At 67.0% G+C, this 43,309-nt stretch carries 43 protein-coding genes; 22 read left to right on the top strand and 21 right to left on the bottom strand.

Features of this window, described 5'->3' with window-relative positions; translation table 11 throughout:
• Positions 1-166 precede the first annotated feature (166 nt).
• Together def and QN358_RS12205 are read right to left on the bottom strand one after the other, a co-directional pair.
• On the bottom strand, positions 167-658 hold the full coding sequence (gene def, locus QN358_RS12210; protein ID WP_323512536.1) for a peptide deformylase: 492 nt from the start codon (positions 656-658) through the stop codon (positions 167-169).
• Positions 659-672: 14 nt separating this feature from the next.
• Positions 673-4,071, bottom strand: coding sequence for a pyruvate carboxylase (locus QN358_RS12205; RefSeq protein WP_323512535.1), 3,399 nt, complete (start codon positions 4,069-4,071; stop codon positions 673-675).
• 87 nt (positions 4,072-4,158) lie between these two features.
• Between QN358_RS12205 and QN358_RS12200 the strand changes: the two genes are divergently transcribed.
• Positions 4,159-4,977, top strand: a complete 819-nt coding sequence (locus tag QN358_RS12200; RefSeq protein WP_136643101.1) for a ParA family protein — start codon at positions 4,159-4,161, stop codon at positions 4,975-4,977.
• Between the two features lie 82 nt (positions 4,978-5,059).
• Here the strand turns inward: QN358_RS12200 and QN358_RS12195 are convergent, their stop codons facing one another.
• The 3 genes from QN358_RS12195 to QN358_RS12185 form a co-directional block, all read right to left on the bottom strand.
• Entirely contained in the window at positions 5,060-5,605 is a 546-nt protein-coding gene (locus tag QN358_RS12195) for a MerR family transcriptional regulator (protein ID WP_136643102.1), read from the bottom strand.
• Between the two features lie 145 nt (positions 5,606-5,750).
• Positions 5,751-6,473: a MerR family transcriptional regulator gene (locus QN358_RS12190; RefSeq protein ID WP_416351989.1), complete on the bottom strand. Its 723-nt coding sequence runs from the start codon at positions 6,471-6,473 to the stop codon at positions 5,751-5,753.
• Positions 6,473-6,949, bottom strand: coding sequence for an FHA domain-containing protein (locus QN358_RS12185; RefSeq protein ID WP_237280471.1), 477 nt, complete (start codon positions 6,947-6,949; stop codon positions 6,473-6,475). Before QN358_RS12185 ends, QN358_RS12190 begins: the two co-directional genes overlap by 1 nt.
• Before the next feature lie 153 nt (positions 6,950-7,102).
• Between QN358_RS12185 and QN358_RS12180 the strand changes: the two genes are divergently transcribed.
• A complete protein-coding gene (locus QN358_RS12180) occupies positions 7,103-7,975 on the top strand; it encodes a DUF3097 domain-containing protein (RefSeq protein WP_323512534.1) in 873 nt (290 codons plus the stop codon).
• Between the two features lie 8 nt (positions 7,976-7,983).
• Positions 7,984-8,877: an aminodeoxychorismate lyase gene (locus QN358_RS12175; RefSeq protein WP_323512533.1), complete on the top strand. Its 894-nt coding sequence runs from the start codon at positions 7,984-7,986 to the stop codon at positions 8,875-8,877.
• A 98-nt stretch (positions 8,878-8,975) separates the two neighbouring features.
• Here the strand turns inward: QN358_RS12175 and QN358_RS12170 are convergent, their stop codons facing one another.
• The gene (locus QN358_RS12170; protein WP_323512532.1) at positions 8,976-10,349 is read right to left on the bottom strand and encodes a S1C family serine protease; all 1,374 of its coding nucleotides are present in this window, start codon (positions 10,347-10,349) and stop codon (positions 8,976-8,978) included.
• Between the two features lie 258 nt (positions 10,350-10,607).
• Here QN358_RS12170 and QN358_RS12165 point away from each other — a divergent pair, with 258 nt between their 5' ends.
• Both QN358_RS12165 and QN358_RS12160 read left to right on the top strand, forming a co-directional pair.
• Positions 10,608-12,569, top strand: a complete 1,962-nt coding sequence (locus tag QN358_RS12165; protein WP_323512531.1) for a hypothetical protein — start codon at positions 10,608-10,610, stop codon at positions 12,567-12,569.
• A gap of 24 nt (positions 12,570-12,593) precedes the next feature.
• On the top strand, positions 12,594-12,965 hold the full coding sequence (locus QN358_RS12160; RefSeq protein WP_323512530.1) for an RNA-binding S4 domain-containing protein: 372 nt from the start codon (positions 12,594-12,596) through the stop codon (positions 12,963-12,965).
• Here QN358_RS12160 and QN358_RS12155 read toward each other — a convergent pair whose 3' ends face one another.
• From QN358_RS12155 to QN358_RS12125, 7 genes are all read right to left on the bottom strand, one after another.
• Positions 12,966-13,976 carry a 3-methyladenine DNA glycosylase gene (locus QN358_RS12155; protein WP_323512529.1) on the bottom strand — a complete coding sequence of 337 codons (1,011 nt, stop codon included), beginning with the start codon at positions 13,974-13,976 and terminating at the stop codon, positions 12,966-12,968.
• A gap of 38 nt (positions 13,977-14,014) precedes the next feature.
• A complete protein-coding gene (locus QN358_RS12150; protein ID WP_323512528.1) occupies positions 14,015-14,518 on the bottom strand; it encodes an FtsX-like permease family protein in 504 nt (167 codons plus the stop codon).
• On the bottom strand, positions 14,473-15,162 hold the full coding sequence (locus QN358_RS12145; protein ID WP_323512527.1) for a hypothetical protein: 690 nt from the start codon (positions 15,160-15,162) through the stop codon (positions 14,473-14,475). Before QN358_RS12145 ends, QN358_RS12150 begins: the two co-directional genes overlap by 46 nt.
• A gap of 31 nt (positions 15,163-15,193) precedes the next feature.
• Complete coding sequence (locus tag QN358_RS12140; RefSeq protein WP_323512526.1) at positions 15,194-15,841, bottom strand: ABC transporter ATP-binding protein; 648 nt, start codon at positions 15,839-15,841, stop codon at positions 15,194-15,196.
• Entirely contained in the window at positions 15,838-17,076 is a 1,239-nt protein-coding gene (locus tag QN358_RS12135) for a peptidoglycan-binding domain-containing protein (RefSeq protein WP_323512525.1), read from the bottom strand. Before QN358_RS12135 ends, QN358_RS12140 begins: the two co-directional genes overlap by 4 nt.
• Positions 17,073-17,291, bottom strand: coding sequence for a hypothetical protein (locus tag QN358_RS12130; RefSeq protein ID WP_323512524.1), 219 nt, complete (start codon positions 17,289-17,291; stop codon positions 17,073-17,075). Before QN358_RS12130 ends, QN358_RS12135 begins: the two co-directional genes overlap by 4 nt.
• 83 nt (positions 17,292-17,374) lie before the next feature.
• A complete protein-coding gene (locus QN358_RS12125) occupies positions 17,375-17,695 on the bottom strand; it encodes a hypothetical protein (RefSeq protein ID WP_136643120.1) in 321 nt (106 codons plus the stop codon).
• A gap of 79 nt (positions 17,696-17,774) precedes the next feature.
• Between QN358_RS12125 and QN358_RS12120 the strand changes: the two genes are divergently transcribed.
• Together QN358_RS12120 and QN358_RS12115 are read left to right on the top strand one after the other, a co-directional pair.
• Positions 17,775-18,428 (top strand): hypothetical protein, encoded by a 654-nt coding sequence (locus QN358_RS12120; protein ID WP_323512523.1) that lies wholly within the window; start codon positions 17,775-17,777, stop codon positions 18,426-18,428.
• A 103-nt stretch (positions 18,429-18,531) separates the two neighbouring features.
• Positions 18,532-18,822: a hypothetical protein gene (locus QN358_RS12115; RefSeq protein WP_136643124.1), complete on the top strand. Its 291-nt coding sequence runs from the start codon at positions 18,532-18,534 to the stop codon at positions 18,820-18,822.
• Between the two features lie 8 nt (positions 18,823-18,830).
• On the opposite strand, the gene QN358_RS12110 is transcribed toward QN358_RS12115, so the two are convergent.
• From QN358_RS12110 to QN358_RS12095, 4 genes are all read right to left on the bottom strand, one after another.
• Positions 18,831-19,235: a VOC family protein gene (locus tag QN358_RS12110; protein ID WP_136643126.1), complete on the bottom strand. Its 405-nt coding sequence runs from the start codon at positions 19,233-19,235 to the stop codon at positions 18,831-18,833.
• Between the two features lie 65 nt (positions 19,236-19,300).
• Positions 19,301-20,605: a hypothetical protein gene (locus QN358_RS12105; protein WP_323512521.1), complete on the bottom strand. Its 1,305-nt coding sequence runs from the start codon at positions 20,603-20,605 to the stop codon at positions 19,301-19,303.
• A 267-nt stretch (positions 20,606-20,872) separates the two neighbouring features.
• Positions 20,873-21,808: a J domain-containing protein gene (locus QN358_RS12100; protein ID WP_323512520.1), complete on the bottom strand. Its 936-nt coding sequence runs from the start codon at positions 21,806-21,808 to the stop codon at positions 20,873-20,875.
• Positions 21,809-21,921: 113 nt separating this feature from the next.
• Positions 21,922-22,827 (bottom strand): SDR family oxidoreductase, encoded by a 906-nt coding sequence (locus QN358_RS12095; RefSeq protein WP_323512519.1) that lies wholly within the window; start codon positions 22,825-22,827, stop codon positions 21,922-21,924.
• A 233-nt stretch (positions 22,828-23,060) separates the two neighbouring features.
• Between QN358_RS12095 and QN358_RS12090 the strand changes: the two genes are divergently transcribed.
• A complete protein-coding gene (locus QN358_RS12090) occupies positions 23,061-23,987 on the top strand; it encodes an LLM class flavin-dependent oxidoreductase (protein WP_323512518.1) in 927 nt (308 codons plus the stop codon).
• Between the two features lie 88 nt (positions 23,988-24,075).
• Here QN358_RS12090 and QN358_RS12085 read toward each other — a convergent pair whose 3' ends face one another.
• Positions 24,076-25,485, bottom strand: a complete 1,410-nt coding sequence (locus tag QN358_RS12085) for a PLP-dependent aminotransferase family protein (protein ID WP_323512517.1) — start codon at positions 25,483-25,485, stop codon at positions 24,076-24,078.
• Here QN358_RS12085 and QN358_RS12080 point away from each other — a divergent pair.
• On the top strand, positions 25,484-26,557 hold the full coding sequence (locus tag QN358_RS12080) for a DMT family transporter (RefSeq protein WP_323512516.1): 1,074 nt from the start codon (positions 25,484-25,486) through the stop codon (positions 26,555-26,557). The two genes, QN358_RS12085 and QN358_RS12080, sit on opposite strands and share 2 nt — an antisense overlap.
• Positions 26,558-26,644: 87 nt before the next feature.
• On the opposite strand, the gene QN358_RS12075 is transcribed toward QN358_RS12080, so the two are convergent.
• Entirely contained in the window at positions 26,645-27,712 is a 1,068-nt protein-coding gene (locus QN358_RS12075) for an LLM class flavin-dependent oxidoreductase (protein ID WP_136643133.1), read from the bottom strand.
• Between the two features lie 164 nt (positions 27,713-27,876).
• Here QN358_RS12075 and QN358_RS12070 point away from each other — a divergent pair, with 164 nt between their 5' ends.
• Positions 27,877-29,376: an LCP family protein gene (locus QN358_RS12070; RefSeq protein WP_323512515.1), complete on the top strand. Its 1,500-nt coding sequence runs from the start codon at positions 27,877-27,879 to the stop codon at positions 29,374-29,376.
• Here QN358_RS12070 and QN358_RS12065 read toward each other — a convergent pair.
• Entirely contained in the window at positions 29,369-30,094 is a 726-nt protein-coding gene (locus QN358_RS12065; RefSeq protein WP_323512514.1) for a hypothetical protein, read from the bottom strand. The two genes, QN358_RS12070 and QN358_RS12065, sit on opposite strands and share 8 nt — an antisense overlap.
• Positions 30,095-30,190: 96 nt before the next feature.
• Here QN358_RS12065 and QN358_RS12060 point away from each other — a divergent pair, with 96 nt between their 5' ends.
• The 9 genes from QN358_RS12060 to QN358_RS12020 all read left to right on the top strand — a co-directional run bounded on the left by QN358_RS12060 (position 30,191) and on the right by QN358_RS12020 (position 38,002).
• A complete protein-coding gene (locus tag QN358_RS12060) occupies positions 30,191-31,960 on the top strand; it encodes an alpha-glucosidase (protein ID WP_323512513.1) in 1,770 nt (589 codons plus the stop codon).
• A 4-nt stretch (positions 31,961-31,964) separates the two neighbouring features.
• Complete coding sequence (locus tag QN358_RS12055) at positions 31,965-32,768, top strand: LuxR C-terminal-related transcriptional regulator (protein ID WP_323512512.1); 804 nt, start codon at positions 31,965-31,967, stop codon at positions 32,766-32,768.
• 51 nt (positions 32,769-32,819) lie between these two features.
• The gene (locus QN358_RS12050) at positions 32,820-33,680 is read left to right on the top strand and encodes a class II fructose-bisphosphate aldolase (protein ID WP_323512511.1); all 861 of its coding nucleotides are present in this window, start codon (positions 32,820-32,822) and stop codon (positions 33,678-33,680) included.
• A gap of 4 nt (positions 33,681-33,684) precedes the next feature.
• Complete coding sequence (locus tag QN358_RS12045; RefSeq protein ID WP_323512510.1) at positions 33,685-34,470, top strand: HAD-IA family hydrolase; 786 nt, start codon at positions 33,685-33,687, stop codon at positions 34,468-34,470.
• On the top strand, positions 34,467-35,138 hold the full coding sequence (gene dhaL, locus QN358_RS12040) for a dihydroxyacetone kinase subunit DhaL (protein WP_323512509.1): 672 nt from the start codon (positions 34,467-34,469) through the stop codon (positions 35,136-35,138). The genes QN358_RS12045 and dhaL overlap by 4 nt, the downstream gene beginning before the upstream one ends.
• A complete protein-coding gene (gene dhaK / locus QN358_RS12035; protein WP_323512508.1) occupies positions 35,135-36,130 on the top strand; it encodes a dihydroxyacetone kinase subunit DhaK in 996 nt (331 codons plus the stop codon). The genes dhaL and dhaK overlap by 4 nt, the downstream gene beginning before the upstream one ends.
• A gap of 58 nt (positions 36,131-36,188) precedes the next feature.
• Complete coding sequence (locus QN358_RS12030) at positions 36,189-36,431, top strand: hypothetical protein (protein ID WP_323512507.1); 243 nt, start codon at positions 36,189-36,191, stop codon at positions 36,429-36,431.
• Positions 36,428-37,216 carry a DUF2071 domain-containing protein gene (locus QN358_RS12025; RefSeq protein WP_323512506.1) on the top strand — a complete coding sequence of 263 codons (789 nt, stop codon included), beginning with the start codon at positions 36,428-36,430 and terminating at the stop codon, positions 37,214-37,216. The genes QN358_RS12030 and QN358_RS12025 overlap by 4 nt, the downstream gene beginning before the upstream one ends.
• A 111-nt stretch (positions 37,217-37,327) precedes the next feature.
• Positions 37,328-38,002: a hypothetical protein gene (locus QN358_RS12020; RefSeq protein WP_323512505.1), complete on the top strand. Its 675-nt coding sequence runs from the start codon at positions 37,328-37,330 to the stop codon at positions 38,000-38,002.
• A gap of 92 nt (positions 38,003-38,094) precedes the next feature.
• Here QN358_RS12020 and QN358_RS12015 read toward each other — a convergent pair whose 3' ends face one another.
• Positions 38,095-39,507 carry a glucose-6-phosphate dehydrogenase gene (locus QN358_RS12015; protein WP_323512504.1) on the bottom strand — a complete coding sequence of 471 codons (1,413 nt, stop codon included), beginning with the start codon at positions 39,505-39,507 and terminating at the stop codon, positions 38,095-38,097.
• 103 nt (positions 39,508-39,610) lie between these two features.
• Between QN358_RS12015 and QN358_RS12010 the strand changes: the two genes are divergently transcribed.
• The 3 genes from QN358_RS12010 to QN358_RS12000 all read left to right on the top strand — a co-directional run bounded on the left by QN358_RS12010 (position 39,611) and on the right by QN358_RS12000 (position 43,305).
• Positions 39,611-40,648, top strand: coding sequence for a hypothetical protein (locus QN358_RS12010; protein WP_323512503.1), 1,038 nt, complete (start codon positions 39,611-39,613; stop codon positions 40,646-40,648).
• Between the two features lie 406 nt (positions 40,649-41,054).
• Positions 41,055-42,458 carry an MFS transporter gene (locus QN358_RS12005; RefSeq protein ID WP_323512537.1) on the top strand — a complete coding sequence of 468 codons (1,404 nt, stop codon included), beginning with the start codon at positions 41,055-41,057 and terminating at the stop codon, positions 42,456-42,458.
• Between the two features lie 196 nt (positions 42,459-42,654).
• Positions 42,655-43,305: a GAF domain-containing protein gene (locus QN358_RS12000; RefSeq protein WP_323512502.1), complete on the top strand. Its 651-nt coding sequence runs from the start codon at positions 42,655-42,657 to the stop codon at positions 43,303-43,305.
• The last annotated feature ends 4 nt before the right edge of the window (positions 43,306-43,309 follow it).

Here is a 43,309-nt window from a genome sequence, read left to right as displayed (position 1 = left end):
TCAGCAGCAGGCGGGATGGTGGGCGATTCGTTCATGACCCAAGTCAACCACCAACCACTGACATTCACTCAACAAATAGAGCCCAAATCGGCCCCCACAGAAAAGAATCTCAAAAAACTTTTCGGGGACGCCAATCCGAACCCAAGAATGCGAGCGAACTCAGCCCTCAGAACCAGTCAGACTCGCGAACCTGCCGCATGGCCTCGCGCCGCGTGGGCTTGTCGAGACGGTCGAGGTACAGCAGCCCGTCGAGATGGTCGATCTCGTGCTGCAGCGCCTGAGCCATGACCCCGGTGCCCGACACCTCGACCTCTTCACCCTCGAGGTTGAGCCCGACAGCACGGGCATACGGGTACCGAAGCGTCTTGAACCAGAGGTACGGCACCGAGAGACACCCCTCGTCGACCAGCTCTGGCTCGCCCGACAGCTCGACGATGCGAGGATTCAGCAGGTAGCCCATCTCGCCATCGACGTTATAGCTGAACGCGCGCAGGTTCACCCCGATTTGAGCAGCCGCCACCCCGGCGCGGCCCGGGAGCCGCACCGAGTCGAGCAGATCATCCACCAGCCCCCGCACTTTGTCATCGATTTCGCCGATGGGGTCTGAAACGGTCTTGAGCACGGGGTCACCGAAAATGCGGATCTCGCGGACTGTCACGGGGGTGGTTCTCCTTATTCGACCACGACCAGAAGGTCGCCGGCCTCAACCTGCTGCGTGTGCGGAATGGCCAGACGCTTCACAACTCCCCCAACAGGGGTGGTGATGGCCGCCTCCATTTTCATAGCTTCGATGGTGGCGACGGCGTCTCCGGCCGCTACAACCGTACCCTCTTCGACCTTGAGGGTGACGACGCCGGAGAAGGGCGCGGCGACGTGACCCTGGCGAGCGGGGTCGGCCTTCTCGGCTTGCGTGATGGTGACTTTGACGCTCTGGTCGCGAACCGAAACGGGGCGGAGTTGGCCATTGAGAATGGCCATGACGGTGCGCATGCCTTTTTCGTCGACCTCGCCGATGGCTTCGAGCCCGACGAAGAGTCGCACACCTTTCGATATCTCGACGACGTGCTCGCCTCCCTGCTGGAGGCCGTACAGGTAGTCGGCCGTGTCGACCACGGAGAGGTCGCCGTATTCTTCACGCTGCTGCTCGAAAGTGGCGGTGGGGCCGGGGAAGAGCAAGCGGTTGAGGGTCTGCCGGCGTTCGGCTGAGCTGCCGGCGAGCAAGGCCTGGTCGGCGTCGCTGACCGGGGTGACACCGATGTTGACCGTCTTGCCCTGCAGCACCTTGGTTCTGAACGGCTCTGGCCAGCCTCCGGGCAGGTCGCCGAGTTCGCCGGCCATGAAGCCGATCACCGAGTCGGGGATGTCGTAGTTCTGGGGGTTCTCGGCGAAGTCGGCGGGGTCTGCGCCGACGGCCGCGAGGTGCAGGGCCAGATCACCGACGACTTTCGACGAGGGGGTGACCTTCGGAATGCGCCCGAGAATCTCGTTGGCCGCCGAATACAGGTCTTCGATCTGCTCGAAATGGTCGGCGAGGCCGAGCGCTTTGGCCTGCTGGCGCAGGTTCGACAGCTGGCCGCCGGGAATCTCGTGCTTGTAGACGCGGCCGGTGGGGCCGGGCAGGCCCGATTCGAAGGGGTGGTAGAGCTCGCGCACGGCCTCCCAATAGGGCTCGAGGTCTGAGACGGCCTGCAGCGAGATGCCGGTGTCGCGCTCCGTGTGAGCGAGCGCGGCGACGAGCGCAGAGGCTGAGGGCTGGCTGGTGGTGCCGGCCATGGGCGCGCTGGCCACGTCGACGGCGTCAGCTCCGGCGCGCGAGGCGGCGAGCAGGGTTGCGAGCTGGCCACCCGCAGTGTCGTGCGTGTGCACGTGCACGGGCAGGTCGAAGTTCTCGCGAAAGGCGGTGACCAGTTTCTCTGCGGCGAAGGGTCGCAGCAGGCCGGCCATGTCTTTGATCGCCAGAATATGGGCTCCGGATGCCACGATCTCTTCTGCGAGGTGCAGGTAGTAGTCGAGCGTGTACAGGTTCTCTGCCGGGTCGAGCAGGTCACCGGTGTAACACACGGCGACTTCAGCGAGAGTGGAACCGGTGTTGAGCACGGCCTCAATGGCAGGCCGCATCTGGTTCACATCGTTGAGCGCGTCGAAGATACGGAAGATGTCGACGCCCGACGAGGCCGCCTCGGCCACGAAGGCGTCGGTGACGGCAGTGGGGTATGGCGTATAGCCGACCGTGTTGCGGCCGCGGAGCAGCATCTGCAGGTTGACGTTGGGCAGGGCTTCGCGGAGCGTCACGAGCCGCTCCCACGGGTCTTCGCCGAGAAAGCGCAGTGCGACGTCGTACGTCGCCCCGCCCCAGGCTTCGACCGAGAGCAGCTCGGGTGTCATGCGGGCAACGTACGGCGCCACGGCCAACAGGTCTTTGGTGCGAACCCTGGTGGCGAGCAGCGACTGGTGGGCATCCCGAAACGTGGTCTCGGTGACGGCCAGCGCGGTCTGTGCTCGCAGGTCGGCGGCGAAGGCCACGGGCCCGAGGGTCAGCAGTTTCTGGCGCGAGCCCGACGGCGCGGGCTGCGTGAGGTCGATCTTCGGCAGTTTGGCGGCCGGCTCGACGGTACCAACGCGCTTGCCGTTCGGCTGGTTCACGGTGACATCGGCCAGCCAGTTGACGATCTTCGTGCCGCGGTCTTTCGACACATGGGTCGAGAACAGCTGGGGGCGTTCATCGATGAACGAGGTGCTGAGGTCGCCTGCGGCGAAGGCCGGGTCTTCGAGCACGGCTTGCAGAAAGGGAATATTCGTCGAAAGGCCGCGAATACGAAACTCGGCCAGGGCCCGCTTCGAGCGGCGCACGGCCGAGGCGAAGTCGCGCCCGCGGCAGGTGAGCTTGACGAGCATCGAGTCGAAGTGCGGGCTGATTTGGGCTCCGGATGCGACGGTACCGCCATCGAGGCGAATGCCCGAGCCGCCCGGTGAGCGGTAGGTGGTGATCTTGCCGGTGTCTGGCCTGAACCCGGCGTTCGGATCTTCTGTCGTGATGCGGCACTGCAGGGCCGCGCCGTGCAGCACGATCGTCTCTTGCGTGAGCCCGAGGTCGGTGAGCGAGGCACCAGAGGCGATGAGCATCTGCGATTGAACGAGGTCGACGTCGGTGACCTCCTCGGTCACGGTGTGCTCGACCTGGATGCGCGGGTTCATCTCGATGAAGACGTGTTTGCCTTTGCCTTCCCCCACGGTGTCGACGAGAAACTCGACGGTGCCGGCGTTGACGTAGCCGATCGACTGGGCAAATTTGATGGCGTCGGCGTGCAGCGCGTCGCGCAGTTCGTCGCTGATATTCGGCGCCGGGGCGATCTCGACGACCTTCTGGTTGCGGCGCTGTACAGAGCAGTCGCGCTCGAACAGGTGCAGGGTGTGGCCGTGGGTGTCGGCGAGAATCTGCACTTCGATGTGGCGGGGTCGCAGCACCGCCTGCTCGAGAAACATGGTGGGGTCGCCGAACGCACTGTCAGCCTCGCGCATGGCGGCTTCGAGCGCCTCCTGCAGGTCGTCAGCCGTTTCGACGCGGCGCATTCCGCGACCGCCGCCGCCGGCGACAGCCTTGGCGAAGAGCGGGAACCCGATACCAGCGGCACCGGCCAGTAGCACGTCGACGTCTTTCGACGCCGGGGTCGAGCGCAGAACCGGCACGCCTGCCGCAATGGCATGCTCTTTGGCCGTGACCTTGTTACCGGCCATCTCGAGCACGCTCGTGGGCGGCCCGATGAAGGTGATGCCGGCCTCGGCGGCAGCGGCGGCGAGTTCGGGGTTCTCGCTCAAGAACCCGTAGCCGGGGTAGATCGCGTCGGCACCGCTCTCTTTCGCGACACGAATGATTTCGCTCACGTCGAGATAGGCCCGCACGGGATGCCCGATCTCACCGATCTGGTAGGCCTCATCTGCTTTGAGGCGGTGCATCGAGTTGCGGTCTTCGTACGGAAACACGGCCACGGTCTTCGCGCCGAGTTCATATGCGGCGCGAAACGCCCTGATGGCGATTTCACCCCGGTTTGCAACCAATATCTTCGCGAACATTGAGACCTTCCGAGGCAGTGCGGCATCCATGCGGCATACAGGAGACAGTTAGGTTCTCCCAGCCTACTGAAGGTAACGTAGACGATTGTGCATGTACTCAGCGTTAGCTCACTCAAGGGCGGTGTCGGTAAGACAACCGTCACGCTCGGCTTGGCTTCGGCGGCCTTCGCGAAAGGCCTGCGCACCCTCGTTGTCGACCTCGACCCGCAGTCTGACGTCTCGACCGGGATGGACATCAACGTGGCAGGCCACCTCAACGTGGCCGACGTGCTGGCGTCGCCGAAGGAGAAGATCGTTCGCGCGGCCATCGCACCCAGCGGCTGGACCAAAGACCGCGGCGGCACAATCGACGTACTCATCGGTTCGCCGTCTGCCCTCAACTTCGACGGGCCGCACCCCTCCATTCGCGACATCTGGAAGCTGGAAGAAGCCCTCGCCACCGTTGAGAGCGACTACGACCTGGTGCTGATCGACTGTGCTCCCTCGCTCAACGCTCTCACGCGCACGGCGTGGGCAGCCAGCGACCGCGTGGCCGTGGTCACCGAGCCCGGGCTGTTCTCGGTTGCCGCAGCCGACCGCGCCCTCCGTGCCATAGAAGAGATTCGTCGTGGGCTGTCGCCGCGGCTGCAGCCGCTCGGCATCATCGTGAACCGCGTGCGTTCGCAGTCGCTCGAGCACCAGTTTCGTATCAAAGAGCTGCGCGACATGTTCGGGCCGCTCGTGCTGTCTCCGCAGCTCCCCGAGCGCACGTCGCTGCAGCAGGCGCAGGGTGCCGCCAAGCCGTTGCACGTGTGGCCAGGCGAGGGCGCGCAGGAGATGGCGCGCAACTTCGATCTGCTGCTCGAGCGTGTGATGCGCACCGGGCGACTCGGCGAGTACGCCGGCGCAGCCTCGACGGCGAACTAGTACTCCCAGAACCTTAACGCAGACAGAAAAGCCCGGGCCTCATCGGCTCGGGCTTTTGTCTTGCCTGAAGAGTTCTTCTGGGTCAGGCGATGCGCGAAGCGCGACGGGCGGCCAGCTCGTCCATCGGGTCGGCCACATCGGTGCCGAGCTCGACGAGGCTCGACTCGACCTCGCGCAGAACCTTGCCCACGGCGATACCGAAGACGCCCTGGCCGCGGCTGACGAGGTCGATGACTTCGTCGTTCGACGTGCAGAGGTACACACTCGCACCATCGCTCATGAGCGTGGTCTGCGCCAGATCGGTGACGCCCGACTCGCGCAGCTGCTCGATGGCGGTGCGAATCTGCTGCAGCGAGATGCCGGTATCGAGAAGTCGCTTCACGAGCTTCAGAACGAGGATGTCGCGAAAACCGTAGAGCCGTTGTGAACCCGAGCCGGCAGCGCCGCGAACAGTGGGTTCGACGAGGCTGGTGCGAGCCCAGTAGTCGAGCTGGCGATAGGTGATTCCGGCGGCACGGGCGGCAACCGCACCGCGATACCCCGCCGCGTCGTCGAGCTCGGGCAGACCGTCGGTGAAGAGCAGGCCCTGGTCGTAGCGAGCTTGCTCGCCGTGGACACGCTCAGTCATCGGTTTTGCCTTTCGTTGTGCTTCACTCACGCTATCGAGGTCGGTTGCCACGAGCAACGACATTCGCATAAGTGCCCCCGGCGTGTCGCAGAACGTGCGGTGCCGCACCCCACTTTACGGGCAGTTGGGCACCGCAGCGGGCAGGTCAGGGAGCGAGTTTGCCGAGCGCCGAGCGAATGAGACTGGTTCGCACCACTTCGAGCTGCGCGGCGATCTCGGATGCCCGCTCTGCGAGTTGCGCCCGACTCGAGACCTTGTTGCGGCGGCTCTCCGGCATCAGGGCGCTCTCGATGAGCCCCACCTCCCGCTCGGCTGCGGCGCGAAACCCGCGCAGGTGCCGGGGCTCGATGGCCACCTTCTGCAGGTCGACCAGGGCTTTCAGCACAGCGAGTGTCTCTTCACCGTAGGTCTCACTCGCAGCGATCAGCGAGGCGCTGACGGCATCGTTCAACAGCGTGGGGCTCGCGCCCGACTCCCGCAGCACGTCGTCGCGGGAGTACCGCCTGGCCCCGTTCAGCATCGACGGCACCGTTGCCATCGTGGTTCCGGGAACGGCGGGGTTCAGCCCGGCATCCACCTCGAACAGGTACTGCTTGATGACGTTCAGCGGCAGGTAGCAGTCGCGCTGCATGGCGAGGATCAGCCGCAGCCGCTCGACGTCGCCCTGTGAGAACTTTCGGTAACCCGATTGGGTTCGAGCAGGGCTCACCAGCCCCCGCTCCTCGAGAAAACGGAGCTTCGAGGGGCTGATGTCGGTGAACTCGGGGCTCAGCAGCGCCAAGACCTGGCCGATGCTGAGCATGGGCGCAGACGCGACGGGTGTGACGCCCGACACGCTCGAACGCGACCGGGCAGAAGCCGCTGCCACTAGCTGGGCGCGTTCGCCGCCACGTCACGACGTGAGGGATAGAAGGTGAGCCTGAACTTGCCGACCTGAATCTCTGACCCGTCGCTCAGCAGGGCGTCGTCGACGCGCACCCCGTCGAAGTACGTGCCGTTCAGCGAGTGCAGGTCGCGAACGATGAACGTGGTGCCCGAACGTGAGAACTCGGCGTGCCGACGCGAAACCGTCACATCGTCGAGCAGAATGTCGGCGTCGGGGTGCCGGCCAACCGTGCTGGTGAGCTTGTCGAGCAGAAACCGAGCCCCGGCATTGGGGCCGCGGCGCACGATCAGCAGGGCAGAGCCCGAGGGCAGAGCCGCAATGGCATCGAGCTCCTCAGTGGTGACGCCACCTTCGAGAGCTGCCATCTGGGCGGCAAATTCGCCGGTGAGATTGAGTGTCGTGTCGGTCGCATCGCTTCGGTGCTGCGTCATGCGTTCTGAACCGGTGTCGCTGGGCATATTCAACCTCCTTACCTTTTCTCAAGCGTAGCTGATAGCCCCTGTACGAACACTGCCGAGAACAGAAGTCGCCCATCGGTTCACCGCCACGAGGCCGGCGAATAGCCGACGAATGGCCGCATCGAATCTTCGCCTCTCGACTAACGTCGAACGGTGACCTTCGATCGTTATGGCCAAGACGCCCTCGCCGACTTCTCCCGCCGCCCGGTTCGAACCCAGGTCCGCACGCAGGAGGCGACGTTCGACCTCGTTGTCGAAGACATCGCCAGCGACTTCTGCGGCTCTGTCACCGCGGTCGAAGGCAAGATGGTTCAGCTCGAAGACCGGCATGGCCGGCGGCGCATGTTTCCGCTCGGCGGGGGTTTTCTGTTCGAGGGCACCCCGGTCATCCTCGTCGCTCCTCTTACAGCCAGGCGCCCGGGTACAGCTCGCACGGCCTCGGGTTCGGTGAAGGCTCCGGATGCCCGTGCCCGCGTCGCCCGCGCCAGTCGCATCTTCGTCGAGGGGCGACACGATGCCGAGCTGGTCGAGAAGGTCTGGGGCGACGACCTGCGCGCCGAGGGCGTCGTCGTCGAGTACCTGGAAGGCGTCGACCACCTCGACGCGGTGCTCACCGAGTTCGCACCGACGCCCAGACGCCGGGTGGGCGTACTGGTCGACCACCTTGTTGCGGGCTCGAAAGAGAGCCGAATCGCTGAGCAGGTGATGCGGGGCAGGTTCGAGGGCGGGGTGCTCATTGTGGGGCATCCGTACATCGATGTCTGGCAGTCGGTGAAGCCTGGGCGACTCTCGATCGAGAAGTGGCCCGTTGTTCCGCGCTCGATCGAGTGGAAGCACGGCATCTGCGAAGCGTTCGGCTGGCCGCACGAAGATCAGGCCGACATCGCCGCCGCCTGGCAACGCATTCTGGGCCGCGTGCGCAGCTATACCGACCTCGAACCCGAGCTGCTCGGCCGGGTGGAACAGCTGATCGACTTCGTCACCGCGGAGCCTCTGCCGACATCGGGTGCGGCGGCCGGTCGATAATGGTGAACATGTTCGAACCCGCTCTTCTGGTACTGCACTCCCCCGCCAAGCCCGCTGCCCGCGCGGCCGACCCTGTGGAGCCCGTCTTCACCCAGCACGACACCGCCGCACCGGTGGCGAACGCGCTCGACCTCGGCATCACCCGCGGCGACGGAATATTCGAGACCATCACGGTGATCAACGGCATGCCGCAGGCCCTCGACGCACATCTGAAACGGTTCGCGCGGTCGGCGCGCATGCTCGAGCTGCCCGAACCCGATGCGGCGGCGTGGAAGCACACGCTGCTCGCGGCGATCGACAGCCGCGAACTGGTGCCCGAAGCCTTCGTCAAACTGCTGTACTCGCGCGGTATCGAGGGCTCGGGCCAGCCGACCGGATGGGTGTGGCTGGCCGAGAGCGGCGACTTCACGAAGGCTCGAACCGAGGGCATCCGTGTGGTGCTGCTCGACCGCGGGTACGCGAGCACGGTCGAGCAGACGTCGCCATGGTTGCTGCAGGGCGCGAAGACACTCTCGTACGCGGTCAACCGCGCCGCGCTCCGCGAGGCCGAGCGACGGGGCGCCGACGATGTGATCTTCGTCAGCAGCGACGGCTATCTGCTCGAGGGCCCCACGTCGACGGTTGTACTGAAGCTCGACGACCGGTTCGTCACGCCGCGCACCACCCTGGGCATCCTGCCCGGTACGACACAGGAGAGCATCTTCGAGATCGCGCGGGTGAATGGTTTCGAGACCGCATACGAGGTGCTGACCCCTGCAGACCTGCGGCGGGCCGATGCGGCGTGGCTGGTGTCGAGCGTGCGAAACGCTGCGCCGGTGAATGCGGTCGACGGGGCACCTCGCGCCATCGACGCCGAGCTCACCGAGGCCATCAACGCCGGGCTCGCGTCACGCACGGTGTGAGCGCGGCCTGAAAACGAACGAGTGGCAGCACCCGTCGAAACGGTGCTGCCACTCGAATGGTGCACTGCAACCGGGGAGGCCCGGGCAGAATCCGCGGGTTACGCGGCGGGGCCTGCCATCAGCGTGACACTGACGCTCTGGCTCGCACCTGACGCGTCGGTGTACGTGATCTTCACCGTGTCGCCCGGGTTGTACGAGGCGAGCGTGCTGGTCAGAGCGGTTCCGCTGGCGATCGAGGTACCGTCGACAGCCGTGATGGTGTCGCCCGCGACGAGGCCTGCGGTTGCGGCAGGGGTGCCGTCGATGACGCCGGCCACGACCGCGCCGGCTACCGTGCTGATGCCCGTGCTGCCGCTGCCGCCCGTCGAACCGCGTGAGCTGCCGCCGAGGCCCGAGCTGCTGGAGTCAGTGCCGACCTCGATGCCGAGGAACGCCGGGTAGCCGAGACTGACGTTCGTGTTCTCCTGGCCCGAGTCGATCTGCTTCGCGATACCGATCGCCGTGCTGATGGGGATGGCGAACCCGGTCACGTTCGCCGTTCCGCTCGAGGCAGCCGTGTCGATGCCGATCACTTCGCCCTGCGCGTCGTAAAGAGGGCCGCCCGAGTCGCCGGCCTGAATGTCGGCGGCGATCTGAATCATGCCGCTCAGCGTCTCGCCCGCCGAGCTGCCCTCGGCCTGGGTGGTGACCGACTGGTTCACCGCGGTGACGGTGCCGGCCGCGGCCGACAGCGAGCCGGTGCCCCCGGCGTTGCCGACACCGGTGACCGCGTCACCCGCTGCGACGGTGCCTGAGGTGTCGAGCTTTGCGGTGGTGAGACCGGATGCCCCGTCAAGCTTCAGCACGGCGACATCGTCTTTGACATCGGTACCCACCACGGTTGCCGTGTAGGTCTTGCCCGTCGTGGCGATGGTCACACTGATGCTCGTGGCACCTTCGACGACGTGATTGTTGGTGAGGATCTCGCCGTCGGCGGTCAGGATGATGCCGGTTCCGGCCGCTTCGGCGTTCTGGTAGGCGAGTTTGGTGTCGATCAACACGACTCCGGCGCCCTGCGCTTCGGTCGCTGCCGTTGCCGCTGTTGTCGATGAGCCGGTGCTGGTCGATCCACCACCGGTGTTGCCGCTGCCGGTCGATCCGCTGCCGGTCGAACCGCCGCGGCCGTTGCGGTAGCCGGGAACGGTGGTGGTGCCCGACGACGAACCGCCGCCGATGCTGCTGCTGCCACCGCCGAGTGAGCTCGACGAGCCGGTGCTGGTCGATGTCGACGCACCGGCCAGAGCGTGCAGCACGACGGGAACGCCGGTGGCCATGGTGACTCCGACGCTTGTGCACGCCACGGCGATCGCCGCTGCCGTTGCCCCGAGAATCAAAAAGTTGCGGGGGCGCCACACGCCCCGCTTCGTGACGGGCAGCGCTTCGGGGGCGGGCTGCTCAGGGTCGAACTGCTGGTCGGACTGCGGGGTGGTCATGGCTTCCTCTCGGCGCCCCAACTGGGCTAGAACCAGATAAGCCCCCGAACTTATGGAGAAGCTATGAACCGGAATCAGGTTAGCTGGGAGTGGCCGGTGGGAGTGCTGAGAAGCATCCGAAGCTCAACGCAAGCTGAAGGTTCGCCACAAAGCGACGTCTGGGTTCTTTCGGTTGATCGATCAGCCTCGGCGGTTAAGATTGGGTCAGGGCAGACCCCAGCCCACCCCTGTCGACGTATCGAAGCCACGAGGAGCACCATGACTGACGATTCGACCACACGACCGCACGACGAGGCCGAAGACGGCACCCCCGGCGAAGGCGCGTTCGCGGGGCCCGTCTTCGCGGGGCCGATGTCGGCTTCGACGCACCTGTCGGCGAGCACGGGCACCGGGGTGTCAGCCTCTGATGCCGATCAGGCCCCGGGGGCTCCGGATACCCTGCCTCCGAGCTCCGCCCGGTCAGAGACCGGGTACGTGCTCACGCGGCGCGACCGCACCGCCATCACTTTCGTCGACTGGGCCGTGAAGCTCGGCACACCCGAATTCCAGGCGCACTACCGCCCGGTCACCGACGAGCTCTTCACTCACCACTTCATCGACCCCACTGCGAAGCCGGCTTTCGTGCCGCCGGCACTCGTCAGTGTGCAGCAACTCGACGCCGACAGCGACCCGCTGGAGATCATCCGGTCGCATGTCGCACTGGTGGTCGATGACCGTGAGGCTCGTGACAAGGCCCGCATCGAGACCACGGCCCAGTTCGAAGAGAGCCAGCGGGTGCTCAGCGAGCTGCGCGCCTATGTGGCCGGCCTCGAAGGCGACCTGGCCGAAACCACCGACAAACTTCAGGCAGCCGACCAGCAGGTCGCCGTGCTCACCGGCCGCCTCGAAACGGAGATCTCGGGGCTGCACTCGCGACACGCGGCTGAACTGGCCGACACGGCCGCTGCCCACGAATCGACGCTCGCCGAACTCACCGCAGAGCGAGACACCTCGGTCAGCGAACTGGCTGCCCAACGCGACCAGGCGATTGCCGAGCTCACCGCAGAACGCGATGCAGAGGTGGGCGCGCTTCGGGGCCAACTCGAGACCGACAGCGCAACTCAGCGCGGCGAGCACGAAGCCGACATCGCGCGACTGCTCGGCGAGCACACGGCAGCAGTGGGCGCTCTCGTGGCCGGCCACCAGAGCGCAGTCGACGAGGCCGATGCGCGGCACGCCGAGGCGGTGGCAGAGCTCGAGACGGCTCACACCGAACAGATCGCCGACCTGCAGCAGCAGCTCGCGGCATCCGTTACCCTCGTCGAAACCACCACGGCCCAGCTGAAAGAGGCCAGACTCTCGACCGGCTCGCTCACGGCCCAGCGCGACCGGGCCATCGCCGAGGGCTCCGAATGGCGCAACCGGCTGCAGCAGACGGTCGCTGCCCTCGCCACGACCATCGACGTCGGCGAATGGTCGATCGACAGCTCACCGGATACCCGGCTCATCGAATTCGTTGAGCAGTCGCAGCTCGCCCTCACAAGCGGGCTGGAGTCGGCGCGGTCGACCCTCGATGAGATCGAAGAGGTTGCCACCTCGCAGCTCGTCGACGAGTCAGAGACCAGCGACTATGCCATCGGCGCGAACGACGCGGCCGTGCTCATCCTGAACGCGCTGTACGGTGGGGCTCCCGACGAGGGCGAAGAGGTCGACGGTGAGGCAGACGCTGGTGGTGACAGCGGTTCGGCTGACGCCGCCGGCACCACGGCGGCCAGCGGCGAAGGCGGTCGCGGTTCGGTGAGCGACGGCGTTGGCAGCGGAGGCGTTGGCAGCGGAGGCAGTGACGGCACCAGCCCGGGCAACGGCAGCGCTCCTGTAGTGGATGGTGACGACGACGCAGCCGCCCGAGGCGCCGACACTGTCGTCGTCAAGACGGTGACGGCCAGCGGCGTGAACGGGCCGCGCGACGGGTACCGCCCCGGCGCACGCCCAGACGGTGTCTCCTCTGTCATCCGTCGCCGCAGCACAGACGACCTCGACGGGCTCGAAGCAATCGAGTCGGCCCTCGCCGACGACGACGCGGTGACGCTCGCGGAGATCGAGGAATCCGATGCCGAGTTCGAGGCCGGGCTCGGGGGCGAGGTAGACGTTGAGTTCGAGAACGAATCCGACCGCGCAGCCGGGCGCGGCAACCGCGGAGCAGACACCGGGGCGGCGGCCGAGGCTCGCCGGGCATCCTGAACCGGGTGGTGACCCTCGCGAACCATGGCTGACCTGACCAGTGCGCGCGTCGACAGTTGGGCGTGGGCGGTGCGGTTGTTCAAGACGCGCTCGGCCGCCACGGCGGCGTGCCGGGCCGGGCATGTGAAGGTGAACGGCGATCGGTCGAAGGCCGCCCAGACGGTGGAGACCGGCGACGAGGTGCGCATTCGGGTCGACGGGTTCGACAAGATCGTCGTGGTGAGTCGGCTGGTCGTGAAGCGCGTGGGCGCAACGGTGGCCGTGGAGTGTTTCACCGATCTGACTCCCCCGCCGCCGCCCCGCGAGACGGTGGCGCTCGTGGCGACGCGGGATCGCGGGGCCGGGCGCCCCACCAAGCGGGAGCGCCGCGAGCTCGACGATCTGCGCGGGCGTTAGCTAGTCGGCGAGGCCCGAGGCGTTGTCGGGCTGCACCGCGCGTGCCTGGGCGATCGCGTCGAGCACCCGGGCGCGCAACACGTTCGACCGGGCAGCGAAGACCTTCTGCCTCGCGGCGTAGACCGCTTTGCCCTCGCGGGTTTCGATCTGCACGGCTTCGAGCCCGAACTGCGACACATCGTACGGTGACGCCTGCATGTCGAGCTGACGGATGTCGCGAGCGAGCTCGAAGCAGTCGAGCAGCAGTTCACCCGACACCAGGGGGCCGAGTTTGATGGCCCACTTGTAGACATCCATGCCGGCGTGCAGGCAGCCGGGCTGCTCGAACTGCTCCTGGTGCTCGCGCGTGGGGCTCAGATGGTTGGTTGAGAGGGCATCGGGGGTGAAGAACCGAAAGGCGTCGAAGTGCGAGCACGCGATGCGGTTCGATTCGACCACCTCGTCGGTCGCCGCGGCGCTGAGCCGCAGCGGAATCGACTCGTGCCGCACCTCGCCCTCGGCGACCTTGTAGACCATCGCCCACTCGTGCAGCCCGAAGCACGCGAACTGGGCCGGCCGAGCGGCGGTCTGCGACAATATGCGTTCGACAAAACCGATCAACGAAGGCTTAGCCTCGAGAAACGCTGTGGCGTCGACGACGACTCCCCCGCCCTCGGGGGCGTACCAGCGCCAGGTTGCCCGTTCGAACTCCTGCACGCCATCGAGCACGACTCCGGCGCCGGGGTGCCAGCGCCTCAGCAGCGACGGCTTGTACGGGTAGTAGGTGAACAGAAAGTCATCGACCGGATGCTGCTCCCCCGTCGCCCGCCGCGATCGCCACCCCGCCGTGAACTCGTCGGCCCGCTCCTGGTGGGCGGCCTCGCGTGCGCGCCAGTCGTCGAGCGTCAGCGTCTTAGCCTGCTCCTGCTCCTGAGCCTGAGCCTGAGCCTGCGTGCCTACCTCCGCAGGCTTCTGCGCGTGAGCGCGCGTCACCTCCGGCGTGAGGGTGGGGGTCAGGATGCTCGAAGCCATACCCCGAGCCTAGTAACCCCTCTGCCGTTTCGGTGCGGTCACGGCACCCGCAGCTCGCGCAGGGGGTCGCGGCGCGATGCGATCAGCGCCGGAACAGCGGCCGCGGCGAGAGCCGTCACCACGGCGAGAAGTGCGAGAGCGGCGAAGAATGCGGGCGGCGGGAGTGGGGCATCCTGAGCCGTGAGCACCAGCGAGGTGGTGACGCAGCCGAGGATCGACCCCGCCACGGCCTGAAGACCGACCTGCGTGAGCAGAAGCTGCACGATGAGGCTTCGCGAGGCCCCGAGCGCCCGGCGACGGCCGAAGTCGCGGCGGCGCAGCAGCACCAGCGCAGAGAGAATCGCGGCGACGATCACTGCGGTCGCCGCGAAGACCGACTCTACGAGGCCCTGGCCGAAACCTCCGAGCTGATGGCCGACCGTTGCGCGCAGCTGGGCGAGTTGCTCGCTGGTGGTGACGGTCACGGTGCTGGCGTCGGTGACACCGAGCACCGAGCTCACCACGGCGGCGACACTGCCGACCTGCCGGGGGGTGGCGGCCACGACCACGAGCACGTCGACGGGTTCGGCGATGGCTGCGACGACGCAACCGAGTACGGAACGATAAGCAGTGGCTCAAGAAAATGGAGGTAGCCGGGCACGGGGAGAGTGGCCGCGATGTCGACACTCTGGTGACTCGCAACCGACTCGGCCGTACCGACGCGATCGGCGAAGCCGAGGGTGCGCGCGGCCAGATCCGACGCGACAGGCCCGCTGGGGTCGCCGAGAGGAGCCCAGTTCTCGGAGTACGCGGCGCGCATCGGCACTTTTGCTCCCCCGGCGAACACCGCGTTCGTCACATCATCGGCGGGGCCGAACGCCGCGACCCATTCGATTCCGTCGACGTGGGCGAGACGGGCGAGCACCGAGGTGTCGAGCCCGGCGCCCTGTTGCGCTCGCACGACGATCGAGCGTGTTCCCGAGCTGTCGATGCTGCCGAGCACCGCGCTTTCGGTGGCGGCCGTGCGCCCGGCCGTGAGCAGCACCGTTGCGCAGAGGGCGGCGATGACACCGATCGTGAGCAGCGACCCCACTTTCTGCGAGCGGGCGCCGGCCGCTGCCTCCCTCAGCAGCGCCGCACTCTGACGCGGGGCCGTGGGGCGCAGAACCTGCGGGATCAGCGCGCAGCGACCGAGTGTGGCGCGCATCAGGCCGCGGCCGAGCATCCGGCGCCGCACGTCAGAGCGCCATCGTTCGATCGCATTCGGTCACCAATGAGGGGTCGTGCGTCGCCACGATGACCGTCGACCCGGCCGCGGCACGCTCCCGAAACGCCGCGAGTACGGTGTCGGCTGAGGCACGGTCGAGGTTGCCGGTGGGTTCGTCGGCGAACAGGATGCCCGGGTCGTTCATCAGCGCCCGACAGAGCGCGATGCGCTGCGCTTGGCCGCCCGAGATCTGGCCCGGGCGATGCTCGGCACGCTGCTCGACGCCGAAACGGCTGAGCAGGTCGCGCGCATGCTGAATGCTCGCGCCGCGAGACACCCCGCGGTAGAGGCACGACTCGAGCACATTGTCGAGAACGGTGCGGCTGGCGTCGAGCGTGGCGTCTTGAAAGACGAAGCCCACCGACTCAGCGCGAAGATGAGCACGCTCGGAGTCGCGGAGCTGATCGACTCTCTCACCGCGAAAACGGATTTCACCTGCGGCCGGCCGCACCATGAGCGCCATGAGATAGAGGAGCGTCGACTTTCCGCGGCCCGACGCGCCCGTGATGGCGACGAGTTCGCCCGGCCCGAACGATGCGTTCCACTCGCTGAAGAGGGGGGCGACTGCCGGGTAGCCGAACGTCAGGCCGCGCACCTCGAGCGACGCGCCCGCGCTCACGACCCACCAGCCCCGTCAGCTCCCCAAACTCCGTCAGCTCCCCCAGTTCCGTCAGCTCTCCCAGCCGCGTCAGCTCCTCCAGCCCCGTCAGCTGCCACCGCCCCACTAGCCCCAGCAGGCGACGGGATGCGCACGCGAAGCCCCGGGTCGATGCCCGTCACGACCGACATGCCCTGCGCCTCGGCCGCGACGGCCACGGGGTGGGTGACGCCGGAGTCGTCGAGAACGCTGAGGGTGTGTGTGGCATCCGTTCGCAGTGCGATCGAGGGAACAATCGTGCCCCGAACGGTCGGCACCGTGATCACCGAGGCGGGTAGCAGGGTCTGCCCGCCCACCGGGATGCCATCGCACGACGTGCCACAGACGGAGCCGCCTCCGTCGCCTGTGAGCGAGATGACAACGGTACCCGCGTCGGCGGTGCTGCGGCCGGCGGCAAGGGCATGCCAGGTGTCTCCACCGCTTCCGCTGATGTCGACACGGGTGCCGTTGGGTATGAGGGCCGATTGGCTTTCGCCGACCGGCAGAGTGAATTCTGGTACATCTCCGAGGCCGAGAATCGCGGGCTCACCGCCACCGAGGGTGGCGCCCCGCCTGACGATGTCGGTCGCCAGGGCGAGTCGGGCCGGCAGGTCGGGCACGAAGACCACCTCGCCGTAGGCGACGGTTCCGCGTGCCTCGCCGCCGCTCGGTACGTTGCCGCTCAGTACGCCGCCGCTGGATACTTCTCCGCTCGCCTGCTGCCACCGTTCGATCGCATCGACGGTCACCGAATCGACAACCCCCGTGCTCGCCGACCCCGCAGGCTCGCCCGCGAAATACCCGCCGTCGGCGAGCATCGACTGGAGCTGCCGCACGTCGTCACCGGAGTCACCGGCCGTGATGGCCCGGTACGCGGGAATCTGCCCCCGCGCCGCCACCACCGGATGCTCGTCAACGGAGTACAGCCGCCCGCCCTGCGACACGGGCTGCCCAGCGACGGCGTCGACCGATGTCACGACGCCGGCAGCCTCGTTCATGGCCACCGGACTCGACGACCATTGGGCGGCCACGTTGAGGGTGAGGTGCGCACCCACCTCACCCTCAACGGCCTCGACGGTGGTGTACCCGTCATTGGCGCCGATCGCGGGCGCCGGCAGCAGGATGGTCGCAAACGCCCACCCCGTGCCGCACACCAGCGCGGCCATCCCGAGCACCGCCACCAGAGCGGTGCGTGCCCGGGCTGCTCTGGCCGTCACCGCTCCTCCCGGGCCGCCCGACGGATGATCGAGGCCAGAACCCACACCGTCTCGCTGTCGAGCTGATTCACTTCGTCGAGAACCCGCCGGTCGAACCGCCCGAGCCGCACCCCCGACTCAGCGCATGCGAGCAGCAGCGGGTCGGAGCCGAGCACCCGGCCCCGCGCACAGCTCGTCTTCACCTCGGCGAGGGTTTCGAACGGCCCCATGGGCATACACACTCCTTTTGTCCAGATGATCGTGAGTCGGGCGGTCGCCCGTCAGGCTGATGTGGGCCGGCCCACCGCTACAGGCCCGATCAGAACGAGCTGCTCGCGCACGAGAACGCGTGCCCGGTCTCGGTGCCAGAGGGGTACGAGATCTGCATGGTCACGACCCCGTTGCCCGACGCGAAGCGGTGGAACCCCGAGCCGAAGGTCTGGCTGGTCCACCAGGCGCCGTTGGCTTGGTGGTAGTGCACACTCGTGGCGTTCACGTACGCCGTCGAGGCCGCCGAGGGGCCGCCGAACCCGCAGATCTGCGAGCCGACGTCGGTGGATGCTGATGCACTGAGCGTGCCAGCCAGAACGAGCCCGGCAGCCAGGGCGCCAGCCGCGACGGCGGAGTGGAGGAGTTTCATACTGATTCCTTTCGGCACCGAAAACGCATTGACCTCAGACGATTTCGGTGCGATTCTGTAGATGATGAAACCTCACTATATGCCTCATGCTTTTAGACCACAACGCCCGCTTCGACCGAATCGCACGCGTGGGCTGCTCGCCCTCGGCTCGGTTGTGCTGTGCGCCCTCGCGGGGGTGTCGGCGTGCAGTACTGTGGCCGGGCATCCGGAACCGACGGCCGCAGAACAGCCCGTTGGGCAGCCCGCCGGGCAGCCCGCAACCGACCAGAACCCTGAGGCAGCACAGAACCCCGCGGCCGCACAGCAGCTCAGCGACTCACCCCTCGCCGACGCGCTCTACCGCTGCATCGTCGCGCGCGGCTGGAACGTGAAGATCACCCCCGAGGGCGGAATCGTCGCGGGCAGCGACACGATTCCGAAGGCGCAGTACGAGCTGTACCTCGCCGACACGTGGAGCTGCAACACCGAGGTGAAGGCGCAGTTTCCGGTCGACGACAACCAGAAACACCTGCTCTACGCCGCCGAGGTGGCCGAGCGAACCTGTCTCATCAGAGCGGGCTACTCGGTACCCGACCCGCCCACGCTGCAGACATTTCTCGACACCTACGATTCGGCACCCTGGTCGGCGATGGCCTCGTCGAGCCTCGCCGCCATCAGCCAGAGCATGTCAGACGATGCGTGGGCCGCCATCAACCACGCCTGCCCGCAACCTGTTCCGGGAGCGCTGAAGTAGGGCCGCGAAGCCGTGATCGATCGAGAAACGGCACCAGACGGCATCCTGCAGAGCATCCCGCACGGCTCCACGGCGACCGGATGCCCGCCGGTAGGCTGACGGAGTGCCCTCGTTTCGCGTGACTGTCATGATCGGCGCCCTCAAGACCGGAGTCGCCCCGCCGTCGCTCGTACCGCGGGCCGCAGCCGCTGCCCGCACGCTCACCACCGTCGAGGCGAGCGATCTCGCAGTGGTCAGCGGCAGTGCGCGCATCACCGTTCGCTTCACGGGTGACGACGCCGCCCACGCGTTCATCGTCGCCGACGCGGTGCTGAGCGAACTGAGGTCACTCGCCGAGGTCGTGACCTACCAGGTCACGCGTCGCCAGGGCGGCCGCTGGTACGCCGAGCACTGAGGCCTGCTTCACGCGCCCGGCATCGCCGATGCGTCCATCCAGAAGAGCTCCCACAGGTGCCCATCGGGGTCGGCGAACGTGCGCGTATAGGAGAAACCGTGGTCTTCCGTCTCTCGAAACGCCACCGCTCCCGCTTCGAGCGCGTTCTCGGCCACGGCGTCGACCTCGTCACGGGTGTCGAGCCCCACCGCCAGGATCATCTCGACCGTCGACGGCTCGGCGATCGGTTTCGTCGTGAACTGGGCGAAGAAGGGGTGCAGCAACAGCATCACGGAGATCTCGCCGGAGACGACCACGCACGCGGCGTTCTCGTTCGTGAAAGCCTGGTTGATCTGCCAGCCGAGACTGGAGTAGAACCCGACGCTCCTCTCGAGGTCGGTCACGGGCAAGTTCACGAAGATCTTGGTCGGCATGCCCTCACCGTATCGAGCGAAGTACACAGCGTCAACATCGGGTTGACGCAGACGGCGCGCCAGCCCTACAGCTTGAGGCTGAGACCCTTGGCGTTGCCGAAGTCGATGTGGTCGTGGGTGCACGTGTCTTGGAAGGCCACGAAGTTCGTGGTCGAGATCGAGCGACCGCACTCCGACTGGCCGAGGCCGGTGCCGGGGGGCACGAGCGGGTCGAGCAGTTTGATGAGCTTGATCGAGTCGGCGTCGGCACCCGTGAGCCCGTGGCCGTTCAGAATGTAGAAGTCGACCGCGTGGCCGCCGCCGTCTTTGTAGTGCGACGAAGCGGTTCCGGCACCCTCGATCTGCCCGGTGCAGAGCCGGTTGATATCGCTCACACCCACCTTGTCGAAGTTGTCGACGACCACCTTGATGACCTGCAGAATGCGGTAGTCGACACCGCAGCCCTTCACAGCGACGCCGTTGGCGAGGTTTCTGATCTCCTGAATGTGATCGGGCACAGACCCCACCAGCTTGCCCGACGCCACGTCGACCATCAGCTCGGCCGCGAGAGCCTGCACCGTGGGCGACACCGTCGAGCCTTGGGTCGAGTCCATCGCCGCGAGGTCGCCCGTGGTGGTGTAGCTGTCACGAACCGATTGCTGCCCGTTCACTCCGGCAACGGTCAGGCTCTGGATGCCCAGCTGGCTCGAGGCCGCAAGATTCGGGTTGTTCACACTGTTCGAATCGCTGTACGCATATGCCGGCAGCGCCAGGGTCGCCACCAGGCCCGCCGTGGCGAACATCACCACCGTGTTGACGATGCCGCGCCTACGACTGTGCGGCCGGTCGATGGATGCCCGGTGACGCATCCGCGGAAGAACCCGCCTTCCCGCGGTCGACACCGCCGCAGCGGCCCCACGCGGCTCGGAGGCGCCGTCGAGGCGCGAGAACGTGAGCGACGACACCGTCGTGTGCTCGACGAACGGTTCGGGCTGGGTGACAGATTCCGCCGGTGACGCAACAACCGCAGGGGCCGGGGCGATAACAGGCGTGGCGGCAACGGGTTTGGCGGCAACGGGGGTCGAAACCACCGGCATGGCGGCAACGGTGGCAACGTCAACCGGCGTGGCCACAACCGGCGTGGTCGCCACAATGGGAACGTCGCTCGTGACGGCGGCACGACGGTCGCGGCGGCGAGCATCCGGAACCGCGGGAGCGACCACCTCGGGCACACTCGCCGCGGCGGTCGCGGCCATTTCGGCGCCGATCGACGAGGCCATGGCCGCCGCGAGTTCACGGTCGCGGCGTTCGCGACGCGTCTCGATGAGAGGCTCGACTGAAGCAATCGATTCGCGCTGGCGCAACTGGCGACGGGAGAGAGAGGCGGTCACGACGGGTACTTGAAAACTCGGGCTGGGTACCAGATCGCCTGTGGCTTCTGGTATTTCGCTCGAATCAGTCACGTGTAGTAGTCCTCCAGCACTGCGGTGCTTATGTGGCCGTGCGTGTTTCACCGGCCTGGTACGAGTGAACACACCTCTGCTCACTGCACCCGTCTCACCCTTCGGGAGGTGAGACGACTTCTCGAGGTTACCCAACCGTTACCAATTTGTCACATCGCTGTCGCTATTCTCAGAAACCTGTGATGTAGACGGTTTTCAGACGAATCGGATGCCTGACTGCAGTCGCTCGCGCAACTCGAACACCCGGTCGACGCTCGCGCGCTCGCCCCCCGAGACCCCGTTGCGCAGCGACTGCGGCAGAACCGACCGTCGAATCACGACCGATCCCGACTGCCGGCCGCGTTCGACCTGGTCGAACGGCACCGCCAGATCGCCGTCGGGAACAACCACCACCAGCGCCGTGAATCGCACGCCCACCGACTTGCCGAGCGCCTTCGCATTGACGGCCAGCTCATGCAGCGGTTCTTCATCGTCGTCAATGCGCTCCCCCACGAGCTCGCCCTTCGAGAGCCGCACCTCGCCGCCCCAGTCGTGCGACTGCAGGGCGAACAACCCAGCCGGGCCGAGAACGATGTGGTCGATGTTGCCGCCCGTGCGGGCGACCGCCACGTTGTTCCACACGGTGTACCCGATGCCGAGGGTCGACACGATGCGCGCCGTCTCCTCTTCGGCAATGGCCTTCGCGAGCCACCGCCTGATCTCCCGGGGAGCCGACCGCACGAGCGCGGGGTCGTACGGGTCTTTCAGCTCGACACCGCGCCCCACCCACTCGCGCATCAAAGTCAGGTAGTGCTGCCGTTCGTCGCCGCCGGGGTGCCCGTATGAACGAGCCTTCAGCGATGAACCCTCAGGGCGGAAGGGCGAGGATGCCGCACCGGCGCTCCCGTGTGAACGAGCATCCGGAGCCATCGAATCGGCCTGACGCCCCGAGTCGTAGATGGCCCGATCGGCGGGGGTGCCGATGTGCTCCCATGCCACCTGCACGGCGTGAAAGCGCGCCGCGCTGCCCCCGGTGTCGGGGTGCGTCTCGCGCAGCAACCGGCGGTAGGCGTGGCGAAGCTCGTCATCAGTGACGCTGGGGTCGACTCCGAGAACTTCGTACGGCGTCTCTGAGGCCGGGCTGGCGGGCATGCGGGGCGTCTCGCTTTCGGGCTGCACAAGCGTGCACGGGTCGGGGTCAGCTGAGGGTAACGCTCCCAGCTTGGCGTACGGCTGAAATTGTGCGCAATTTCGCTCTGGGCTGCTCAGGCCGGAAACCCGCCATTCGAGTACAGCAGCTGCCCGTTCACCCAGCCGCCCTCAGCAGAACAGAGGAACGAGACCAGCGCGGCGGCATCGGCGGGAGTGCCCGCGCGGCCTGCCGGCGTCTGGGCGAGAACCTCGGCGCGAAGCTCTGCGGTCATCCACCCGGTGTCGGTGGGCCCCGGGTTGACCACGTTCGACGTGACAGCCAGGTGCGCCAGTTCGCGCGCCGCCGCGATCACGATGCGGTCGAGGGCGCCCTTGCTGGCGCCGTACGGCAGGTTGCCGACGGTGTGGTCGCTCGTGAGGGCGACGATGCGCCCGGGCGGCAACGCCGACGCCAGCGGCAGCGGCAGCGGCAACGCCGACGCCAGCGGCAGCGGCAGCGGCGACGCCACCGGCACAGGTAGCGGCCCAGGCACAGGCACAGGCACAGGCACAGGCATCGGCACCCCCAACCTCTCCGCAGCACGAGCTCGCCGCACACCGAACTCCCGCAGCAGCAACCAGGAGGCACGTGTGTTCACCGCGAAGTGCCGGTCGAAGCTCTCGACCGAGGTGTCGAGCAGGCCCGAATCGACCGACTCGGCGTGGCTCAGTACGAGCGCCGACACCGGGCCTACCTCGCGCTCCGCGTGATCGAAGATCTCTTCGGCCGCCGAGACCAGGGTGAGATCGGCCGCCACCGTCGAGACGCGGGCACCAGAGGCGCGGAGCGAGGCGGCGATGGTGTCGATGTCTCGGGGCATGACTCCCCAGGGCATCCGGTCATCGTAGGCAGACCAGTAGGTGATGACCAGGTCGAATCCGTCGCGGGCGAGGCGCCGGGCGATGGCGGCTCCGATGCCGATCTCGCGGCCGACGCCCGTGACGAGGGCGACGGGCCGGGCAGAAACGTCAGTGTTCATGCCTCGACACTAACGGTGTCGCTGAGAGAGCCCACAGACTCCACTATCGCGCGAGGCGGAGTCGCCGGTACCCTCGAGTCAGCTCACCGACAGTCTCGGAGTCGAGCGCGGACGACATAGAGGAGAGTCATGACGGCCAGCGAAGAGGGCACCCCCTGAGCGGCACCGGCCCGGATGCCCCGCTGGCCCTGCAACCCAGCACAGGCGGGAGCACCGACCGCGCCGTCGGCGTCATGCTGCCCCGCGACCTGCCCGCCGGGCGCGTCGTCGAGTTCGCCCAGCGGGCCGATGCGCTCGGCTTCGACGAACTCTGGGTAGTCGAAGACTGCTACTTTCGCGGCGGCATCGCGCAGGCGGCAGTTGCCCTGGCCTCGACACCCCGCATTCACGTGGGGCTGGGCATCCTGCCCGCCGGGGCCCGTAACACGGCCTTCGTCACGATGGAGATCGCGACGCTCGCCGAGCTGTTTCCGGGCCGGGTGACGGCGGGAATCGGCCACGGCATGCCCGTCTGGATGCGCGAGGTGGGCGCCTGGCCCGCCAGCCCGCTGGCCCTGCTCGGCGAGACGCTGCGCGGCATGCGCGAACTGCTGCGCGGGCAACGGGTGACCGCCGATGGGCGCTACGTGCAGCTCTCGGGGGTACAGCTCGAGAACGCTCCGAGCATCGTTCCGGCCGTGCTTGCGGGCGTTCGCGGGCCCAAATCGCTCGCCCTCGCGGGCCGACACGCCGACGGAACCGTGCTCGCCGAACCCGTCACCCCCGAGTACCTCGCGGCGGCCCTCGACAGCATCGCGGCCCGTGGCCCGCATCGCATCGTGGCGTACAACGTGGCCGCCGTCGACGATGACGCCGTGGTTGCGCGCAACCTGGCCCGACCGGCACTCGAGTGGGTGGGCGAACCCGATTGGGCCCCGCACATCATTCCGCTCGACTTCGCGGCCGACTTCGCCGCCCTCCGCACCCGCTCTGCCAGCCGCGCTGAGTTCGTGGCGGCGCTGCCGGATGCCTGGGTCGATCGCCTCGCCATTGTGGGCACGGTTCCGGATGCCCGTGCATCCCTCGCCCGCCTCCACGACGCCGGGGCGCACTCGGTGGTCTTCATCCCGGTCGGCCCCGACCCGGTCGCTGCGCTCGACTCCCTCGCCCGGCTGCTCTGACCGTCTGGCATGGTCGGCCGCACTGACCGACTGGCCTGGTCGGCCGCACTGACCGAGGGCACCGACCGAGGGCATGAACCGGCCGCGCTCAGGCGTTCGCGAGAGCCCGAGACAGAATGCCCACCGCCTCCTCGAAGCGGTCGGGCCGCGGCCCGGAGAAGTTCAGCCGCACAAATGCGCCCGGCGGTTCGGTGGGAAACCAGTCGTGCCCGGGCGCGACGGCCAACCCCGAGGCCAGGGCGCGGGCGACGAGGGCGCGAACATCCACCCGGTCGTCGAAGCGCAGCCAGAGGTTCAGGCCACCCTTGGGCAGAAATGTGAGCGCGTCGGCGCCGAGCTCGGCGACCACGAGCCCGGCGAGGCTGTCGCGACGCTCGCGGAGATTCTGGCGCAGCCGCACGACATGCGTGCGCCAACCCGGGTCGGTGAGAATGTCGACCGCGGCGGCCTGCAGGGTTCCGCTCACGTAGAGGTCGGTCACCGTGCGGTCGACCTGGATGCGGGCGAGCGCCGGGCCGCGGGCAATGACCGCGCCGATGCGCATCGCCGACGAGACGCTCTTCGTGAGCGAGCGCAGGTACACCACGTGCCCGTCGGTGTCGTCGAGCAGCAGCGGCCGGGCATCCGCGTCGATGCCGAAGTCGTGTGCCCAGTCGTCGTCGATCACGAACGCGTTTCGGGCCCGTGCAACCTCGAGAATGGCGCGCGATTCGGCCGGGCTCCAGAGCGCGCCGGTGGGGTTGGCAAAGTGCGGTTGGGCGTAGAACAGCCGCGCGCCGCTCGATGCGAGGGCGTCGTCGAGCGCCTGCGCTTCGGGCGCGCGAGCCCCGCGAGCGATCGGAACGATGACCAACCCCGCCTGGTGCGCCGCCGCAATGGCGCCCCAATAGGTGGGCGATTCCATGACGATCGCGTCGCCGGGCTGCGCGAGCGCACGAAAGATCGAGGTGAGGGCGCTCTGGCTGCCCGGAACCACGATCACATCGTCAGCCGAGACTCCGGATGCTCCCGCCCCAGCCACGCCTGTGACCTCGTTCGCGAACCACGCCCGCAGGTCACCCAGCCCCGCCACGGGCGGCCGGTCGATGGTTGCCCGCCCGCGTGCCGCCCGAGCGAATGCGCTTCGAACCAGCCTCAGCGGCAGCAGGTCTTCGGCCGGGTAGGCGCTGTGCATGGCAATGACGTCGGGCGAGATGGTCGAGATGGCGGTGCCCACGGCGGTGGAGCTGTTGCGCGCCGGGCCGAGCGAGGTGGTCTGCCACGAGAAGTCGGCGCGGGCGAGGGTGCGCGGTGCGGCTACGAAGGTGCCCGAACCCGGTCGCGTCTCGACGACTCCCGACTGGGCGAGGCGTTGAACGACGCGCTGCACGGTGAGCGGGCTCACGGCGAACTCAGCGACCAGGCTGCGCGTGCTCGGCAGGCGGGCGCCCGGCCGCGCGCCGGCGATCTGGTGGCGCAGGTGGCGCTCGAGGCGCGCTTCGGTGCTATCGTGCTGCATGAAAAGCAAGAGTAGCGCTATCGCCCCCGCCGTGCATCCGTTATCGGCCGCCGATGCATCCCGCATCTGCCACGCCCGGGCGCACACTCCAGGCGCAGGCGGAGCAATCGGGGCAACCGTGACGGAAGCCGACCCACCCGGCCACGCGCACGGGTCGCGGGCGAACCGAGGGCTGCTGTTCGGGTTCGTCGGGGTGCTGGCATTCTCGTTCACGCTGCCGTTCACGCGGGTGGCGGTGTCGACGCTCGATCCGCTGTTCGTGGGCGCCGGTCGCGCGGTGGTGGCGGGGTTGCTCGCGATCGTGGTGCTGGCGATCATCCGGCCGCCCCGACCGCGCGGCACCCAGTGGGTTCGACTGCTGGTTGTAGCCGCCGGGGTCGTGGCGGGGTTTCCGTTGCTGACCAGTTTCGCCATGCAGACCGCGCCCGCCGCACACGGCGCCGTCGTGATCGGGGTGCTGCCCGCCGCGACAGCTGTGGTCGCAGTTGTGCGCGGCGGCGAGCGCCCCAGCCGCCGGTTCTGGGTGGCGAGTATCGCGGGGCTCCTGGCGGTGATCGCCTTCGTAGCCGTGAGCGGCGGCGGTCTTGACGCGCTCGGCGGGATGGCCGGGCTGCAGCCGAGCGACGTACTGCTGCTCGGCGCGGTGGTACTCGCGGCGATCGGGTACGCCGAGGGCGGCCTGCTCTCCCGCGAACTCGGATCATGGCAGACCATCTGCTGGGCGCTCGTGGTGGCGCTACCCGTGATGGCGGTCGTGGCGGGGGTCGGAGCATCCAGAGCCCCGATCGAGGCGGGCGTGGGCGGCTGGATCGCGTTCGGCTACGCGAGCGTGGTCAGCATGTTCCTCGGGTTCTTCGCGTGGTACCGGGGTCTCGCCATCGGGCCTATCGCGAACGTGAGCCAGATGCAGTTGCTGCAGCCGGTGCTCACCATCGTGTGGGCGGCGCTGCTCTTCGGCGAACGCCTCGACGCGCTGGTGCTCGTGGCCGCGGTTGTCGTCGTGGCGTGCGCCGCCTTCGCCGTGCGGGCTCGCGTGCGCCGCCCTCTCGCGCCCGCGCCCGCCTCCGCCTGACCCGCCCGCGACGGCCAACCCCGTCGACTTTCCCCACTCTGTCGCTCACACCCCCCGCAGGCGACAGAGTCGGGAAAGTCGAGCGCGCTAAACGCTCGCGGGCACCGCGGCGAGCAGCTCTCTGACCATCGGAACGACCTTCGTGCCGTACAACTCAATGTTGTTCATCATGCTTTCGTGAGAGAGGGTGCCGGCGCTGTACTTCATGTCGAACCGGCTCACTCCGAGGGCCTCGACGTTTCGCGCGATCTTCTTCGCCACAGTCTCGGGCGACCCCACGTAGAGCGCACCTTCCGGGCTCGCCTCTGCGTCGAACTGCAGACGCGTGAGTGCGGGCCAGCCCCGACTCGCGCCGATGCGCGCGTGCATGTCGCGGTAGTGCGGAAAGAACTCGTTGCGCGCCTCCTGGTCGGTCGCAGCGACAAAACCGGGCGAGTGCATACCCACCTTCTGCTCCGGCTGCTCGAGCTGCGCGAACGCCCGCTTGTAGAGGTCGACATAGGGCAGAAAGCGCACCGGCGAGCCGCCGATGATGGCAAGCATCATCGGCAACCCGTGGCTGGCCGTACGAACGACCGATTCAGGGCTGCCGCCCACGCCCACCCAGGTGCGGAGGCTGCCGCTCTCTGTTGTGGGGTACACCGACTGGTTCACCAGCGCGGCGCGGGTGGTGCCCTTCCAGGTCACCGGCGTCTCGTTCAACAGCTCGGTGAACAGGTCGAGCTTCTCCTCGAACAAGACTTCGTAGTCGCTGAGTTCGTAGCCGAAGAGCGGGAACGACTCGGTGAACGATCCGCGGCCGAGAATGACTTCGGCCCGGCCATCCGAAATCGCATCGAGGGTCGAGAAGCGCTGAAAGACCCGCACCGGGTCGTCAGAGCTCAACACCGTGACCGCCGATCCGACATGGATGTTCGTGGTGCGGGCCGCGATGGCCGCCAGCACCACGTCGGGCGCCGACACCGCGAAGTCTTCACGGTGATGCTCGCCCACGCCGAAGAAGCTGAGGCCCACCTGGTCGGCCAGCACACCCTCTTCGACCACATTGCGAATGACCTGCGCTTGCGACACGGGGCCGCCGTCGGGCGCCTGGGTGACGTCGCCGAAGGTGTCGAGACCGAACTCGATCGAATCTGCGTGAACCTGCTCTGTCATTTTCTGACCCCATCTTCGTCTGTGCCGCGTTCTTCGTGTGCCGCGACTTTTCATACGTTTGCATACATTGTAACGTGACTGCGGCCAATATATTCCCTGAACGTTTCAGCAAAGAGCCGGGTCGTTCAGGCTCTGCACACGTACCGCTGTTTAGGCTCATGCCGATGACTACCGTGACACCGCCCCATCAGCACCGCACGCTGACCCCCGAGCAGCGCCGGCGACGACGCCGACGCCAAGTGGCGACCCGCTGGGTGGTCATCGTCGTTGTTCTGGCCGTCGTCGTCACCGGCGGTTACGTGTTCTACAACTATCAGCGCTTCGTGAACGGCATCACCCGCATCGACGCCATTCCGGGCGGCACGGGCGCGAACGGCAAAGACCAGAACATCCTGCTGGTCGGCGACGACCACCGGCCCGATGGGGCAACGGATGCCCAGCTCGCCCAGCTCGGCACGCAAGACGACGGCGGCGGCACCAGCACCGACACGATGATCGTGGTGCACATCCCCGCTGACGGCAGTTCGGCCACGATGATCTCGCTCCCCCGCGACTCGTGGGTCGATATCCCGGGCCACGGCAAGGGCAAGCTCAACTCGGCCTTCGTTCTCGGCACGCAAGACGGCAGCGGGGGCGACGCGGCCGGTGCACAGCTACTCGTTTCCACCGTTCAGAACGTCACCGGTCTGAACATCGACCACTTCGTTCGCGTCTCGCTGCTCGGCTTCTACAACGTGGTGCAGGCCCTCGGGCCGGTGACGGTCTGTCTCAACGAGGCCGTCGACGACCACTTCTCGAACATCAACCTGCCTGCCGGGGTCTCCCAGCTCGACGCCAGCCAGGCGCTGTCGTTCGTTCGCCAGCGCCATGGCCTGCCGAACGGCGACTTCGACCGCGAGAAGCGCCAGCAGTATTTCCTGTCGGTCGAGGCCCGGCAGATCCTCTCGGCCAACACGCTGCTGAACCCCGGCAAGCTCACGAGCGTACTGGATGCCATCAGCTCCTCGATCGAGACCGACTCCAGCCTGAATCTGATCGACCTCGCCACCCAGATGCGCAACCTCAGTGCCGACAAGATCAAGTCGACCACCATCCCCATCCTCGGCACCCCGACCATCACGGTCGATGGCACCGACGTGTCGATCGTCGAGGTCGACACCGCCGGAATGCCGGCATTCGTCGCGAGCGTTCTCGGCACCGGCGCGGGCACGGCGACAGCCGCACCATCGGCATACGACAGTGCCACCGCGTCGAAACCCGGCGACGTCACGGTGACGGTGCTGAACGCGAGCGACGCCGACGGTGTTGCTGCCGCCAACACCTCCACCCTGAGCGGCCTCGGCTTCAAGACCGGCACGCCCGCCTCGGCGACCACACAGACCACCACGACCATCCAGTACCCGGCCGGCAAGGAGGGCGACGCCAAGGCGGTTGCGGCGTATGTGCCCGGTGCGGCGCTTCAGGTCGCGTCTGTCGACGACGTGACACTCGTGCTCGGCTCCGACGGCACACAGGTCGTCGACCCCTCAGCCGCGTCGGGGTCGGGCTCGGGGTCGGGCTCAGGCTCAGGCTCAGCTGCGACCGCTGCCCCCGCCGACACCCCCACGCCCTCTGACAGTGCGGCGCCCACCACCACCTACGCGTCGGGTGCTTGCATCAACTAGCCGCGGAGGGAGCCTCTGCCCGGCTCGAGTTGTTGCGCATGGCGGCAACATAGGGGCGGAGACCGATCGCAAGGTCGACACACACTCCGACCAGAATTGCCTGGTCGCGGTCGGAGAGCGGGCCCTTCAGAACGAGCCGAACCCCCTGCATCGGCAGACGCAGGGCGGTACCGAGCGGGCGGGCGAAGTTGGCAAGCGTGAGGTCGGGCAGCACGTCGAGCACGTCGATGACGGTGTACGCGGTGAAGGTCCATCCCGTGTTCGTCAGAATCACGTCGAGCGCCCCGACCACCTCACGCGCCTGACCGTCGGCGTGGCAGCGATAGACGTGCAGGTGAAACGCGTCGGCGGTGCGCGCGCCGGCCGGGTCGGGCACAATGGCGAACAGCGTCTCGCCCGTCGGCAGGAGCACCTCAGACTCGTCGCCCCGCGCCAGCGACGCGATCACCTCGCCGTTCTGCACCAGCACCGACGGCTCACCGCTGCGCGTCTCGACCACCAGGGTGTTGCCGCCCCGAAAGGTGACGAGATGCTTGCCGACGCCGCCGTTCTTGAAGCCGAACAGCACCCCGAGCTTCGAGCCCACGCCGTCGGCACCGCCCTGCACCGCAACCGCCAACGGCTCACCGGGGCCGTCAGTCACGGTGAGCTTCAGCTTATTCGACGTGGCGCGGCTGAGGCGTGCGGTGAACACGGTGGGTGGCATCTCATCGTTCATGAGATTAACTCTATATTAACCGACAGATCATCACTAGCCCCTCGCCGCCGACGGCGCCTGGCGGCCATTCGGCGCCGATGGTGGCAACATCGAGGTATGACCGAAAGCGTATGGCCGGGCGGCGTCGCCCCCTGGTGGACCAGAGCCGTTGTGTACCAGATCTACCCCCGCAGCTTCGCCGACTCGAACGGGGATGGGGTGGGAGATCTCGGCGGAATCCGCCAGCACCTCGACCACCTGGCCGACCTGGGCGTCGACGTCATCTGGCTGAGCCCCGTCTACCCGTCGCCGCAGCACGACAACGGCTACGACATCAGCGACTACCAGAACATCGAACCGCTCTTCGGTACGCTCGACGAATTCGACGCGCTGCTCGCCGAGGTGCACGAGCGCGGCATGCGCCTGGTGATGGATCTGGTGGTGAACCACACCAGCGACGAGCATCCGTGGTTCGTCGAATCGAAGAGTTCGCCTGACAACCCGAAGCGCGACTGGTACTGGTGGCGCGACGCCCGGGGCGGGCACCAGCCCGGCGAGCCCGGTGCCGAACCCACGAACTGGCGCTCGTTCTTCAGCGGCCCGAGCTGGCAGCTCGACGAGGCGACGGGCCAGTACTACCTGCACCTGTTCGCCGTGCAGCAGCCCGATCTCAACTGGGAGAATCCGGATGTTCGGGCGGCCGTCTACGCCATGATGAACTGGTGGCTCGACCGCGGTGTCGACGGTTTTCGCATGGACGTGATCAACTTCATCTCGAAGCACCTCGACCTGCCCGAGGCACCCGTAGCCCCCGGCGAAACCCTGGCCGATGGCGCGCCGTTCTTCGTCTCAGGCCCGCGCATCCACGAGTTTCTGCACGAGATGAACGAAAAGGTGTTCGCGGGCCGCGACGCGCAGCTCATCACGGTGGGCGAGATGCCCGGTGTCACCATCGACGACGCGCGGCAGTTCACCGACCCGCAGAGCGCCGAGATCGACATGGTATTCCAATTCGAGCACGTGGGCCTCGACCACGGCCCCGGCGGCAAGTTCGACCCGCAGCCGCTCGACCTCGTGGCACTGAAGCACTCGCTGGCCCGCTGGCAGGAGGGGCTCGGCACGGTGGGCTGGAACAGCCTCTACCTCGACAACCACGACCAGCCGAGGCTCGTCTCCCGCTTCGGCGACGACGGCGAGTACCGCTATGAGTCGGCCACGCTCTGGGCGACCGCTCTGCACCTGCACCGGGGTACGCCCTACATCTACCAAGGTGAGGAGATCGGTATGACGAACGTTCCGTTCGAGTCGATCACCGACTACCGCGACGTCGAGACGCTGAACCACTACCTCGAAGCGACGGGCGAGCGGGGTGCCAGCGCCGAGAGCGTGATGCCGGGCATCCGGTCGTCGAGCCGAGACAACGCCCGCACCCCGGTGCAGTGGAACGACGGGCCCCAAGCCGGTTTCACGACGGGCGAACCGTGGATCGGCGTCAATCCGAACTACCTCGAGGTGAACGCCGAGCGCGACCGGGCATCCGAGCGCTCGGTGTTCCGGTTCTACCAGCGCCTCATCGAGCTGCGGCACACCAGCGACCTCGTGGCCCTCGGCACCTTCGAACTGCTCGAAGCTGCGCACCCCACGCTCTACGCGTTCACCCGCAGCCTCGGCGACGAGAAACTGCTGGTCGTGGCAAACGTCTCGGGCGAGCCTCTCGAGCTCTGGCCGCTCAGCGACGGAGCCGGTACGCTGCTCGCGCCGTGGGCGGGCGACGAACCCCACCTGCTCATCGCCAACCTGCCTGCCTCAGCGGCGGCTCCGGATGCCCGAACCCTCGCCCCGTGGGAGGTGCGTGTCTATGGCCTAACCGCTCGCAAGAGCGCATGATGGGGTGTGGCCCGAACTGTCGGCCCCGAACTTCAACGATGAGGCGGCAGAGGTGACACTGGTTTCGACGCTGGCCGAAGAACTGGCCGGGGAGTTTCGGCTGCAGCCGCTGCTGACGAAGATTCTGGTGAGTGCCGTGCGGCTGCTCGGCTGCCGCAGCGGCTCCATCTGCACCATCGATGAGGCCGCGAACCTCTACCGCAAAGAGGTCGACCTCGACGTGCACTGCCAAGCCGGGCAGGTGTTCAGCCTCGACGAGGGTGTCACCGGCGCCATCAAACGAACCGGCGACTTCGTGGTCTTCGACAGGTACTCGAGTGTTCCCGGCGGCCATATCCCGGCGACGGATGACCGGCACAGCTGCCCCGTCATCGGAGTGCCCCTCACCCACAACTCCGTTCTCATCGGCGCCTTCGTGGTGTTTGGGGCAGCGCGCGGCCGGGCGTTCACCGAAGTCGATGCCGAGCAGCTCGCCCTGTTCGGCACGCACGCATCGATCGCCATCGTCAACTCGCGGGCACATTCGGCCGCGCTGGCAGCGGTTTTCGGTGAGGCAGGGCCCGCCGGCCCTACGATCGGTGCGGGCAGACCTCCTGTCGCCCTCACCACCCGCGAGCGCCAAGTGCAGTCACTCGTCGTTCGGGGCCTGCCCGACAAGCAGATCGCTGCAGAGCTCGGCATCTCGGCCAAGACCGTCGAGAAGCATGTCGGCACCATCCTTCGCAAGTCCGGCGCCCACAACCGCACGATGCTCGCCGCGTTCCTGCGCTCGCCAGCGCTGCCCGGCTATGGGGGAAATCCCGCATAGCGCGACCACCCCGACGTGCCTAAGTTCGAAGTACCGAACGAAGGAGTCGTTGTGAGCATTGTGTCGCTGAAAGAAATCGTCGACACGGCGTTCGCCGAACGATATGGCGTGCCTGCCATCAATATCGTGAACGATCTCACGCTGCAAGCGGTGCTGAACGGTGCCGTCGCGGCCAACTCCCCCGTGATCATCCAGACCTCGGTGAAAACGGTGCGACAGATCGGCGCGAAGGTGCTGTTCACGATGTGGCAGTCGATGACCGACGGCATCTCAGTGCCCGTCACTCTGCATCTCGACCACTGCCCGTATCGCGACGTCATCAGCGAGTGCCTGGCCCTCGGCTGGAACTCGGTGCTCTTCGACGCCTCAGAGCTGCCGGTCGAAGAGAACCAGCGCCAGACCATCGAGGTCGTCGCTGAAGCCCGCAGTTACGGCGCGCATGTCGAAGGCGAAATCGAGTCGATCACGGGCGTCGAAGATGGCATCGGCTCTGACACCGAGGCAAAACGGCAGTCGCTCGACGTGTCACTCGCTTTCATCGAGGCGACAGGTATCGACGTGTTCGCGCCATCGATCGGCAATGCCCACGGTGTCTACTCAGCTGAACCCGAGCTCGACTTCGAGCGGGTCAGCGAGCTCGTAGCCCGGCACCGCATCCCCATCGCACTGCACGGCGGCAGCGGTATGACCGACGAGCAGTTTCACGACCTCATCGCCAGGGGCTGCGCCAAGGTGAACATCTCCACCGCGCTCAAAATCACCTACATGCAGTCATCGCTCGCAAGCCTCCTGCGGGCCGAAACGGCAAACAAGTGGGATCCACCCACACTCTTCACCGATGTCTCCACCGACATCGTCTCGCTCACGACCGGCTTGGCCCACACGTTCGGCTCGGCCGGCAAGGCGTGGTGACCGGATGCCCGCCCTCATCTTCGACTGTGACGGAGTGCTTGCAGACACCGAACGTTTCGGCCATCTGCCCGCCTTCAACCAGATGTTCGCCGAATTCGGCCTCCCCGTGCAGTGGAGTGACGACGACTACGCAGTGAAGGTGCTCATCGGCGGCGGCAAAGAACGGCTCGCGTCACTGCTGACCCCCGTGTTCATCGCCGAGGCGGGGCTGCCCGCCGACCCTGACGCGCAGGCCTCGGAGGTGGCACGCTGGCACAAGCGAAAAACCGAGATCTATACCGGCCTGATCGCGTCAGGCGCGCTGCCGGCCCGCCCGGGCATCCGGCGCATCACTCACGAAGCAGCGGCGCGCGGGCTCACACTTGCGGTGGCCTCCACCTCTGCCGAGCCGTCGGTACGGGCCGTGCTCGAGCACGCGGTGGGGCCAGAACTGGCGGTCGAGTTCGCCGTGTTCGCCGGTGACGTCGTGCCGAAGAAGAAGCCGGCACCCGACATCTACCTGTACGCCCTCGAAGCTCTGAGACTGTCACCGAACGAAGCGATTGTCGTTGAAGACAGCGGCAATGGGTTGACCGCGGCACGTGCAGCCGGGCTCCGAACGCTGGTGACGGTCTCGAGTTACACCGCGGGCGAAGACTTCAGCGAAGCCGCCCTCGTGGTGAGTTCGCTGGGCGACCCTGACGGCGAGAACACAACCGTTCTCGCCGATCGTGCCGGCGTGCATCCGGGGCCCTACATCACTGTCGACACTCTGCTCGATCTGCTCACCAGCCCGAAGGAACGGTCATGACAACCTCGCTCGAACGCACCGAACTCGTGGTGCGAACCATTGCCGACGAGTGCGTGGCGCAAGAGAAGTACTTCGGTGAGCTCGACTCGGTGGTCGGTGATGGCGACTTCGGCTATTCCCTTGCCCGCGGCTTCGAATTCGTGCTGGGCGAGTGGTCGTCGATCGACCGCACCGATTCCGGCGTATTTCTCACCAAAGTCGCCATGATGATCACGGGTCACATCGGCGGAACGTCAGGGCCGCTGTGGGGAACCGCCTTTCTGCGGGCGGGAGGTCAGCTGAAGGGTAAAGACCCGGTCACGGCCGACGACGTGGTGGCTGGCCTCCGTGACGCAATAGACGGCATCAAGAAGCGCGGCAAGTCAGACCTCGGAGACAAGACTCTGCTCGACGCTCTGGTGCCGGCGGTCGACGCTCTCGAGGCAGGTTTCGCCGCAGGAGACGACACCGCGACGGCGCTTCAGAAGATGGCGACGACGGCTCGGCAGTCTGCTGAATCCACCAGCGCGCTCGAGGCCCGCCGTGGTCGGGCCAGCTACAGCGGCGAGCGCAGCATCGGCTCGGTCGATGCCGGGGCCATGGGAGTCGCCGTGCTCATCGAGAAGGTGGCCGAGACCTGGCCCAGTTCACCCCAATCACCCTCACAGAGACGTGGAGAGAAGTCATGAAGAAGTTCATCAACGACCCGCAGCAGTTCGTGCCAGAGATGCTCAAAGGCATCGCGCTGGCAAACCCCGACACCCTGCGTTATGTGCCGGCCTACAACCTCATCCACCGGGCAGACGCCCCGAACCACAACAAAGTGACGATCATCCAGGGCTCAGGCTCAGGTCACGAACCGGCACACGTGATGACCGTGGGTCGCGGGATGCTCGACGGCGCCTGCCCCGGTGACGTGTTCGCCGCGCCACCGCTCGACTTCATCACTGAAACCGTCAAACTGCTCGCCAGCGACAAAGGCGTACTGTTGCTGGTCAACAACTACACCGGTGACCGCATGGCCTTCGAAATGGCCGAAGAGGTGGCCCAGGCCGATGGGATCGAGGTGCGCACGCTCTTCATCGACGACGATGTGTCGGTCAAAGACTCCACCTACACCGTTGGGCGCCGAGGCGTCGCGGGCAACTTCTTCGTCATGAAGGCGGTCGGTGCTGCCGCCGAGAACGGCGCCGACCTCGATGAGCTTGTTCGAATCGGTGAGAAGGTCAACTCGGTCACGCGCACCATGGGCATCGCTCTGACCGCCTGCACTCCCCCGGCGAAGGGCTCACCGTTGTTCGAGCTCGGCGACGACGAGATCGAGATCGGCGTGGGCATTCACGGCGAGCCGGGCCGCCGCCGTGCAAAGTGGATGCCCGCCACCGAGGTCGTCGACGAACTCCTCGGCGCGATACTGCCCGACCTTCCCTTTGCCAGCGGCGACCGTGTCGCGGTGATGGTCAACGGCCTTGGCGGAACCCCCATCAGCGAGCTCTATCTTCTGTACGGCATCGTGCACGAAAAGCTCACCGAACAGGGCATCACGGTCGGTCGCAACTACGTAGGTGACTACTGCACGTCGCTCGACATGGCCGGCGCATCGCTCACTCTCGTCAAGCTCGATGACGAGATCGAGTCGCTACTCGCCGAACCTGCCGAGATCGCCATTCGCGTGTTCTGAGCCTGCGAGGGGGTGGCGGGGCGCTCTGCCATCCCCCGCCATCTCGCGGCACCTCTCGGTGCTGCGCGGGGCCGCGCTCGTCACCGAGCGACGCGATGCCAACCGCATTCTGTATTCATTGGCGCCCGACCGATTGGCTCTCTCAGTCGGCGATTTTCTTTCGAATGTGTGCCCCGAGCAGATCGTTCTGCGCGTCGTTCGCGAGAAGAAGTCGAAAGCCAAGACCTCGGCCTCAAAGAAGTCGGGCGGCTCACAGAAACGTGCCGCCCCTGCTCCGACCGCCAAGGCAGCCCGAGCATGAGACTTCACATGCCCGACCTTGCCGCGACCATCGAGCGCCGCATCCTCATCAACTACCGCGTCGATCCCGCCGTCGCTCAAACGCTGCTGCCCGCCTCGCTCCACCCACAGCTCATCGACGGCAGCGCCGTCGCAGGAGTCTGCCTGATTCGCCTCGGCTCGCTGCGGCCCGCAGCCCTTGTGCGCCTCGCCTTCGGCTGGCACGCCGAGAACGCGGCCCACCGCATTGCGGTCGAGTGGAACGACTCCGACGGCACTCTTCGCACCGGCGTCTACATTCCCGAACGCCACACGGCGTCTTGGCTGGCGGTGGCAGCCGGCGAACGACTCTTCCCGGGCATCCACCACCATGCCCGCTTCACCACCGACGAGTCGCCCACCCGCCTGCGCGTCAACATGACCTCCGCCAGCACCTCAGTTTCGGCCGACGTTCTTGTCGCGGCCGAAGTGCGTGTCGCTGCCGCCCGTTCGGATGCACCCGGTGCGCCCGAAAACCCGCTCTTCGCAACACTCGCCGACGCCTCCGACTTCTTTCGCACCGCGCCCATCGGCTGGTCACCCACCCGCACCGGAGCACTGCAGGGCCTCGCCCTCTCGACCTCGCGCTGGCACCTTGAAGCCGCTACCCCCGTCGCCGTGACGTCGTCGTTCTTCGACGCCCTCCCGCCTGGCAGCGCCACCCTCGACAGCGCCTACGTCATGCGCAACATCCCCGTCACCTGGAGCACGCCGGCCACCGCGGCGCCCACCCGCGCTGCCACTAGGAGGAACCCCGCTCACAGATAGTTGATATTTCGTCAGGTATGATGTTCACGAGCAGATAAAGAAAGAACCCCGGCGCGGCGACGCTCAATGCGTCTCGTCCGGGGTTGGTGAACACAGAGTATCAAAAATGAGATGCGCTCGCAAATCGAAAGCGAATCCATCTGTATGCACCTCAGCGAAGCCACTCTCTGTTTCAGCGCGTCACGACTCGCCCCGTATTTGGCCGCCGCCGACGGAGATGAGCAGACGGCGCTTGATTTATACATCTACAACATCGAAGTCTCGGCGACGTTCTGGGTAGGTTTCAGCCTGCTCGAGGTCACTCTGAGAAACCGCGTGCACGATGCACTGACTCATCGCTTCGGTACCGAACGGTGGTTGGAGAAGGCCCCACTCACGGGCCGCGAGAGCAACTCGATCGCCGTGGCCGAACAACGGTGCGCCAGATACGGAGAACCCGGGGTTGGTCAGATCATCTCCGAGATCGGATTCGGGTTCTGGGTCGGCCTGCTGTCAACACGGCACCACGCTGGAATGTGGCTCGCCGGGCTTGAGCGCATTTTCTCGCCCACCTCCCCGCGTCGCGCAGACGTTCATGCTGCTCTACAGCGCCTCCAACGGCTGCGCAATCGCATCGCGCACCACGAACCTGTGTATTCACGCGATCTGGTGAACGATCACGTATTGCTACTCACGACGCTCAATTGGCTATCTCCCGAAACCAGTCGGTGGGCCGCAGAGCACTCGCGCGTTTCCGCGATCATTCGCACCTCTCGCCGACCTCGGAAACCACCACCGGCTAGGTGACCGGCCCGAGTGAGCCCGACCGCGTGTTTACGCAGCGCGGAGCGGAACCGTCCGTGCGATGCCGAATAAGTTGGCCAGTGGATGCTTTGGAATCACTCCGACACGTCGTCGGCCCACGCGTCGGGGCCCTGCGAGCCGGCCGGGTACTCGTCGAGAGCGACGTCGTTCGCCTTCCAGGCAGCGATGACGGGAGCCACGATGCGCCAGCACGCCTCCGCCACGTCGCCGCGAATGGAGAGGGTCGGGTCATTACCCAGAACCCCGCGCATGACCTCGCCGTACGCCGTCAGCGGGCTCGGCCGGAGGGTCGCCTCGAGGTCGTGCCGCTCGAGGCTGAACGGGTCGCCGTCGCCGTTCAGGGTCATCTCGAACGAGAGGGTGGGCGGCCGCAACCCCATCACGATGCGCTCGGGCGACTCGGCACCGGTGAGTCCGCCGGGCACGAAGCCGACCGGCTTCAGATGCAGAACGACCTGCTTGACGGGCTTACCGATGGCCTTGCCCGAGCGGAGCACGAACGGAACCCCGTACCACCGCCGGGTGTTCACCTCGACGACCATCTCGGCGAGTGTCTCGGTGTTGCGCGAGGGGTCGACCCCCTCCTCCGATGCATACGCGGGCATCGTTCGCTCACCCACGGTGCCGGCGGTGTAGCGGGCACGGCGGCTGGGGGCATCCGTTGCCGACAGCACGGGAGCACCCGACCAGATGGCCGTCGAACGCAGCACCTCGGCCGTGGCCGCCCGAAAGTCGACCGGGTCGATGCGCGTGGGAGCCTCCATAGCGACGATCGACAGCACCTGGAGCAGGTGCGACTGCAGCATGTCGATGAGCGCGCCCGAGTTGTCGTAGTACCCGGCACGCCCCTCGAGACCGAGGTCTTCGTCGTAGATGATCTCGACCTTGTCGATGTTCTGGTTGTTCCAGACCGGCTCGACGAGCCGATTGACGAAACGCAGCCCCAGAATATTCAACACAGTCGACATACCGAGAAAGTGGTCGACCCGGTGAACCTGCTGTTCGGGCACGATCTTCGAGATCTTCTCATTGAGCTCGGATGCACTGCCCTCGTCAGACCCGAACGGCTTCTCGAGCGCCAGCACGGTGCCCTTCGGCAGCTCTACCTCACCCATCGTGTCGATGACTTTCGACACGATGGCCGGAGGCAGCGCGAAGTACACGATCAGCGAACCCTCGACGCGGCCCAGAATCTTCGTGAGGTCATCGGCCGACGTCGGATCACCGACCACATAGTCGGCCGCGTCGACCACCGCTTTCGCGTCGTCGCCGGTCGCCTCGACACCCTCGAACGCCTTCGAGACGGTCTGCTGCCAGTCGTCGCGGCTGTGCTCCGACCGGCCAGAACCCAGAATCTGCAGACCCTCGACCAGCTTCTTGTCGGCGTCGACCCCGCCCGCGATGAGGCTGCCGATGCCGGGCAGCAGCAGGCGCTCAGTGAGGTCTCCGCTGGCACCGAGAATGAGAACTGTGTGTGACATTGTCATAGATCGAGCGTACTTCGCACCGCCGAAGACGGGCCAGGGAGCCCCCACCCTGTGCATAAACCGGGCCGTTCCACTATTGTGAGCGACGGGGAGAGTGTCGAACGTGACCACAGCTGTGCCGGGGCGCCGATGGAACGCGAAATCGAGTGTCATTGCGAGCCTTCTCGTCGTCGCCCTCATCGCTACCGTCACGGTCGGCGTCGTGGCCGAGACCGCTCAGGTGCACGCCACCCACAGCGCCGCCGAGGCCGATCGGGCCGCCGCGAGCGCAGACCTCACGGCGATGCAGCTGAGGCGCGACGGCCAGGTGGCCCGTCTCTCCGCCGCGGTTCAGGATGCCCGCGCCCTCGACACCGCCCTCAACACCCTCTCGACCGCCCCTTCCGCAGCGCTCGACGCCACCGCCACTTCCTCGGCCGCCGCCGCACAGGTTGCTCTGCTCACGTCTCAGCGCCAGAGCATCGCCCTCTCCGCCTTCGACCCGCAGCCCGCCCCTGACCGCTCCGCTATTGTGCTCGTGTCGTCTCTGGCCACTCCTCCTTCGCCCACCACGGCAGAGCTCACAGCTGCCGCAGCGCTCAGCCGCGCTCACGAAGCGAACCTCTCCCAGCTCGAAGAACACGACGCTCCGCTAGTGATTGCACTCGAGGCTCAGGCCGGAGCCGCCCGGGCCACCCTCGCAGCGGTCGCAGCGTCAGCATCAGCTTCCAGCGCCCAGACACTCGCCGCCGCGTCGCTCGCCGACGACCCGGCCAAGCTGACGCTGACCTCTGCCGCTGCGACTCTGTCTGCCCTCGGGTCGGCTGGCGCGGTCGGTTCACCCGATGCACTGGCCACCGCAGTGACGGCCTATTTCAACGCGACGGTCGCCGTGCGCAAGAGCGACACCGATGCCCGTGCGGCTGAGGCTGCTGCCGCAGCCGCAGCAGCGGCCACAGCGGCAGCGAATCGCCGCACCTCGTCACCGTCGAACAGTTCATCGGGTTCAGGAGGCTCCACGGGCATCTCCGGCACAATCGTTCATTTCACCCTGCCTGACCCGGTTTTCCCCGCCCCGACCAATTTGGCTACTGTGCCCTACTCACCAGCCATGGGGCCCGGCGTCTGCCCCGGCGCCAACAACATCGCTATTCCCTGCTGACCGCGTCCGCTCCCCCGAATCCTGCTCCCCAGGCTCCGGCCTGCACTCGATGCACCCCCGCCCGGAATACTGAGGCGTACTGAGGGTTGTGAATTTGGTGGGAGTACTGCAGCTCCCCACGAAAACGTGCGGTGCGCGTACAGCGCTCGCGCGGCGCAGGGCACACCGCCACCGCCAAGAAGCAGCATTTCGTGCTGAAGAACCAGGCCCCCAACGACAACGCATCAGGAAAGTTCGTTCGCCCTTGACCGACGCCACCAGCCCCAGACCCAGACCCAGCTCCAGCTCGAGCCCCGCGAACAGCTCCAGCCCGAGCCCCGCGAGCAGCAGCAGCCCGACCACGGCAGCCATCGACACGACCGGGATCGGTTTTCGTTCCAAGCGGGGGCCGGTTCTCATTGCGCTGATGCTCTCGACCGGGTTGGTGGCGATCGACTCCACGATTCTCGCCACCTCGGTGCCCTCCATTGTGGGCGACCTCGGCGGGTTCTCGCAGTTTCCGTGGCTGTTCTCGATCTACCTGCTTGCGCAGGCCGTGTCGGTGCCGGTGTACGCGAAACTCAGCGACACGGTGGGGCGAAAGCCGATCATCCTCGCTGGCATCGCCTTGTTTCTGCTCGGCTCGATTCTCTGCGGATTCGCGTGGAGCATGCCCGCGCTCATCGCGTTTCGCGTGGTGCAGGGTCTCGGCGCCGGAGCGGTTCAGCCGATGGCGGTCACCATCGCGGGCGACATCTACTCGGTCGCCGAGCGGGCGAAGGTGCAGGGATACATCGCGAGCGTCTGGGCCATCTCGTCGGTGATCGGGCCGACGCTCGGCGGGGTGTTCTCCGAGTTCATCTCGTGGCGGTTCATCTTCTTCGTGAACATTCCGCTCTGCTTCATCGCCGGGTTCATGCTGATGCGCCGGTTTCACGAGAAGGTGGCGCCCCAACGGCACCGCATCGACTACCCGGGCGCGGTTCTGCTGACGTTGGGCATCAGCGCACTCATCCTCGCGGTGCTCGAAGGCGGTCAGGCCTGGGCCTGGAACTCGCCCACCAGCATAGGCGCCTTCGTACTCGGCGGGCTGCTGCTCGCAGCATTCCTTCTGGTGGAGCGGCGGGCGATCGAGCCGATACTGCCGCTCTGGGTGTTCTCAAGGCGGTTGCTGCTGACCACCACGCTGGTCTCGCTCGGAGTCGGCGCGGTGATCACCGGGTTGACGTCGTTCGTTCCCACGTACCTCGAGGGGGCCATCGACATCTCGCCGCTCGTTGCGGGTCTCGCGGTGGCGTCGCTCACCATCGGGTGGCCGATCGCCGCCTCGCAGTCGGGGCGGCTGTATCTCACGATCGGGTTTCGCAGCACCGTGCTCATCGGGCTGGCGATCAGCGTCGTAGCGTCGGTGCTGCTCGCGCTGTCGGCGCCCACCCCCAACCTGCTCGTCGTCACCCTCTGCTGCTTCGGAATCGGGCTGGGGCTCGGGCTCGTCGCGACCCCCTCGCTGATCGCGGCGCAGTCGAGCGTGCAGTGGAATGAGCGCGGCGTCGTCACCGGCACCAACCTCTTCGCGCGCTCGATCGGCAGCGCCGTGGGCGTGGCCATCTTCGGAGCGATCGCGAACGGCATCTACGCCGCCAACTCGGCCGGCGGTGGCGAGAAGAGCCCGGCCGTGATCGCCCTCGCCTCGGGCAGTGCGTTCATCGCGGTGGCGGTGTGCGCGGTCGCGACCGTGCTGGCCGCCCTCGCCATGCCGCGCCGCTCCGCGCCTGCCGCCGCTCGCGCGGCGAGCCCCGCCGACGCCGCGGGCTCCGCCGACCCGGCCTGACCCGCGCCCCACCCGCCCCGGCCCGGCCCGGCCCGGCCCGTCTCGACGCGACAACGCAATCAGTGATTCCGGGTCGGGGGCCCCCGAACGCCGCGATCGCCGCCGACCCGGCCGCCTGCCCGTGGGATTCGGAGCCCGGTTTCAGCGAGCGAGCGGTAGTGTTCTGGGCAGAACGCATGATCGATGGAGATCCCCGATGCTCGTAAGCCCGTACCGCGTGGCGCCGAGAGACGAGCGCCCTCCGCAAGTGCGCCGGCTGGTCGAAGAGTCGTGGCAGCGCTCGCTCGAGCGAAAACTCGACCCCGACCACCTCAGCCCCGCGTTCGACCTCGACGACGAAGCGTTACGGGAGTATCGCCGGGAGCATCCGTTGTCGCGGGTGCTGCCGGTCATCCACTCGCTCGTCATCGCGCACACCTTCGAGAGCGGGCTCATCGTGGCGATCGGCGACCAGGCCGGCCGCCTGCTCTGGATCGACGGCGACCGAGACCTGCGCCGCCGCGCCGAGGGCATGCTCTTCGTCGAGGGCGCCAACTGGTCTGAGGCCGCCGTCGGCACCAGCGCACCAGGCACAGCGCTCGCTCTCGACCACGGAATTCAGATCGGCGGTGAAGAGCATTTCAATCGCATCGTGCACCCGTGGAGCTGCACCGCTGTTCCCGTGCACGACCCCCGCTCAGGCGAGGTTCTCGGAGTCATCGACATCACCGGCGGAGACGATGCCGTCTCCCCTAGCACCCTGCCCCTGCTCGAAGCGGCTGTCGCGGCGGCCGAATCCGAGCTGCGCATCCAGCAACTCGGCGAGCCCCGCCGCCGCCCCCAGTCCCTGTCTCTTATACACAACTGACGCA

It is taken from the genome of Subtercola sp. RTI3, assembly GCF_035018625.1.
In the GTDB taxonomy this organism is placed as follows: Bacteria; Actinomycetota; Actinomycetes; order Actinomycetales; family Microbacteriaceae; genus Subtercola; species Subtercola vilae.
The sequence above is the reverse complement of the archived record's forward strand: the minus strand, read 5'-3'. Positions and strand labels throughout refer to the sequence as shown.

Bases quoted from the DNA above. Each gene is read 5' to 3' on its own strand.
- QN358_RS12100 (WP_323512520.1), bottom strand. From the start codon at position 21,808: ATGCCCGCCAGCCCGGCCTCAGAGACGCCGTACGAAGTTCTCGGAGTC.
- QN358_RS12000 (WP_323512502.1), top strand. From the start codon at position 42,655: ATGCTCGTAAGCCCGTACCGCGTGGCGCCGAGAGACGAGCGCCCTCCG.
- QN358_RS12165 (WP_323512531.1), top strand. From the start codon at position 10,608: ATGACTGACGATTCGACCACACGACCGCACGACGAGGCCGAAGACGGC.
- QN358_RS12155 (WP_323512529.1), bottom strand. From the start codon at position 13,976: ATGGCTTCGAGCATCCTGACCCCCACCCTCACGCCGGAGGTGACGCGC.
- QN358_RS12045 (WP_323512510.1), top strand. From the start codon at position 33,685: ATGCCCGCCCTCATCTTCGACTGTGACGGAGTGCTTGCAGACACCGAA.
- QN358_RS12125 (WP_136643120.1), bottom strand. From the start codon at position 17,695: ATGAAACTCCTCCACTCCGCCGTCGCGGCTGGCGCCCTGGCTGCCGGG.
- QN358_RS12080 (WP_323512516.1), top strand. From the start codon at position 25,484: ATGAAAAGCAAGAGTAGCGCTATCGCCCCCGCCGTGCATCCGTTATCG.
- dhaK (WP_323512508.1), top strand. From the start codon at position 35,135: ATGAAGAAGTTCATCAACGACCCGCAGCAGTTCGTGCCAGAGATGCTC.
- QN358_RS12095 (WP_323512519.1), bottom strand. From the start codon at position 22,827: ATGAACACTGACGTTTCTGCCCGGCCCGTCGCCCTCGTCACGGGCGTC.
- QN358_RS12025 (WP_323512506.1), top strand. From the start codon at position 36,428: ATGAGACTTCACATGCCCGACCTTGCCGCGACCATCGAGCGCCGCATC.
- QN358_RS12070 (WP_323512515.1), top strand. From the start codon at position 27,877: ATGACTACCGTGACACCGCCCCATCAGCACCGCACGCTGACCCCCGAG.
- QN358_RS12020 (WP_323512505.1), top strand. From the start codon at position 37,328: ATGCGCTCGCAAATCGAAAGCGAATCCATCTGTATGCACCTCAGCGAA.
- QN358_RS12185 (WP_237280471.1), bottom strand. From the start codon at position 6,949: ATGCCCAGCGACACCGGTTCAGAACGCATGACGCAGCACCGAAGCGAT.
- QN358_RS12195 (WP_136643102.1), bottom strand. From the start codon at position 5,605: ATGACTGAGCGTGTCCACGGCGAGCAAGCTCGCTACGACCAGGGCCTG.
- QN358_RS12060 (WP_323512513.1), top strand. From the start codon at position 30,191: ATGACCGAAAGCGTATGGCCGGGCGGCGTCGCCCCCTGGTGGACCAGA.
- QN358_RS12205 (WP_323512535.1), bottom strand. From the start codon at position 4,071: ATGTTCGCGAAGATATTGGTTGCAAACCGGGGTGAAATCGCCATCAGG.
- QN358_RS12075 (WP_136643133.1), bottom strand. From the start codon at position 27,712: ATGACAGAGCAGGTTCACGCAGATTCGATCGAGTTCGGTCTCGACACC.
- QN358_RS12170 (WP_323512532.1), bottom strand. From the start codon at position 10,349: ATGACCACCCCGCAGTCCGACCAGCAGTTCGACCCTGAGCAGCCCGCC.
- QN358_RS12110 (WP_136643126.1), bottom strand. From the start codon at position 19,235: ATGCCGACCAAGATCTTCGTGAACTTGCCCGTGACCGACCTCGAGAGG.
- QN358_RS12175 (WP_323512533.1), top strand. From the start codon at position 7,984: ATGTTCGAACCCGCTCTTCTGGTACTGCACTCCCCCGCCAAGCCCGCT.
- QN358_RS12005 (WP_323512537.1), top strand. From the start codon at position 41,055: ATGCTCTCGACCGGGTTGGTGGCGATCGACTCCACGATTCTCGCCACC.
- dhaL (WP_323512509.1), top strand. From the start codon at position 34,467: ATGACAACCTCGCTCGAACGCACCGAACTCGTGGTGCGAACCATTGCC.
- QN358_RS12120 (WP_323512523.1), top strand. From the start codon at position 17,775: ATGCCTCATGCTTTTAGACCACAACGCCCGCTTCGACCGAATCGCACG.
- QN358_RS12160 (WP_323512530.1), top strand. From the start codon at position 12,594: ATGGCTGACCTGACCAGTGCGCGCGTCGACAGTTGGGCGTGGGCGGTG.
- QN358_RS12065 (WP_323512514.1), bottom strand. From the start codon at position 30,094: ATGAACGATGAGATGCCACCCACCGTGTTCACCGCACGCCTCAGCCGC.
- QN358_RS12130 (WP_323512524.1), bottom strand. From the start codon at position 17,291: ATGCCCATGGGGCCGTTCGAAACCCTCGCCGAGGTGAAGACGAGCTGT.
- QN358_RS12085 (WP_323512517.1), bottom strand. From the start codon at position 25,485: ATGCAGCACGATAGCACCGAAGCGCGCCTCGAGCGCCACCTGCGCCAC.
- QN358_RS12090 (WP_323512518.1), top strand. From the start codon at position 23,061: ATGCTGCCCCGCGACCTGCCCGCCGGGCGCGTCGTCGAGTTCGCCCAG.
- QN358_RS12145 (WP_323512527.1), bottom strand. From the start codon at position 15,162: ATGCGCGCCACACTCGGTCGCTGCGCGCTGATCCCGCAGGTTCTGCGC.
- QN358_RS12015 (WP_323512504.1), bottom strand. From the start codon at position 39,507: ATGACAATGTCACACACAGTTCTCATTCTCGGTGCCAGCGGAGACCTC.